Here is a 57,671-nt window from a genome sequence, read left to right on the forward strand (position 1 = left end):
CTTATGGAATAAGCAATCATTAATTTTGACAAAGCGACTTTTAGCGATCTAATGTGTCGATTTGTTGTGTTTTGCAGTGGTAAATGTCGAAGGTACAATGTTTATCGATCAAAGTTATCGATATTATTGTTTTAAATTAGTCAATTGAGATAAACACTCTGAATTTTGACTGTTTGAATTAAATAACTATGAACTATGACGTTATATTTGTATTATCTGCGTCGAACAAAAAGGGCTCTATCGTTATTTAAATGTTTTCTTAAGATGCTGGCATTTTTCAATGCCTCCATTTTGACTTTATGGCTCTAAGCAGTTCACGGTTTATCTTCTCGTATTTAATCGATAAGAAACCGCATGAATTTATATTTTTCAAACGACTTCGATGCGGTATTTACCTTGATTTTATTAAGGTAATTCGGCTGGCAAAATTTTAATTGTGTATAAAGGAATCACGTAATGAAACTGAATAAAACTATCTTGGCTGCTGGTCTGGTATTAGGTTTTGCTTCTATGGCTAACGCGGCTGATCAAGGCCAAGGTACTGTGACTTTCAATGGTTCAATCATTGATGCACCTTGCTCAATCGCAGCAGGTTCAGATGCACAGACTGTTGAAATGGGCCAAATCTCTAACGTGGCACTGCAAAATGGCGGCAAATCATCTGCACATGATTTCAAAATCAAATTGGAAAACTGTGACACCACGACTCTGAAAACTGTAACCACCACTTTCGGCGGTGCAGAATCAGCAGCAGTCCCTGGCCTGCTGGGTATCACTGGCGTCGCTGAAGGTGCTGGTATTGCAATCGTTGATGGTACTGGTTCTGTTGTTACTTTGGGTACTGCGACTGAGCAGCAGACTCTGGTTACTGGCAACAACACCCTGGCATTCTCTGCTTACCTGCAGGGCAGCACTGCATCCGACGCTATCAAACCAGGTAGCTTCTCAAGCGTTGCTGACTTCACCCTGGCTTACCAATAAGTCACCCTTTTCTAATTGGACATGCGGAAAATCCGCATGTCTTTTTCTCTTGAAAAAGAGACGGATTGGATGAGCTAGGTGATTTATGTCCAGGTCATTTTTTTTGATAGTGCCTCCTTCCTTACTTATGGCGTCATTGCTGAGTATCCCGGTAATGGCCGATCCCATGAAGACCGATTGGGGTCGCGTGACTATGGAAGGAAGTATTACTGATACTGCTTGTGCGATAGATCCCGGTAGTTTGGAACAAACGATTGATATGGCGATTTTTCCTATCGGCCAGTTAGTTCAGAACGGTGTCGGGGATGAACACCCGTTTGCGATCCGCTTGCTCGATTGCACGCTAGTTCACCTCGATCCAGATAAGTCGAACCAGCAACATTTTGTTGTGACATTTGACGGTGCTGCGGACGGTAATAATTTTGCGGTTAATGGTGAAGCCGAGGGAGTGGCAATGCAAATCATTGATGATAAAGGCTATGTTTCGAATCCCGGGGTGGCATCACCGGAGATCAATATTATCCCTGCTGAGATGAAACTCAATTATGCCCTGCGGTTAGTGGGCAATGGCAAGACGCTGCGTGCTGGAAATTATCATTCTAGCGTTCGTTTCAAATTGGATTATTACTGATTTCAATGAGTAAGGTGACATATCTCATGGTATCCGCTCGTTCCATCACCTCCGGTTTTGCCCGTCGTGATTTATTGCGAATTTTGATTGTGATTGCATTAAGTGGCAATACTTACGGTGTGCTGGCCAACGATGACATTCAGTTTAATACCGATGTGCTGGATACCAAGGATCGCGCTAATTTTGACCTGAGCCAGTTCTCCCAACGCGGCTACATCATGCCTGGGAATTATAACTTGTTGGTTAGCATGAACAAACAGGAGCTTAGCGAACAGCCGATTGTGTTCTACGCCTCAGAAAAAGATGCAAAAAAAAGTGAGGCGTGTTTAACACCTCAGCTAATTGAGCTGTTGGCATTGAAAGAAGATAGCGTCAAAAAACTAATCTGGTCGCGTAATGGGGAGTGTCTGGATATTAGCAGCTTACCCGGCCTGACCGTGGAAGGTGATTTGGCAAAGTCATCTCTGTACCTGAGTGTGCCGCAAGCCTGGCTGGAATACAGCGAACCGGATTGGGATCCGCCTTCTCGCTGGGAGGAGGGTATTCCCGGTGTGCTGTTTGATTACAACTTGTTAGGGCAATTGAACCGCCAGGAAACGAACAATACCAATAACAATACGTTAAGCGGTAACGGAACCACCGGCGCTAACCTGGGTGCCTGGCGATTCCGCGCTGACTGGCAGATGAGTGTCGACCAATCATCGGGTTCATCGACGGAGCGCCAATGGGATTGGAGCCGCTATTACGCTTATCGTGCTATCCCGAGTTTGGGAGCCAAGTTGACGCTGGGTGAAGATTTTCTCAACTCGTCCATCTTTGACAGCTTCCGTTTTAACGGCGCGAGTTTGGCGACGGATGACAATATGTTACCGCCAAATTTACGTGGCTATGCACCAGAAATTACCGGCGTTGCCCGTACTAACGCGCGGGTCATAGTGAGTCAGCAAGGGCGTGTGTTGAGTGAAACGTTGGTTGCTGCCGGCCCTTTCCGTATTCAGAACTTGAACAGTTTTGTCTCTGGTACGTTGGATGTGCGGGTAGAGGAACTTGACGGACAAGTTCAACAATTTCAAGTGAATACCGCCAGTATTCCTTACCTGACTCGCCCCGGAATGGTGCGTTACCGTATCGCTGCCGGCAAGCCTTCGGATATCGGGCATCGGGCGGAAGGGCCAGTGTTTGGCACCGGGGAATTCTCCTGGGGGATCAACAGCGGCTGGTCACTGTTTGGTGGCGCGATGAGTGGTGAAAACGAATATCAAGCGGCATCTTTGGGGATTGGCCGTGACTTGATGGAATTGGGTGCGGTGTCGGTTGATATGACCCAATCATGGGCCACTTTACCCGAACAAGGCACTTTGAGTGGTGGCTCTTATCGAGTCAACTATTCGAAAAACTTTCAGGAAACAGGTAGTCAGGTGACGTTTGCGGGCTATCGCTTCTCTGAACGTAATTTTATGAGCATGAGTGAATATCTCGACGCGCGTTATCGCAACAATGACGTGGGTGGCAATAAAGAGATGTACACCATCAGCTTTAACCAGCAATTTCAGGATCTGGGGCTGAGCGCGTATCTGAACTATAGCCATCAGACTTATTGGGATCGCTCGGCGAATGACCGCTATAACCTGTCACTCTCGCGTTATTTTGATATTGGTAAAGTGAAAAATGTCAGTTTGACCTTCTCGGCTTACCGTAACCGCTATAACGAAAGCAATGACGATGGCGTGTATTTGTCCATGTCGATGCCATTTGGTAACAGCGCAACCATCAGTTATAGCGCGACGGTGAGTGGCAGTGAACATAGTCAGCGAGTGGGTTATACCGATCGTCTGGATGCTCACAACAACTACCAGATCAATACCGGGGTAGCACGTAGCGGCGTGTTAGTCAGTGGTAACTATAACCACATAGGGAATAGTGCGGATATCAACGCCAATGCCAGTTATCAGGAAGGGCAATACTCTTCTGTTGGTTTAGGTATTCAGGGCGGCGCAACTATCACGGCTGAAGGCGGTGCTCTACATCGGGTAAATACCCTTGGTGGCACCCGATTGTTACTGGATACCCAAGGTGTATCTGGCGTTCCGGTTCAGGGGTATGGCTCATCGATACGCACCAACCAGTTTGGTAAAGCGGTGGTCGGTGATGTGAATAGCTACTACCGCAATCGGGCCAGTATAGATATCGATAACCTGGCTGATGATGTTGAAGCCAGAGGAACCGTTGCACAGGTCACACTGACCGAAGGTGCAATTGGTTATCGCCGTTTTAATGTGATTTCCGGCGAAAAAGCGATGGCGATGATACGTATGGCAGATGGCACATCACCGCCATTTGGGGCCACCGTGTTAAATGAAAATCAGCAAGAGACCGGCATTGTTAACGACGATGGCTCCACTTATCTCAGTGGGATCAAAGCCGGTGAAACCATGTCAGTAAACTGGAATGGTCAGGCGCAATGCAGCATCACCTTACCGAAGGCGCTTTCTCCAGCAATATTGGCGAATCTACTGTTACCTTGCCAGCCAACAGCGGCGAGGGATAACGCTGCGGTATCACAGTAGAAAGGTTGAGTAATGAACCTGCGGGTCAGTGCCCGTTCAGATCAGCGAAAACGTTGGGTGCCACCAGGTTCTGACAATATTAATTCGAGAGAAAAAGTAATGAATTCGAAGGAAAAAGTAATGAAATTGAATAACAAATTGCGTATCACCACCATTTTGGTGACGGCACTGATGACTCAGCAAGCAACAGCAGCGATTGCCCTGGACAGAACCCGGGCCATTCTTAATGGTGGCGATAAGTCGATCAGCTTAAACATCAGCAACCAGAATAAGGAATTACCTTATCTGGCGCAGGGGTGGATTGAAGATGAGCAGGGTAACAAAATCAATTCACCGTTGACGGTTGTTCCACCGGTTCAGCGGGTAGAACCGGGCGCGATGAGCCAGTTAAAAATACAAAGTTTGCCTGCGGTAAATCAGTTGGCACAAGACCGGGAAACCTTGTTCTATTTTAACCTGCGCGAAATCCCACCACGGTCGGACAAGCCCAATACTTTGCAGATTGCCTTGCAAACGCGTATCAAACTTTTCTACCGCCCTGCGGGCATAGTGCCACAAAAGGCCGATATGTCGACTCCCTGGCAGGAGAAGTTACAGCTGACTCGTCAGGGCGATCGCTATCAGGTGAATAACCCGACGCCGTATTACATCACGCTGGTCGATGCCAGTGAGAGTAAAACCGGCAAAACGGCCGCAGGTTTCAAGCCGCTGATGATTGCACCCAAAGCGCAGGGCATGTTGGAAGTGAGTGCTGCGGCATTAGGCAGCAAGCCAGTGCTGACCTATGTTAACGATTTCGGCGGTCGCCCAAAATTGATCTTTGGCTGTACGGGTAGCGCGTGTTCTGTGGTGGAAAGTATCAAGTAACAGTGCATTCCGCTACGACGTATAAGAATAAGACTGAGCGGATGTCCGGCTAAATGATAAAGAAGGAAGGTGGGATGGCTGTTAATTGTAGGGGAATAGTGACCCGGCTGGCCATGATTGGGATGACAACCATCGTAGGGACGGCAACATTATTAAGTAGCCCGGCATGGGCATTAAATAAGACCGCGACGGTCAATGTCTCGGTCACTATTTTTGCCGCACCGCCTTGTGTGATTAACGGTAATAACACTATCAATGTCAATTTTGGCGATACCGTCCTGACATCAGATATCAATGGCACCAACTACATGCAGCCGGTTAATTATACGTTGGACTGTACTTCGGCCGCCTCTAATGCATTGAAATTAAGCATTATAGGTAATGGGGCCGATTTTGATACCAGTGTCCTGAAAACGAGCAATTCGGCTCTGGGGATCAAGTTGATACGTAATGGGCTGGAATTTCCACTGAATACTGCATCCAACTTTACCTATCCGAATGTTCCTGTATTACAGGCGGTACCGGTCAAGCAAACAAATGCAACGTTGAGCACTGGCTATTTTGCCGGCACAGCGACCCTGCTTGTGGAGTATCAGTAAATGAACATTAATTCACTGATTTCGCGCTGCTCTGTTGCGGTGGTGCTGGCTCTCGGTAGTACGTTTGCCGATGCAGACAACATGCTGTTCTCAGGGACATTAATTAATCCGCCGCCTTGCGTGATTAATGGCGGCAGCATAATAGATGTGCCTTTCGGGGAAAATTTGGGTGTTAACAAGATTGATGGCGTCAATTATACCCAGACTGTGCCTTACAGCATGACGTGCGAAACAGTCAGTAGCAGCCTGGAGTTAGGTATAACGATTGTCAGTGCTTCCGTGGCGACATTTGATCCCGCAGCGATACAAACCGATGTTCAGGATCTGGGCGTTCGTATACTGAAAAATGGTATTCCTTTTGCACTTAATACCCGAGTGGCTTATGACAAAAATAACCCACCGGTACTTAAAGCCGTGCCTGTTAAGGCCGCGGGCGCAACATTAAGTGAGGGACGCTTTGAGGCTACCGCTACATTATTAGTGGATTATCAATAGGATCAAATGATGACTAATTTAAATCTGCTGATGTGCTGTAGGAAAACTATTGTAAGTATACTTATTCTGAATATTTTTTGGACTATACCTGCATTGGCTGCTGACAATATGCGTTTTCATGGTGCATTAGTTGCTGAGCCTTGTACGATTCGTCCTGGTGATGATGCTATTAGTTTAAATTTTGGTACTGTCGTTGATAAATACTTGTATTCGAATCAGCGAACATTAGGAAAACAGTTTCAAATACATTTAGTCGATTGTGATATCAGCTTAGGCACAACGGCCAATATTATTTTTACGGGTAATGACAGTGTTAATTTACCCGGATTGTTGGCAGTTGACAGTAGTGATATGGGAATCGCCATTGGTCTTGAAACCTTGGCAGGAAAACCGTTGTATCTAAATCAATCGAGTGACGATATCGCACTGGATACGGGTAATAATATTATTACCTTAAAAGCTTATGTCCGGGGCGAACCGGATGCGATAACTCAACGCACCATTAAACGCGGTGAGTTCAGTGCAGTCGCAACATTTAACCTGCAATATTATTAATGAGAGTAACTCACTAATTTATTTAAATATGCATACGTCAACACTGAAATTTATTATCAGTCGCTTAAATGTGAATATGCAGATAGAGACAATGGAACCTAAACGAATGACACAGCCTAATACGCAATTAAGTTATAAATATTGCTGGCTAATCGCTTGCATGCTGTTCTTATTTCCGTTTTATAGTCAGGCCAGTGCCTGGGTTTCGACTCAAACGCGGGTTAATGGACAATATACCGGTACTTTTTCTTGGCCAAGTGAGGAAAGTGGCGGTGTTCAACTTTGTAATTCTGCCTCCTGCTCTGTAGCAATATGCCATTATTCAAGTGATCAGGATGAACTTTGTGCTAACCCCTCCTATACCTCTACCCGAGTTACTGTTTCTCGTGGCGCGACGGCACAGGATATGAGAACTGCATTTATTGCAAAAAATGGTATTTCAGGCGGCTGGGCGACCACGACAAATATATTGCGAGCGGCAAGTACTTGTTTTGGTGTGATGTATTGGCAAGGAACTAATGACATCAACTTTTCGGGTAATTCTATTCCTGGTTCCTACTGTGGCGCGGTTCCGCCGACCCCAGAAACCTGTGATATCACCGGCGATGTCTATATAAATTATGGTTCAATGAATCAGCAACTTGTTGATGGTGCAGTAAAAACAGAGCCTCTAATGATTAATTGTACAGCTAATACATCATTGAAATTGACACTCGTAGGTAACAAAAGCATCAGTCTTGGACAGAATGGTAATCTAACATCGACACTGAAAGTTGCGGGTCAGGATTTGTATAATGGAGTTGTAGTAACTGCTGGTGTGGGAAATACATCTTTCCCCATTGAATCAACACTTCATGCACCATCATTACCTGATGCGGGCACGTTTAGCGGTAGTGGAGTGGTTATTATGTCTTATATGTAATGTAGATTAATATACATTCATTGTCGGAGTGTATGGATTATTATGAATATAAAACTAGTTTTAAATTAGCTTTTTTATATTCTTAATTTGGAGAGGTGACTGCTATTTTTATATGGCAGTAGGCTCCCGTGGTATTTATTTGTATTGGTTATTAAAAATAAATAAATACTATTTTTAGGTTGTAATGTGTTGTGTTGGTATAGTATAAATCTGTTGCGTTAGATTACTTGGATATTAGGCCTTAACCTAAAAGTGAAACGCATACTTCAATGGGCTATTAAATAAATAGACTGTTATTTTTATTTCTTTTAAGGATTTTATCATGAAAAAAATGAATATGGCTGATGCCAATTCTATCGTTGGTGGTACTGGTCAAACTTGTAAAGATACTTATGAATGGTTGACTGGCAGCACAACTTTGACTTGTCAGGTTATTACTACTTGTACTGATAAACACGGTAAAGTATTAAGCCAAACTTCTGCGCCTAGCAGCATTGCTAACTGTCGTTAATTAAGTATTCGTTAAATTTTATCGATATTTAATCGTATCCCAGGTAAGTGCGGGAGGGATTTCTGTACTTGCCTGATTTGTTTTTTTTAACGAGTCACTGATGCTTAAATTCAAGAATTTTCGCATTAATTAAATATTAGAAAAATTATTCCGCGGATATAAATATTATTTATGTCTTACCTAAACCCCTGATTGTGAATAAAACTCATTATGTCTACGCAAAACAACATTTTTAGGAGTAAGGGATTATTTATAGGCTACACACTGTTGGTTATTCTTATTTCTTCATTGATAACAACGGCCTATTTCCACTATTTCGTCCTCAATCAGGATGCGCAGGAAAGCCTGTTCTCTGTCGGCAGCAGTGAGATTGAAAACAGCCCAATCAAAGACGATAACAGCATTATTGAGATCTTCTCTTATGGCTGCCATTACTGCGCCATCAATGAAGAGAATGTCGCTAAATTAGAAGACCGCATGCCAGAAGGAACTCGTTTTATCCGCCTGCATATCAGCAGTGATAAAGCCACTGGCTTGGGGCGTTTTTCACCTATTTTTGCCACCTTATCGGTGATGGGCATTGAGCCGCAACATCGTCAAAGCGCTTACAAAGCGGTACTTGAAGGCAACATTGATCTTACTGATAGCCAGCAACTCGAAACCTGGCTAAAAGCGAACGATATTGACGTGGCTCAATACCAGCAAGTGAGCCAGTCCGCTGAAGTTAAAGCGTTAATTTCCTATATGACGGCAGTGACTGCGCATTACAAGATAGACGCGACTCCGACCTTTATTGTTGGCAAAAAATGGATAGCGTTGCAGGACAGGGAATTCCCAGCATTCTCGGATCATCTCTTGTCCTTACTCGAGCACGATAAGGCGCTGGAGAAATAATGAGACTGCTAGCAGTATGGGGTTATTTTGCCTGGCGAAACCAGCTCGACAAGCTGGCTTTTAGTGGGCGCTTACTCGCACGCGGGCAGGGCATGGTAGCAATCTGGCTGTTACGGCACGGTGATTATCGCTGCTTGCTGATGCTCGGTGCTTTGCGCCGGGCTTTCGGTTTGGCTTCGCGGCGTCAGAAAAATCTGGCGCGTGTGGCGGCGGCAAATAGCCAGTGTTTACTCAATGGTCGCACTAGCCTATCAGCACGGCAATTTATGGGTATTGCACAGCGCCGTCAGGTGTTGGAACTGGCAGCGACTTATGGTCAAAACCGGCAAGTTTTAGCCCAGTTAGCGGCGTGCACTCAGCAGTTAGACCGTCAGGTTAGTGCGCTGCATAAGGCCGGTTCTCCGGTTATTTTGGCGCCATTGCATATGGTTTCCGATGTGCTAGCCGGTATGGTGGGGGCGAATGCTTATCCGGGTCAGGCAACCGTGGTGGTTTCAGCCAGTGCTGAGGCTTATGAAGAGCAGGCGCGGCAAATGGGTGGGGTGAATATTTCCTATTGTTCCATCCACGCAGACAGCCGTGCCATCGCCGGTAACCTGATGGATGCCATTATGGAAGCGGCCGAGCATAAGCGAAATATTATGATTTTTCCTGATATTACGCCGGATTACACCGTCAATAACCAGCCAGCAGAAACAGCCAAAATGGCCTGCCAACTGTTTAACCGCCCGGCCAATTTACACAGCGGCATTATTCGTCTTGCCAGAGCACTTTCAGCGCAGGTGGTTTTTTATTATCTGTATTACGACGAAGAAATAAAAATACATATTTATCCATCAGTTAGCTCGCGGGAAGTGAAAGGTAAATTACCTGAATTGATTGAAAAGTCCATGACGCAGCACCCGCAAGATTGGCTGTTATGGCACTCACATTCGTTATTTTTTATTAACGAATAATGTCACTGACGAAGAATAGTAGAAAATGGAAAAGATAATCCCAACGCTAGTTTTTCAAAGCGAAACCAATGAATGTGGTTTGGCCTGTATTGCGATGCTGGCACAGACGCAAGGCATCGATGCACCGCTGGAAAGCTTGCGTGAGCGTTATCCTGCCTCTGGGCATGGCACATCACTGGCCACGCTTTGTACTATTTTATCTGAGTTGGCAATACCGGCTTATCCGGTGGTGTTTGAGCATCAAGAGCTGTCGGCCTTACCGCTGCCCGCCATCTTGCATTATGGTGCCAGCCATTATGTGCTGCTGGCGTATCGTAAAGGTAACTATGTCTGCGTCATGAACCCGGCTATCGGGCAGCAGTTACTGCCGCTGGATGCACTGAAAGCAGAAATCAGTGGTTATGCGCTGGTACTGGATCCGGAAACGCCCGCCTCACCGGAAGCGGTGAAGCAGATTAAACGCAGCAAGCGACTCAGTGCGCTCGATTGCATGAGCTTGAAAGAAACTGCCAGTATTCGCGGTATCTATTGGTTGATGACGTTGGCGTTTTTGATCTCGCTGACACTGTTTATTATGCCGACCATGGTCAGCAGCGCCATCAATGATGTGTTCTCTTCTGCGGGCGATAAAGATTTCCCCTATTTCTATTTTCTGCTGGCTTTTGTGGTCTCCACGTCACTCGCTTTTTGCGTGCGATATATCACTGAGCGTTATATCAAACACTTTGTGGTGCTTAACAGTGTCGCGGGTTTCTCTCGCTTGCTTAGTCACTCGCTGAACTTCTTTGATAAGCGAGCGCCGGGTGACATCTTTAGCCGGTTCTCGAACTGGCAGATGGCGGCAACGCAAAAAATCGAGCTGGATAATGGCCTGCGTACCGATTGGATAATTGGTGCCATCGCGCTGGCAGTGATGTGCTACATGAGTCCACTGCTGGCGATGGTATCTGCTATTGGTGTCATGTTGATGGGGCTTATCAGTATTTGGGCCATCTACCGTGACCGCTACTACACCCAGCAGTTACAGGTGAAAGGTGCCGAGCAAAGTGATTATATTCTGGAAACCATTCAGGGTTTTTCCACCATTAAATCGGCCGGTTTATCCAGCCAGCGCCAGGGGGTATTTGCGGGTTTGGCGCTGTCGTTATTCACGACCTTGCAGAAGAAGAAAATCTACGATCAGGTTAAAAATAGCCTGTATCAGCTGATTGGCAGTCTGGAAATGGTGTTCTTTATGCTGCTGGCTTTGCCGCTGCTGAAGCAGGGAGCACTGAGTCTGGGGGAGTTCTTCGCCTATAGCTTTGTGCGCGAGATTTTTACCTCCTATATCACCAAGATTTTCTATGCGATTTTGCAGAAAAACCAGTTGCACGTTATTGATATCCGCGCGCGCGACCTGTTTCCGGCCGGGCAGTCTACATCAGCGGAAAAGCATTCATCCATTCCGACCGCACCACCGACATTTACGCAGAAATTGGTCTATCAGAACATTCGCTTCGCCTACGATGCCAGCCAGCCGGTATTGCGTGATTTATCGCTGTCCCTGACGCGCGGGCAAAGTGTGGCGATTATCGGCGAGTCCGGTGCCGGGAAAAGTACTTTGCTAAAAGTGATGGCAGGATTGATGCCACCACAGCAAGGGCAGGTATTGGTCGATGGTGAAACCGTTGATTTCCAACAAGCACACGCTCTGTTCTTTCTGCAAAGTCAGGAAGACATTCTGTTTAATGCTTCGGTATTACAAAACATCACTTTGTTTGATGGACATCTGGATACCGATAAGCGCCAACGTATCGAACGCTCACTGCAAGGGCTGCAATTAACCCAAGTTATCGAAAAATTACCCGGTGGCCTCAACGCGCTGGTGCGCGAAAGTCACGCCGCACTTTCCTTGGGGCAACGTCAGCGCTTATTACTGGCTCGCGCTATGTACAGCGATTGTCCGGTATTGGTCCTGGATGAACCCACGGCCAACCTGGACGAAGAAACCGCTCAGCAGGTGATGCAGACTCTGCTCGCTCACTGCCGTGACTATCAGAAAACATTGATAACCGTGACCCACAGCGAAAGTGTGTTACCGCTGTTTGACCGTGTTTTCCGCTTAAACGACGGCCAATTGGTGCGCCATGCTCAACCGATGACCTCAAACCATCTGACGCCTGCGGCGGTTAACTGATGCGTATCAACCTGAAAAATAAGAAACATCAGCTCATGCTGGGGTTATTGATCGCATTGTTGTTGATTGTCAGTGGTGTCATCGCGCTGTCGCTATCGGGTGGCCAGCAGGATGTGCCACCGTTAACTGAAACCATTGGGCGCGGTGATATCGAACGGAATGTCATGGCAACCGGCAGTTTAAAACCTTCATTGCAGGTCAATGTGGGCGCGCAGGTGAACGGGCAGCTAACCAAACTGTATGTCAAACAGGGAGATCGCGTTACCCGTGGTCAATTGTTGGCTGAGATAGATCCGACTTTGCAGCAAAACGAATTACGTAAATCGGAAGCTGAATTACAGAGCGCGCAGGCGCAGAAGCAGGCCAGTCAGGCTTTGTTACGCCAGTACCTGCTCGAGTTCCGCCGCCAACAGACCTTGGCAAAAGAAGGTTCTGGCGTGAAAAGTGCGCTGGAAAAAGCACAAGCGCAATATGACAGCCAGCTAGCGCAATTGCATGTAAATGAAGCACAAATTGTGCAAAGCCAAATGGCGATGGAAACAGCAAAAGCCAATCTGGGCTTTACCCGCATCATGGCGCCGATTGACGGTGAAGTGCTGGGCATTGTTACTAAAGAGGGGCAAACCATTGTGTCCTCTCAAACTGCACCGACCATTTTGGTGCTGGCGAATGTCGATACCATGACGGTACACACGCGCATTTCAGAAACCGATATTCTCAAAGTCAGTGTAGGGCAACCCTTGTGGTTCTATGTGGTCGCTGACCCCGAGCGTCGCTATGACAGCCGGATGGATGCTATTCAGGAAGCGTCGGCTGAAAGTTTGCGCGAAGACAGTTCTGGCTCAGCGAACAGCCAGCAACCTTCTGCGGTTTATTACAACGGCATATTCAACATTGCCAACCAAGAGCGGCTATTACGCACATCAATGACTGCGCAGGTATTCATTATCACCGCGCAGGCAAACAATGTGTTGCGAGTGCCACTGTCTGCGTTGGGTGAGCAACAACCCGATAAGCGCTATCGGGTGCAGATTATCAACGGCAAACAGACGTCAGTGCGCTGGGTCGCTGTTGGTCTGCGTAATGCGCAGTATGCCGAGGTGAAAGCAGGGCTGGCGCAGGGCGACCAAGTGGTGTTGCTGGGAACGTCAGCAGGAGCCAGCAATGAACATTAATGCTGTCTATTCCGCTGATACCAACGATAACCCATTGATTCAACTCAAGGGGATCTATCGTCATTTTACTTCCGGCGCAGAATCCATAGCGGTGCTCAAGAATATCTCATTGTCGATCCACTGCGGCGAAATGGTGGCAATTATTGGTGCTTCTGGCTCCGGTAAATCGACACTAATGAATATCATCGGCTGTTTGGATAAGCCGACACAGGGCGAGATGTCGATTCATCATATCCCGACACGGCAGGCCAGCAGTGAACAATTGGCGCAATTACGCAGCCAGTACATCGGTTTTATTTTTCAGCGCTATCACCTGATGCCGTATTTAACTGCCACGGAGAATGTGGTTATCCCGGCGCTTTATACCGCCATGACCGCCGCCGAACGCCATGAGCGCGCGGTGTATTTGTTGCGTCGTCTGGGGTTGGGGCAGCATTTACTGCACAAACCGGCACAATTATCCGGTGGGCAGCAGCAGCGGGTGAGTATTGCCCGCGCCTTGATGAATGGCGCCGGTATTATTCTGGCTGACGAACCTACCGGCGCGCTCGACCGCAGCAGTGGTCAGGAACTGATGGGCATTTTGCATGGTCTGCATCAGTCCGGCCACACCATTATTATCGTGACCCACGACCGCAATATCGCCAATCAGGCGCAGCGCATTATCGAAATTAGCGACGGAGAAATTATTGCCGATCGAACTAATGAGGCAATAGAGACCAGCGCGATTCAGGCTGCATTGCCTGCTCCGGTTGCCACCGGTCGGCCGCACTGGTGGTTGAGTGTTAGAGAAGCGATCAAAATGGCCTGGCGCGCCCTGTTAGGGCATCGAATCCGCGCCTTTTTATCAATGCTGGGCATCATTATCGGCATTTCGTCGGTGGTGTCCTCTATGGCGGTGGGAGAAGGTGCTCGTCAGGAAATTCTCAATGAAATTAGCCAATTGGGAACCAGCAATCTGGACATTCGCCCAGGGCTTGGCTGGGATAAACCACGCCCGGATTTTGAGCGCGCACTCTCGCAGGCCGATATTGAGCTACTGAGTCAGCAACCTTATGTCGATAGCCTGTCCCCAGTGGTGAGCAAAATGGTCGCTGCGGTGCGGGGCGACAAACAAGTGATGGTGTCGCTCTCTGGCGTCAGCCACGGGTTTTTTCAGGTGAAAGGGCTGAATTTTTCTGTGGGTGATGGTTTTACCCAGAGCCACGTCAATGCGCGCGAGCCGGTGGTCATCCTGCAACCGGAACTTAGCGATACGCTGTTTGCTGCCGGGCAAAATCCACTAGGCGAAATTGTTCAACTCGATGGTATTCCCTTGCGCGTGATCGGTGTCGCCAGGCGCGGAGGCTCATCCTTTGGCGGCTTACTGGCCGCGTGGATGCCTTATACCTCACTCACCGAGCGTATTTCAGGTGACATTCCACTGGAGTCAATAACTGTGCGGGTGCGCGAAGGTTACAACCTGAATAATGTACAGCGCGATGTTGAAAAACTGTTGGAAAGTGCCCACGGTCAGCGCGATTTTTTCATTCTGAGCAATGACCAGATGAGTAAGGCCATTCAAAAAACCTCTGACTCGATGACACTACTGATCACCTCGATTGCCGCCATTTCGCTGCTGGTGGGCGGAGTTGGCGTGATGAATATCATGTTGGTGTCGGTGACTGAACGTACCCATGAAATCGGTATTCGTCTATCGGTCGGTGCTCGTCCAGGTGACATCATGACCCAGTTCCTGATTGAAGCGGTGGTGATTTGTACTCTCGGCGGCCTGATAGGGATCGTTGGCTCGGCGCTGGCAGGGGTGATTTTCTCGTGGGTTACCCAAGAGTTCACCATGATTTTCACCTGGCCCCCATTGGTGTTGGCTTGCAGTTTCTCCGCACTTATCGGCTTGGGGTTTGGCTTTTTCCCGGCGCGCAATGCCGCTCGTTTGCATCCGACTGAGGCATTGGCACGAGAATGAGCAGATTGATGATTAAACTTGCAATATTACTGATAAGCCTGCTGCTTATGGGCTGTGGCTCATTACTGAAAAGCGAATATCAGCGGCCGATGTTGTCAGTTCCCGATGAGTGGCGAGTGAAAGATACCGGGGGCGGTTACCTGCACCATAGTGTGCACTGGTGGGAGAATTTTGACGATCCTCAACTGTCGGACAGCATCAGTCACATGTTGGTCAGTAATAACGATTTGGCCGCCGCAGGTCTTAAGTTGCAACAGGCACGCCTGACGGCAGGGCTGACCAATACCAACATGACACCGAATGTTACCTTAACTGGCGCGGGCAGCAACACTCGCTCGCTTAATGAAAATACTCAGCCGCGCGAGAGCTACAGCACCTCGCTTGGGCTGAGTTACGAGCTGGACTTGTGGGGCAAACTGGCCCGCGCCCGTGAACAATCGGCCTGGCTGGTGAATGCCACCGAGCAGGACCGGCAGGAAACGGCGCTGTCACTGATTGGTACCACCGCGGATCTCTATTGGCAGATTGCTAAGTTCAATCAGCAGTTGGGCTACCAACAGGCGGCGTTAGCCATCTCGCAAGATACGCTCAACATTGTGCGTTCACGGCTGGCGGCGGGTGATGCCAGTGAAATTGAGTTATTGCAGGCGCAACAAACCCTGTTGGATAGGAAAAATCAATATCAAAGCCTTGAGCAGCAACGGGAAGCTGCGCGTAATGCCATGGCATTACTGTTTAACCGCGCCCCGGATTATCGCCAGTCCGAACGCCAGTCATTGGATTTAAAACAACAAGTCGCGATAGCAAACAGTGTGCCACTACAGGTTATTGCTCAGCGGCCAGATGTGCAGGCGGCCGAGTGGCGCTTGCGTGCGGCATTGGCCGGTTCCGATGTGGCGAAACTGAATTTCTACCCGACACTTTCGCTGGGAGCGACATTGGATGCCGGTAGTGCGGTGTTTTCACAATGGTTTAGCAACCCGAGCCGGACACTCAGTGCCAACAGTGCGTTGCCTTTCTTACAGTGGAACACCGTGCAACTCACCATTGACCAGTCAAAATTGGATGTGAAATTGGCCGCCGTAGATTTTCGCAGCAAGGTTTACAGCGCCCTTAAAGATGTCGATGACGCCATGACGGCACGGCTGAGCTATCAGCAGCAAAAACAGAATCAGTGGCAGAACCTGCAACTGAGTCAGCGGCGGTTAACGCTGACTAATAGCCAATACCAGGCAGGTGCCGTTTCATTTCAGACCTTACTGGATGCGCAGGATGCCCTGCTGACCAGTGAAACCAGTTTGCTCGAACTTCAATATAACTATCTGAATGCCACCATGAAATTGTGGTTGGCGTTAGGTGGCGGCGTTGATAACAGCAGGGACAGTAAAGGAATTAAATCATGACGAATACAGTTAAACAGCGCCGGGTGGTTGTCACCGGGTACGGCAGTGTGACGCCGATGGGCATGACTGCGCAGCAAAGCTGGGAAGCTATTATGGATTATAAATTGGGTTATCGTTATTACGATAAATCCGCGCAGGGGATCAAGTCGCGCTTTTTTGGTCTGCTGGAGGCCGAACCTAATTTGAAATCAGTTCCTGCCGCAATACGTCGCCGCCTGCCGCGCTATGCCCGACTGGCATTGGCCGCCGCACGAGAGGCCATGGCGATGGCATTCGCGGAGAAATCTGTCGCGGATTATTACGATTTGCTCGATTGCGGCACTATCATCGGTAGCGGCTGGGCTGGGCAGGATGAAACCCATGATAACTATGAAGGTTATCTGGAAACCGGCTTGGGTACGCCGTTTGGCTGCTTCTTATCGATGCCGAATGCGGGTACCGCGGCATGTAGCTTGTATTGGGGATTACGCGGCTATCAAAACTCACCGATTGCCGCCTGCGCCACCGGCACCATAGCCATTGGTGATGCATTTGAAATTATCCGCAGCGGGCGAGCCTCCATGATGCTGGCAGGGGCGGGTGAGTCTCTGCGCAGTAATGCGGCAGTATGGAATATCGATATATTGGGTGCCCTGGCGCGCGAACAGGAAGATGCCAGTAAAGCCAGTTGTCCTTTCAGTTTGGACCGAAACGGCTTTGTATTATCCGAAGGCGCGGCGGTGCTGTGTCTGGAAGAACGTGAAGGCGCGATTGCCCGTGGTGCGAATATCCTCGGCGAAATTAAAGGCTATGGTAACTATTCCGATGCGTTTGATTTCACTGCCCCGGCAGAAGATAAAGTGGCGCGGGTGAAAACCATTCAACACGCCTTGCAACAAGCGGGTTTGAGCGCCGATGAGATTGATTATGTCAACTTACACGGCACCTCGACTCAGCTTAACGATCTGAATGAAACCCAAGCCATTAAACAGGCATTTGGCGAGGCGGCCTATACCACGCCACTGTCGAGCACCAAATCCTATTCTGGGCATTTGATTGCCGCGGCGGGCAGCTTTGAATCCATTATCTGCCTGCAAGCGCTGGAACATCAGATGATGCCCGCGACCTGCAATCTGAAAAATGCTGACCCGCAATGTGACCTTGATTACATCAGTGAAGGGCATCGGCCAAAAACTTTGCGTAATACGCTGAACTTGAGCTTCGGTTTTGGTGGTGCGAATGCCGCATTGGTTATCGGGTTGGATTAAGTATGAACTCGACTTTTAACTACCACTACAGCCTCAACGACGCCGAGCGTTGGGCTGAATTTTCCGGTGATTACAACCCGATCCATTTTGACCTGCAACATGCGCAGCATCTGGGGCAGGAGCAACTGACTGTTCACGGTATGCGCGCCATGCTGGATATCAAATATCAGCTCAGCACGGCGTTATTACCGCTATTGCCGGACGCCGAATTCCTGCGTTTTAACGCCCGCTTACGTCAGCCGGTACAGTGTCATACCTCGTATCAGCTACAACTCAGCGCAGTGGCAGGGCAGGTGAGCGGCAATCTGATGGATATTGGCAGCGGTGCAAGTTGTTTTACCGGCAAACTGCGCAGTGCGCCGGCACTGGTGCAAACGGGCACTGAATGGGTTTCTTTATCTGCAGATGACGTTTTCCAGTTCAGCCAGCAATTCCTGGGCGATGCATCACAACCGGCTGAATGTTGGGGATTTTTCGATGCCCTATTATTCAAACTGTTGGTGGCCGCGCCGCAAACACTGGCAACGGCTAAACAAGTATTACCGGGGATTGAGGCTGAAACCTTGATTGATGTTTTCAAGTCGGTGCCGGTTATCCAGACTCACCATGATGTGCATTTCAGTACAGATTTACTGCACATCAATCATCCAAATGTATTTGTTCGCAGTGCACTGCACTACGCCATCGAACCGACCCTGATTGTCGGTAATCCTACTGATGGCTGGGTATTGCGTGCGGCTATTGCGGCCCGTTCAGACTTAGGGCCATTAATTACCACAGCAGTAACATTGAAAACGTGGCCGTTAGCTGCGCATTAAAAAGGATAAGACCATGGAAAAGTATCAACAAGTTTATGACACCGTATGTGAAATGTTGTGTGACGCCAAAGATCTGGAAATGTCGGCACTGTCACCAGAGATGCCACTGCACCAACTCAAACTCGACAGCCTGGATTATGTCGAATTGATGGTACTGGCAAAGCGTGAATTCAGCGCTACGCTGAACGCTGAGATGTTTATGGAAAATCCGGACATGACTTTAGGAGAGCTTTGCCAGAAGTTGGCCGAGCAGAAGCAATAATATTATGAGCAGGCAATGGGTATTAATTACCGGTGGCAGCCGCGGTATTGGCCGCGCATTGGTCGAAGAGCTGGCCAAAGAGTGGGATGTTGTTTTTACCTGGCGCAACGGTGAACAGCAGAGCTGCGATGTCATTACAAGTTGTGAAGGGTTAGCTGGCAAGGTGCGCAGCTATCGCTGTGATGGCAGCAATGAAGCGGATGTCGATGCACTGGCACCGCAATTGCTGGAAAAGTATGGCCCACCGGGCGCGATAATTCATAATGCTGGCATTACTGGCGACAGCTTACATATTCAGCAAAATGGTGATAACTGGCGCAGTGTGCTGGATACCAATCTGAATGCGGTTTTCTATTGGAATAAGCATGTCTTGCCGCAAATGATGATGCAGGGCGAGGGCGCAGTGTTACTGATGTCTTCGGTGACCGCGATTAAAGGTAATATCGGCCAGAGTGCCTATGGTGCCAGTAAAGCAGCGCTGATTGGTCTGGGCCGTTCGCTGGCGCTGGAAATGGGGCGTTTTAATATTCGCGTTAACTGCCTGTTGCCAGGCGTTATCGACAGCGATATGACCCGCGACATGCCTGCTGATACCCTAAAAGGATTACGTAAGCAGATACCATTACGCCGTTTAGGTAATGCGCAAGAAGTCGCGCGCGTCAGCGCCTTTATGATTGGCAATGACAGCCGTTATATGACCGGGCAGACCTTGGTGCTAGATGGTGGGTTGACGGCTTAATATCGCCATAAAAATTGCCATGGAGGGTAATGCCATTAAAGTTATACGCAAGTGCCAGCCCAGCTAAGCTGGCAATTAAAAGTCGCTACTCGGATAATCTGGAAGGCAATCACACCTTCCCTTTGGTAGCCGATGGAATTGGATAATATCCGCTATACCCAACCTTTGCTGCGGAACATTTTCAAGATAGTAACAAATGCTATCATCTCTTCTGGTGTTCCTAGTGTAAGGCGATTCCAGCCAACGGCAGGAGGGAATTCACGCCCGACAAACACATGATATTGTTTCATGCGGTTTTGATAAGTTTTTACATCTCCTGTCACTTGATGAAATATAAAGTTTGCCTCAGAGGGGAGGTAGGCCAATTTCAGTTGATCAAGTGCCTGAGTCACGATGCGCCGAGCCTGATCGGTCGACTGGCGACTATATTGTACAAAAGGCTTATCCTGCAACGAGGCTAATGCTGCGACAGCTCCGGCGATATTGGTGTTATCCAGAGAGACAAAGTTTTCCACCATCGAAATCAGTTCTGGATGTGCGATGCCATAGCCGATCCTCAGGCCAGCCAGCGCAAATATTTTTGAGAATGTTCGAGTCACTAACACATTTTTGTGACCGGCCTGAACCAGTGAAATAGCGCTACTGAATGCAGGATTGCTAACAAACTCAGCATAGGCTTCATCAATGATGAACAGTGTCTCTGGCGTGGCCTTTTTCACCCATGCAGTAATAAGATCTGCTGGAGTAATGGTCGCTGTCGGGTTATTTGGATTACACAGATAGACAATCGAACAGCCATTGAAATCTGCCACTTTTTTTTGCATGGCGGGCAGGTCAAATGCCATTTCTTTGGTTAGAACAACTTTCTCAATAGGGATGCCAAAAGGCTTGGCATACAACTCTGCATAGTTAAAGGTTGGATCCGGTACCACGAGTTGAATGGGCTTGTTATCACGTTCGGCTTGATGAATTGCCGCTTGTATTATTGCCTGGATAGTTTCTGAGGAACCATTTCCCAGAGAGATATTTTCAGTTTTAAGCTGATACTCAGCGGCAATATTAGTTATTAATTGCTCGCGAGCCGCATCGGGATAACGAAATGCCATTGGCAGAGCGTCAATAATAGCTTGATGCGCTTTCGGTGACATACCTAGCGAGTTTTCATTAAAGTTAAGTAGTAGTGGCTGCTGTTCACTTGGTATTAATATTTGTGAGGTTGTTTTAGAATTCTTTGCTTGAACACCAGGAATAACAGTACCTAACGTTAATCCACCCAACAGTAAACCCGATGATTTTAAAAGTGTACGACGGTCCATACTAACTTCCCCTACAGAATATCATGTTACATTTTGTTATATGTGTAAACGAGCATAACGTGTGGCTATATTTTTAAGCAATCCTTTTAGCATAAATTCATTTTTACCAGCAAGTTACAAGAAAATTCTTAGTTAAAATTTATTAATTAAATCTGACTGGATTTGATTATTTTGAATGTTTGTGATGAATAAATAGACAAAATACCAGGAGGGAAAATATCCGCAGCTAATTTGTACTGCGGATATTGATATATGAATTCTCGTTATTGGTGAGGAATATATTCTCCGGTCAGGCTTTCAAGGAAAGCGACGATATCGTTAATATCTTGTGATGGCAGGCTAGTGCCCACCTGATATTTCAACATCATTTCAACCGCTTGATTTAGATTCTCAGCTTGAGCGTCGTGGAAATAAGGGGCTGTCAGAGCAATGTTACGCAGGCCCGGTGTTTTAAAACGGTGCATATCGCGCGGGTCTTTGGTGACATTAAAACGCCCCTGGTCATCCGCCGTCAGTTCTTTTGGCCGGTCAGCAAAGTAATTGCCTTTTAGTCCCATCAGGTCATACGACTGCCCGCCAATATTTTTACCCACATGGCAGGTATCGCATTTATTTTTCTGGAATAATGCCAGGCCGTTTTTCTGGCTGGCGGTGAGGGCATTGGCATCACCTTTCAAATAACGGTCAAAAGGGCTATTTGGTGTGGTCAGCGTTTTCTCAAATTCAGCAATGGCGTCAGTAATATTGTGTTCAGAATAGCCCTGCGGATAAACCTGAATAAACTCCTGTGTTAACTGGGCATCCTGTTGCAGTTTACCAATGATGTCATCCCACGAGGCTGATGCCATTTCTACCGGATTCAGTGGCGGGCCACCGGCTTGTTGTTGTAAATCAACGGCGCGGCCATCCCAGAATTGATTCACATTGAATACAGCGTTGAAAACTGTTGGCGCATTAATTCCGCCTTTCTGACCATCAACACCGGTTGAGGTTGCCAGATTATCGACCCCACCTTTGGTGAGCAGATGGCAGCTGGCGCAAGATACGGTGTTATCACTGGACAACCGTGGATCGTGGAATAAGCGAGAACCCAATGCCACTTTTTTACTGTCGACAGGCAATGCATCCGGCAGCGGTTGCAAGGTGAGATGTTGCAGGTCACTGCTGCTGGTTGAAGGGAAATGTTCCGCCCGTTGTGATTTAACCCAATCGAGAATTTGGTTTCTTTCTTCAGCATTGATACTCGAAGCCCAGTGCAAAGCGGCAAAACGCTGTGGTGGCATTTGTTCGCGCGCAATGGCCGATTCTATTTTTGCTAAATCTGCTTCTGGTACGGCACGATTATCTTTAATAGCCAATAAGGTTGGTTCCAGTGAGAAATATTGGCTACCTTGTTGAATATCATAATCCATTAACTGTTTTACACCTGGAATAGCGGAATAAAACGGCAGGGAGGCACTGCTGGTGTGGCAATAATCGCAGCCTTTTTGATAAAACAGATGACTGATCTGTTGGTTGGTTATTTTTGTATTGCTTACAGAAGGGGACGACTCATTGGTTAATTGTTTTTCCTCGCTGATTAATGCGTTACTGCGGGCGTTATCTGTCATGTAGATATAACCTGCTACGCCCAGATAACCTGCAATTATTAATATACCTCCGCCAATTAGCCATTTTCTTATCACAGCAGCACTCCTTTGTTGTGTGGAAAGCGGTCAGTCGCTTTCACATTTATGGTTTTTATCCTGTCAATAACCTTATTTATTAAATGGGATTATCTCTGGGCGGTGCTGAGTGATGGTTGACCTTTATCAAGCTAGTGGGGCAGCTTTGCCTATCATTGAGATAGCCTTAGTCTATTGATTGTGATGCATTGCGTGGTACCGATACATCCGGCAGTTATATATGTTTAGGGGCTGATATTGGTACAGTGATTGTTTACGGCTTGGTCGTTGGGCTGGCCGCGACCTTTATCGCGGCGGTGATTGCATTGGGTACCACTTTTCTGCTTTCTTACATCATATGATCGAAAAGAGACATTCAATGAACAGCACTGAAATTGATAAATTAATTACCGACTATCCATTGGTCAAAAATCTTATCAATCTGGAAGAAGTGACGTGGTTTAATCCGCAGGCGACCACCCTTGAGAAGGGGCTGCCTTATGTCGGGTTATCGCAGCAGGATGTTGCCGATGCCGAGGCCCGGTTGCGACGTTTTGCCCCTTATTTGTGCCTGGCATTTCCTGAAACACAAAAAACAAAGGGCATTATCGAGTCGGACATTGTGGCTATCCCTGCCATGCAGAATGCCATGCAACAGCGCTATGGGGTGGAGATAACGGGTCGCTTACTGTTAAAGAAAGACAGTCACTTGCCTATTTCCGGCTCCATTAAAGCCCGTGGTGGCATTTATGAAGTATTAACCCATGCGGAAAAACTGGCGCTACAGGCTGGTTTATTGCAAGAAAGCGATGATTACAGCAAGTTGTTTTCCGATGATTTTCGCCAGTTCTTCAGCCAATACCGCATTGCGGTAGGGTCGACCGGCAATTTGGGGATGTCGATTGGCATCATGAGTGCCAAGTTGGGGTTCAGTGTCAGTGTGCATATGTCGGCTGATGCCCGTGAATGGAAAAAACGTAAACTGCGCGAACATGGCGTCAATGTGGTTGAGTATGCACAGGACTATGGGGTGGCAGTGGCGCAGGGGCGCAAGCAGGCGGAGTCTGATCCAAATTGCTTCTTTATTGATGATGAGAATTCACCCACCTTATTCTTGGGGTATTCGGTGGCGGGCGGCCGGTTGAAACAGCAGTTCGCCGCGCAGCAGATAGTGGTAGATGAAAATCATCCGTTATTTGTTTATCTCCCCTGTGGTGTGGGCGGAGGCCCTGGCGGGGTGGCGTTCGGATTGAAACTGGCCTTCGGTGACCATGTGCATTGTATTTTTGCCGAGCCAACTCATTCGCCGTGCATGTTATTGGGTGTTTATACCGGTTTGCATGATGGCATTGCTGTGCAAGACATTGGTATTGATAACATTACTGCCGCAGATGGTTTGGCCGTCGGACGGGCATCCGGCTTTGTTGGTCGGGCTATGGAGCATTTACTGGATGGTTTCTATACCTTAAGTGATGCCGAAATGTATGACCTGCTCGGTTTACTCAATCAGTATGAAGGTATTCGACTGGAGCCGTCAGCATTAGCGGGTATGCCAGGCCCGGCGCGGGTTAGCAGCAGTTCAGATTATTTAGAACAGAATCATTTTAGCGCCGAGAAAATGCGTAATGCGACCCATCTGGTTTGGGCGACAGGTGGCGGTATGGTACCGGTTGAAGAGATGGAGAAGTACCTCGCGACCGGCAAAATCTGATTTTCTTCCTCTGCACAGAAAAAGCGCAAATTTGCACTTTTTCTGTGCGTTTAACCTGCACTGACTCAATCACTTTCCTACTCTTTCTTTGTCCTACCCATGCTTATTATTCAGCGCTAAATAAAAATAGAGCTTTAACTACAGTCAGTTACTGACAACTCCTTTCACTTATTCTCTCCCTTGGCCCTCACTGGCACAGTTCATGCTTATGTCATTACATTCAAGTTACTTGAATACACTTCACACTACTTTAAATGGGGCGGCAATCATGACACGACGTAAACAGGCGATACCTCTGTGCTGGGCAATGCTGTGTGCTGCCAGCGTATTCTCTGGCGCGGTTCACAGCGCAGATTTGCTGGACAAAATTAAAGCCGATAAGACGATAACCATTGCAACTGAAGCGCGTTATGCACCTTTTGAGTCGGTAGAGAATGGCAAGATTGTGGGGTATGACGTTGATTTAATGAATCATATTTTGCAGAAAAGCCTACCGGGTGTTGAAGTTAAGCAACTTGATTTACCTTTCCAGGGCATCTTGCCCGGCCTTGATGCCAAGAAATTCGATTTTGTCGTCACCGCCGTGACGGTGAACAAACAGCGCATGGATCACTTCGCGTTTACTGTGCCGATTGCCGAATCGACTGTAGCGCTACTCAAGCGTGACAACGATAGCTCTATCAATTCGTTAGATGACTTGAGTGGCAAAGTGGTCGGCTCTCAAGCCGGTTCGGGGCAGCTCCAGGTGTTGCAAGAGTTTGATAAAAAACTGAAAGCCAGCGGTAAGCCGGGCATCAAAGAAATTAAACAGTATGTCTCTTTCGACGAAGCCTATGCAGATCTGGCGAACCAGCGTCTGGATGGTGTCGCCCAATCACTCGCCAACCTTGGCCCACTGATCAAAGCCCGTCCGGGCGTCTTTACCACCCTGAAACCCATGTTAGGGCCAACCACCTATTTTGGCTGGGTTGGGCGTAAAGGTGATGACAGTGCAACCTTGGTGAAATTGTTCAGCGATGGCATCAGTGAAGCTAACCGCGACGGCACCATGAAAGCATTACAGCAGAAATGGTTCGGCTTTGTGATGGATGTTCCGGCTGATCAGATGCCAGCACCGAGTTTGTAAGAGGAGTGATGATGGGGGAATTTTTCCAATTACTGAGGTCGTGGCTGCCGATGTTGATAGACGGCGCGGTGACCACCGCCTCACTGTGCATCGTGGCTATTGTGGCCGGTTTCTTTATCGGTGTGGTGATTTACCTGATGGAAAGCGGCCGCTCACGATTGGGAAGAGGGTTCGCCCGTATCTATATCAGTTTGTTTCGCGGCACGCCGGTTCTGGCTCAGGTTCTATTGTGTTTTTACCTGCCGGGGGAGTTGGGATTGTCACTTCCCGGTTATCTGGCTGCGGTGTTGGCACTCACACTCAATACCGCAGCCTATCAATCACAAATCTTACGCAGTGGTTTTAATGCTATCCCGCCAGGGCAGTTAGAAGCGGCGGCAATGTGCGGATTAAGCCCGCGCCAGACCTTGTGGCATATCCAAATTCCACAAGTGTTGCGCCTGACCTTGCCATCACTGATTTCAGAGCTAATTGATGTGATTAAGGCCTCGGCAGTGGTATCGGTCATCGCCATCACCGATTTGATGCGGGTGGGGCAGCAGTTGGCATCGGCGACCTACCGCCCATTAGAGGTGTATATCGCGATTGCATTGTCTTATCTGGTGCTGACCAGCTTGTTGGCACTGTTAGGCAACTATGTTGAACGGCGCTGGCATAAGGAGAGCCGATGAACGATTTCTTCCTTTATCTGCCGGACTTTGCTCGCGCATTGGGTGTCACGCTGGGTATCAGTATGAGTGCGGCGATCATCGGGGCTTTTGCCGGGTTTATCTTGCAGGCGGTGTGCCGCCATAGCCGTTGGTTGTTCTGGCCATGGCGCACCTATGTGTGGCTGATTCGCGGCACACCTTATCTGGCGCAGCTAGCGGTGTTTTATTTCGGTTTACCCGCTATTGGTGTGACGCTGAGTGCAGTTGAGGCCACAGTGATATCGCTGGCCATTTACAGCTCTGCTTATTTTGGCGAAATCTTCCGCACCGCGTGGAAAAGCATCGGGCACGGGCAACTGGAAGCGGCACAAGTACATGATATTTCAGCGTGGAAAAGCTTTTGGCACATCCAGACGCCGCAAGCTTTGCGCTTTAGCTTACCGCTGTTGGGTAACCAGTTCATTTTGACCATTAAAGAGAGCGCCGTGGCATCGATTATCACGGTGCCGGAGTTGACCATGACCACTGGGCAGATAGTCGCCAACACCTACACCTATATTGTGCCTTATACCCTGTTGATCCTCAGTTATTGGCTGCTGGCGCAAGGTGTCAGTGTTGGTGTGCGCTTACTCAGCCATCAGGCCATAGAGGGATAATATGACGAGTCACGAACCCATTATTGAATTACGCCAGTTAGGCAAATCCTTTGCGGCTAATCGGGTGTTGGCAGGAATTAATTTGACGGTCAATGCTGGTGAAATTGTCACCTTAATCGGCCCCTCTGGTTCAGGGAAAACCACCGCGCTGCGGTGCATGAATTTCCTCGAAGCCTATGACGAGGGTGAAGTTCTGATCAAGGGGCAATTACTGGGTTATAGCAGTGCAGGGCGTGAAGCAAAACACCGGGATAGCGCGGCGTTAATTGCCGAGGTGCGCCGCCCACTGGCAATGGTATTCCAGCAATTCAATCTGTGGCCGCACATGACGGTGCTGGAAAATGTCTGTGCGCCCTTGATTCTGGGGAAAAAACTGTCACGCGATGAAGCACGCAAAAAAGCGGCCGCAGCATTGGCTCAGGTCGGGATGTCGGATAAGGCGCAAGCTCGCCCGTCACGATTATCCGGCGGGCAGCAGCAGCGGGTGGGCATTGCCAGAGCATTGGCTCTGGAGCCGGAGTTATTGTTACTTGATGAGCCGACCTCCGCCCTTGACCCTGAGCGGGTGGAAGAGGTGCTGGATGTGATTAAGGCACTGGCAAACAACGGTATGACCATGGTGATGGTGACACATGAAATGTCGTTCGCTGCAAAAATTTCGTCCCGCGTGGTGTTTATGGCTGACGGCTCAATTGTTGAAAGTGGTGCGCCCGCGACTTTATTCCGCCAACCGCAGACTGACCGGTTGAAATCATTTCTTGCGCCGTGGTTTAAACGGCCACTGCAACTGGATGAAGCGGAGGCCGGACATGCTTAATCGCACAGGTGTTCAGGTTGCCGGTCATATTAGCCAACAGCGCTTAATGAGCAAATTGGCGCAACTAGCCCGCTTTGGTGCGTTGGAGAATGGCGGTGTTAATCGACAAGCTTTATCCGCCGAAGAGCTAGATGCCCGCGCTTGGCTCATTGATTGGGCCTATACATTAGGCTGCGAAGTGATGACTGATGACTGCGCTAATCTGTTTATTCGCCGCGCCGGTCGTGAGGACTTACCGCCGGTCGTTACGGGCAGCCATATTGATACTCAACCCTGCGGCGGCAATCTGGATGGTTGCTATGGCGTCATTGCCGGTATGGAGTGTTTGAGCGCTCTGGCTCAGGCCGGCGTCACTACTTTGCGCCCGATTGAAGTGGCGGTTTGGATGAACGAAGAGGGCAGCCGATTTTCTCCCGGAGCTATGGGATCGAGTGTCTTTGTGCAACCGCAGCGTTTGGCAAATTATCTGAATAATCAGGATGCACTGGGCGAGATTTTATTGCAGGCGCTGGCACGCTGCCATCAGCGTTTCCCGCATTTACCTCGCCGTACCACCTTGCCCTTGGCGGCTTTTGTCGAGTTGCATATCGAGCAGGGGCCGGTACTGGAGCAAGCCAATCAGCCATTAGCACTGGTGCAAGGTATCCAGGGCGTGCGTTGGTATCAGGTCACCTGTCTGGGACAATCGGCCCATGCTGGCACCACGCCGATGGCGGATCGCCGGGATGCGATGTCACTGGCTCGCCAGACAGTTCAGCAACTGGAACAACGAGCTACCGCACTGCCAGCAGATGAATTACGTCTGACTTTTGGCCGCTGGGAGATTGAGCCAAATGCCATTAACACCATTGCCGGTCGTGCCACCTTCACCCTCGATTTCCGCCATGCCAATCCTACGGTATTAGCGCAGTTTGATGATTGGATGCAGCAGATAGCTGCGGATAACGTGGTAGTTGAGTGCGTATTCAGTCATGCACCGGTGGCCTTCAATACACAGCTATTGGCACAACAATATGCTTGCACCCAGGCATTAGAGATCGAAACCGCGACGCTGACTTCCGGTGCATTTCACGATGCGATGCATCTGGCCAGTCATTGCCCGACCAGTATGTTTTTCGTTCCCAGCCATAACGGCATCAGTCATAACCCGGCTGAATATACAGACCCTCAGTATCTGTACCTCGGCGCGAAGGCTTTAGCCTGTTGCCTGACAGAACTGGCAAATCAACCCATAGGAGTTACTCATGAGCACCCACACTTATCCTGCTTGCTGTGAAAAAGACAACGGTAGCGCGCTGGGCACTAATGCCACGTTATCCTCGCCCATTTCTGCTGATGGGACGCCAGTGATTGGCGAAGTGTATACCGTTCCTGCCCGCTGTGGTCGGGCGGTGCGCTTAAAAAAAGGGCAGGTTATCCGCATTATCAACACTCCCGGCAGTCAGGTGTGTGACACCTGGTTATTTAATAGCGCCGATCTGAGTGAGTTCTCATCAATGGAACACACTCGTGCATTTATTGATAAAATCATTCCTCAGCCGGGAGATGCACTGGTCACCAATCAGCGCCGCGTCATCGGCACATTGCTAACTGATACCTCACCGGGTGTGCATGACACGCTGATTGCGGCTTGTGACCTTTATCGCTATAGCAACATGGGGATCACTGAATACCACGACAGTTGTGCCGATAATATGCGCTTAGCGTTGAATGCGATCGGGCTGCGCGCGCGTGAAGTGCCACAACCCTTGAACCTGTGGATGAATACGCCCGTCAATCCGGATTACACCATTTCCTGGTTACCGACGGTGAGCAAAGCGGGTGATTATGTCGAGATCCGCGCTGAGCTGGAGTGCATTGTTGTGATGTCTGCTTGCCCGCAAGACATTGTGCCAATCAATGGCTGTAACCCGCAGGATGTGCATTTTAGCGTCTCTGAGTAATGGTGCGATAACGTTGCCCGGCAAGGATACGCCGGGTGTTTGAGTTTCTTTGAGCAGCAGATATCAACTTATGAAAAAAAACGGCGATAACGGCGGTTTTGTTTTATCTGATTTAGGGATGCGTTTACGTCATGCCCGTGTGGCGCAGGACATCACGCTAAAGCAGTTGGCGCTCAAAGTGGGATGCTCAGAGAGTTTATTGTCGAAACTGGAAAATGAGGTAGCGTCGCCCTCGCTGGCTATGTTGCATCGGCTCGCCAGCGCTTTGGAAACCAATATTTCGGATTTGATGGCCGAAAGTTGGGTGGCAGACTCACCGGTGTTGAAACCGGAACAACGCATTCGTAAACGGTTTGTACACCGTAATAAGAAAGGTGGCATTGCGCTGGAAAACCTGACGCATCACCACAAAGGTGGGTTGTTGCAGGGAAACATTCATATCATTGAGCCAGGTGTCGCCAGTGATGGGCAGATAGAACACCACGGTGAGGAGATGGGATACGTGCTGGAAGGGGCAATCGCCCTGTATTTAGGTGAAGAAACCTATACCCTCAGCGCGGGCGATTCTTTTTATTTTCCCAGTAATGTGCCGCATGGTTATCGCAATATTGGTGAATCAGTAGCTAAGGTGTTGTGGGTGAATACGCCGGTGACCTTTTAATTCTCCGTCATCTTTCCCGCTGCAGGTGTGTTGGCTACATTCGAACACCCGAATCACTTACTTGAGTAAGCTCATCGGGATGCTCTTATTTGCCGCCTGCCTGCACCACGAAAGCTATAGGAGAATGGTATATGGATGTCATCTTTCATGTTGCAGGTGTGTTGGCTGTTTTCTGGTCATTAAAAAACCGCCACTGGGAAAACTCCAATGGCGGCTTGGTCTGAACTTCATAGCGACGGTTAGCTTCTATTACCCCGCGCCGCAATAATGGCATCGGCAACATTACGTGGTGCTTCAGCGTAATGCTTGAATTCCATGGTATAAGTTGCACGACCTTGTGACATGGAACGCAGCACAGTGGAGTAGCCGAACATTTCGGATAACGGCACTTCGGCACGGATAATTTTCCCGCCACCGATCATCTCTTCCATCCCTTGCACCAGGCCACGACGAGAGGAAAGGTCGCCCATCACATTACCGGCATATTCTTCCGGTGTTTCCACCTCGACACTCATCACTGGCTCCAGAATCACCGGCGAGGCGCGTTTGGCGGCTTCTTTGAAACCAAAGATGGCGGCCATTTTAAACGCCAATTCCGATGAATCGACTTCGTGGTAGGAGCCGAATGTCAGAGTGACCTTCACATCCACCACCGGATAACCGGCCAAAACCCCGGTATTGGTAGCTTCGAGCACACCTTTTTCGACCGCTCCGATAAACTCACGCGGCACCACGCCGCCTTTCGTGGCATCGACAAAAGCAACACCGCTACCCGGCTCCTGGGGTTCGAGGGTAAAGACCACATGGCCATATTGCCCTTTACCACCAGACTGACGGACGAATTTACCTTCTACATCGGTCACTGTCTTACGCACTGTTTCACGATAAGTCACCTGCGGTTTACCGATATTGGCTTCCACACCGAACTCACGTTTCATGCGGTCAACAATGATTTCCAGATGCAGCTCACCCATACCGGAGATAATGGTCTGGCCCGATTCTTCATCAGTACGAATGCGGAATGATGGGTCTTCCGATGCCAGCCGTTGCAATGCGATCCCCATTTTCTCCTGGTCCGCCTTGGTCTTCGGCTCAATGGCTTGCGAAATCACCGGCTCAGGGAATTCCATGCGCACCAGCGTAATCACTGCATCCGGGTCGCACAGGGTTTCCCCGGTGGTGACATCCTTCAACCCCACACAAGCCGCGATATCACCGGCACGGATTTCATCCACTTCAATCCGGTTATTGGCATGCATCTGAACAATACGGCCAATGCGCTCTTTCTTACCACGAATTGGGTTGTAAACACTGTCGCCTTTGCTCAGTACGCCGGAATAGACGCGCACGAAAGTCAATTGACCGACATACGGGTCGGTCATTAATTTGAACGCCAGCGCCGAGAATTTTTCATTATCATCGGCTTTACGGCTGACTTCGTTGCCGTCTTCATCGGTGCCACTGACTGGCGGAATATCCACCGGTGATGGCATCAATTCAACCACCGCATCCAACATGCGCTGCACACCTTTGTTCTTAAAGGCACTGCCGCACAGCATGGGCTGGATTTCACCAGCAATGGTCCGAATACGCAGACCTTGGGTGATTTCATTCACCGTCAGGTCACCGGTTTCCAGATATTCTGTCATCAGCGCTTCCGAAGCTTCAGCCGCCTCGGAGACCATTTTCTCGCGCCACTCATTGGCCGTCGCCAGCAAGTTTTCCGGAATTGGCTCATAGCTAAATGTCATGCCTTGAGACGCTTCATCCCAGATAATGGCGCGCATAAGTCGTAAATCCACCACACCAGTAAAGTGATCTTCACTGCCGATCGGAATCACAATGGGCACTGGATTAGCTTTCAGACGATCAATCATCATCTGGCGTACGCGGAAAAAATCAGCGCCGGGGCGGTCCATTTTATTAACGAATGCCAGACGTGGAACCCGGTATTTATTGGCCTGCCGCCAGACGGTTTCGGATTGTGGCTGCACACCACCGACCGCGTCATACACCATGACCGCACCATCAAGCACCCGCATGGAGCGTTCCACCTCAATGGTGAAATCCACGTGTCCGGGGGTGTCGATAATATTGATACGGTGCTCAGGTAAGGTTCTGTCCATACCTTTCCAAAAGCAGGTCACGGCAGCCGATGTAATGGTAATGCCACGTTCCTGCTCCTGCGCCATCCAGTCAGTTGTCGCGCCACCATCATGCACTTCACCCAGCTTATGACTGACGCCGGTGTAGAACAAAATGCGCTCGGTAGTGGTGGTTTTACCAGCGTCGATGTGGGCGGAGATACCGATGTTGCGATAGCGCTCGATAGGAGTTTTACGTGCCATATTAAGTCCTTAAATGATAATGGCAATTTCGGGGTGGGCGGTTTGATGCCCTACCGGGAAGTTGTTGGTTTAAGTTCAGCATTGCTGCTAATGATCATGTGATCGCCACTAGTATAGTCCCATTGTTCGAATATACACGTACAATTTAATTATTTGTTCTGAAACTATGCAATAATAGTGAAGAGCGATGACTGAAGGTGCTTCCATCATTGCGCTAGAATTATTAGTAGGGTCAAAAGGGAGTATAGGCTATATTGCCGCCCGCTAAGGGCCGTTTGATATGGCCGAACCCGGTAGTTTGGTGGGGGATTTCCCTGCTGACTGTCACTTATTAATAGGAACACTATGATTGCAAATCACCCTGAGCGTGAGCAGATCCGTTTGGAAAATGTGCTGACGGCTTTAGGTAATCCGCTGCGGTTGGCGGTGGTACGCAGACTGGCAGCGGGGGGCGAACATGCATGTGGCACTTTGGTGCACGGGCTATCTAAATCGACCTTAACCCATCATTGGCGGGTACTACGTGAAAGTGGTGTTATCTGGCAACGACCATGCGGGCGTGAGAGTTTATTATCACTGCGACGTGATGATATTGATGCCCGCTTCCCCGGCTTGTTGGATGTGCTACTAAGTGCTGTCGAGAATGATGCGACCACTGATGAGTCAACGGCAAAACATCTGCCGGGGGAGTGAGTTGAGGGCGGCGATATATTTTCCGCCCTCACTCAACAGGTTAAATCTCTTGGGCGTGAGCTAAAACAAAATCTTCAGCTGCTTTTGACCACAACCCGTCAGTTTTACGCAAAATAGCCTGTAGTTCTTGTAATAACGGCGAATCTTGCTGGTGGCTCATCAGTTCACTTAATGACGTCAGCGGCATATTTTTGCCAGTGTAAACCAACTTCTTGCCACCGATAATGTGCGGTAAATTCAACGTAGTTTCTGCGGCGTCATTTAGACCAAGAATATGAGATACCACTTTTCCGGCATTCACTTTCTTCGCTTCAATTAACTTCACCGCTTCTCTCATGTCGTCAGTATTGCCACCTGAGGTACCAACATAATGGGTAAAGGAGTAATGGATATCGTAGAAATTAACCGACGCCATAAAATTCTTATCCTGTGGGCCGGCAAAGAAATTAAAGCAGCCATCGGGTGCTAATAGGCTTGAAGCCAATGTGACCAATTCAGTTGAAGGGACGAACACAAAGATATCGTCATAACCTTTACCCTCGGTCAGGGCCATTAAACGTTCAAACTGATCATCAGTTTGTTTGGTATTGAGATAATGCACTTGAGTCTGAGGTTCACTCGGATATAAGCGGGCGGCATAATCCAGCTTTTGCTGGTGGCGGTCGGTAATTACCAATAATTGCGGATTAACTGGCCCGTGCAGCGCGTAATCAATGGCTAATAACCCCATCGGGCCGGTACCGCCAAGAATCAACACATTACCGCCAGGCTTGATTCCCATTTTATGCTGATAAGTGCCGGGAACCAGATGATAATTGGCATTAAATGCACCGATAACACAAGAAAGCGGCTCGACCAATGAACCTTCAAAATAACTTTCACCTTCATATGGCAGCAAACAATCTTGTTCCATCACTTCGTTGGGAATAACCACATGGGTGGCCTCACCGCCAACATAGGGGAAAGAATATCCGGGGCAATCTGGGCGGTCGGGTAATTGCAAATTAGCCTGAATCACATAACGGCTACCGGGTTTGAATTTATGCTGCCATTTCTTACCGACTTGCAGAATATCACCGCAAAATTCATGACCAATAATAATGGGATTTTCTGCCACATTATCCGGTACTTTTTTATGGTCAGCGCCTAAATTGGCTTCTTTCCACGAAGAGAGGCAAATACTGTCGGTCACCACCGTTGCCAGTATTTCATCGTCGCCTATTTCTGGTAAATCAAAACTTTCCAGACGTAGGTCATTTTTACCATATAAACGTAGTGCTTTAGTTTTCATGTGGAACCACCTCAATTATCTTTTAAATATAAAAACAACAGATCGAATAAAAAAACTCCCCGGCATTAATTAGGAAAGAATGCCAAGCCATGAGCCTACAATTCCGAGGCCAAACAGGGAGAAGATGAGCCAGATAGGGTTAATTTTGCGTTTAAGCAAACGCATCATTAATAGAGTAAGACCCAGAGCCAATAAACCAGGGCACAGCTGATCGAGAATGTTTTGTACGGTCATGGTTACTGTCGTGCCGTCGTGGCCCGGTGTTTTTGATATCACCAGCGGCACATTGATACTGGTCCATTTGGTGACCAATACCCCCATGATAAACAAGCCCAAAATCGAGGCACCCTCGGTCAGTTTTTGCAGTACATTTCCGCCAAGGTCTTTGACGATATTGATGCCCTTGGTGAAACCGTATTGCAGGCCGAACCATTTCAGAGCCAGGCGCACTGAGTTGAAGGACAAGAAGAAGAGAATCGGCCCTAGCACATTGCCGTTCAGTGCCAGCGAAGCCCCCAAGGCGGCAGTGATGGGGCGCAAGGTGCCCCAAATCAGTGGGTCACCGACCCCGGCCAGCGGCCCCATCAGCCCAACTTTCAAGCTATTGATCGCACCCTCATCAATGTCAGCGCCATTGGCCCGTGCTTCTTCCATGGCGGCGGTGACGCCGATCACCGGCCCGCAGACTGCCGGTGTAGTGTTAAAAAACACTAAATGGCGTTTCAATGCGGCAATTTGGTCTTCTTTCAGCGGATACAAACGCTTGATTGCGGGCACCATGTCATAGCAGAAACCCAGGCCGTGAATACGTTCATAGTTAAAAGAGGCCTGTTGCAAGTTGCTGCGTAAAAACATTTTAAACAGATCAGACCGGGTTAATCGCTTGTTTAATATGGTCATGTCGGCGTCTCCTAATCTTCTAATTCATCAAGTTTGGCTTGGTTGGCTTGCGCTACAGGCGCTGCCGGTTTCTGATAAAGCGGGTTTAACTGGATATACAGCAAGGCAATGATCAGACCGATACCACCGAACGCGAGCAGGCTGAATCCGAGGTAACCGCCGACAATAAAACCGAGGAAGAAGAAGGGCATAAGGTATTTCACGCCCATCATGTTGAGCACCATGGCGTAACCGACGACGACGATAAACCCGCCGGCAATTTGCAACCCATGAGTCACCACCGTTGGAATCGCGTTAAGCATATGGCTAACGGTATCGGCGCTGACGAAGATGGAGACGATTAAGACCGGAATGGCGACCCGCATGGCCTGAACCAGCAATGCCGACACATGCATAAAATCAATCATGGCGAAATTGGCTTTTTCTGCGGCCCGGTCGGCGGCGTGTTGGAACGCCACGGTGATGGTGCGGGCAAAGACAGTCAGTACCTGACCTGCTGCGGCTACCGGCAGGGCAATAGCAATACCGGTGGCAATATTCTGATGACCGACAATGACCAGAATGGTTGAGATAATACTGGCGAGCGCGGAGTCTGGGGATTGCGCAGCACCGACGTTCATCCAACCAAGGGCAATTAACTCCAGCGTACCGCCGAGGATAACGCCGGTGGTCATATCACCCAGAATCAACCCGGTAATGGTGCAGGCAATTAATGGTCGGTGAGTTTGGAATTCATCCAATACGCTGCCGATACCGGCAATGCATGAGAAAATAAATATTAAGATTATTTGTAGTAAGCTTATTTCCATGGTGGACCCCTTTGGACAATACATTCCCATGGCTACATAGCCGTGGGTTATAACTAAATAATTGTATTGACCAGGTTAAGTAATCGGATTTAAATATTTAATAAAGCCTGGGTTATTACTTATATTTCAAGTGAAGTGTCATTATTTAGACTCCAACTCGCGTAATTTTTTAATCACATCCACATCAGGATCGGAAGTGACTACCCGTAAATCTAAATGAACACCGCGCTCTGCTAATGCATAAAAAGCATTAATGTCATTTTGATCAACTGATACCGCTTTGGTTAATTGTGTTTTTCCATGTTTAAAGGCCATGCCGCCAATATTAATAACATCAATTTTCACACCCTGATCTACTAATCGTAAAACATCTGTTGGATTGGTAAATAAATAAAATACAGTGTCATTGATATAATTTGGGTTGTGATAAACCGCTACCGCCTTTTCAATATTCACCACATTCACTTTGATTCCCGGTGGTGCTGCCTGTTTTAATAATGTTTTCCGAATTTCATCGTTATAAACGTCGTCACTACAAATAATAATACGCCCGGCTTTAGCTTCTTTGGCCCAAACCGTGGTGACCTGACCATGAATCAGCCGGTCGTCAATTCTTGCCAGATTGATTTTCATATAAAGTCAGCCTCTTCTTCCTCGTTATTTTGTTGGTGACGGAATGACTGCACGCACTGTGTACCAATGTCGAGTAAATAGTCTGTCAGCTCTTCTGCCGCCATCACTTGCTGGTTATCGGCAATTTCCAGTGCTAATGGTAGCGATAATCCACTGATAACCTGAATACGACTATCACTGAATGCCAGACGCGCGGCGGCGTTATAAGGGCTGCCACCTTGCAAATCGACGGCAATGAGCCAGGAGTCATGTTGATTCTTTGCCATGACATCCTGCATTTTATTCACTAAATTTTCGGCATTCTCACCTCGGTTAAACAGCAGCGGGGTAATATTCTGTGTTTCGCCATATACCATATTGACGGAATTGAGCATTGAAACCGCTAAGTCACCGTGAGCACAAAAAATGACGTTAACCATTATGTCTCCTGTTAGCCTGAATTTGGACAATACTCAGCCACACACGCAATCGCGTCATTTATAATGTTGTGGTGAGCTATTTGGGGAAATATTCCCCCTTATTTATAATTTATACGGTGAGTGCCAGTATCTCCTCGGCAGTTTCTTTAGTGGTCACCAAACTATTAATATATTTTCCTTTAATAGCGCCGATGATCCCGCTGATTTTTTCATGGGAGTGCGCAATCCCAATGGAATAACGTGCTTTTTTAATTTTGTCTAATTGAATGGTAATGGTTTTATCCGAGATATAAGTTTCAACCGGATTACCTTGTAAATCATAAAAACGTGAACAGATATCACCGGCAACCTGTCGGTCATTAAAGTGATCAATTACATCGCTGCCATAAAAGGCACGCCAGGTAGAATTGCCAGAAATATTAGGTGAACCAATACCAAATATGGCGATATCCAGCCGCTGCCAATAATCTGCAATAGCCTGATAATGCTGAGATTGCACAATTCCATCGCGAATAACACTCTCTTCCAAAATTGCCGGGAAATCGATCAGCAATGACTCACCTTTTAATTTCATCGCGGCGCTGTAGACCAGTGTATTCACATGAAAGCGGCTTTCCAATTTACCTGAAGGGCCGCCGACCATTGGGATACAGGTTAATTGGCGCGATACCGGCGAGGTATCCATTTGCTCAACCAGCGTGGCAATAGCACTGCCCCAGGAGAAGCCCAGAATATCGCCATTTTCAATAATCCGGTTTAGCAGTGCGCTACACTGTTTTGCCATCAGAATCAGTTGTTGTTCCGGTGATTGGTCTTGCTCGCAAGAAACGACGATTGCTTCGCGTAATTTAAAGCGCGACTTCAACTGCTGTTCCAATAACAGATTTTCGTTATAGTTGTAGTTGATTGAAATAGTGACAATGCCTTGTTCGCGTACTTTCTTCAGCATGCGGCTGATACTGGTGCGATAAATTCCCAGCGCCCGCGCTATCTCAGCTTGCGTGAAATTTTGCTCGTAATACATTTGTGCAATTTTCACCATCAGGCGTAGATCATCGCTCTTTTCCATTTCAGCCTCTTGCACATTTGTGCAAATGTCATTAAGTTATTTATGACCTGATATAATCACTTTCTATTTTTTAAGTCAAAAGCACAAAATAACGACCCTCTCTGAAATTGCACAATAATTCCCTGATAGTATCGATGAAATTAATTTCTGATATCGCACAAGTGTGCAAATATCTTTAATGTTTTGATTTATATTAATTAAATAGAAAAGTGATTTTTGTGTTCGTTCACTTTATTCCGGACAAATTTTGGATTCTGATCACATTTTTATTTTGCGTGATGTGGTGGCTTTTGCACATATGTGCAAAGTGGCGGTGTAAGCGAACAACTCCCGACTGATTGAGTCGAGAGTTGTCAGCGAAGGGCGTTAATTCAGCAAAGGTTTGTAGTGATGGGGTTGGCGCATGGCGACCAAATCTTTACGGCGCACCACATTGGTTGGATAAGGGCTGCCTGCGAGAGAGTGGGTATCAATGGTTTGTGTGACGGTTTGCGTTTCTTGCCAAAGTAGCTGTTCATGGCGCGGGAAAGTAAAGGTTTCCGGCCCGAATATGCCGCTATATCCCCCCTGTTCGTTGCTGTTATCTATCGCATTGGCAAAGGCCAGATAAAGGTTATTTTCCCCGGCACGGGTTCTGAATAAGTGCCAATGCAACGGATCGGCTCCGGTTGGGATAGGGTAGTTTTGCACCACAGCGCTGCCCTGATGCGCGGCAGTAAAACCGGCGGGAAGGGCGGCGGAACAGGCGATAATATCGCAACCCATCAGGGCCAAAATGCGCGCTGATTCGGGTAACAATGTATCATGACCCAGCAACAATCCGATTCTGCCGAGCGCCGTATCAAATACACGCCAGTGCTCTCCCGCGCTAGCCCACTGTTGCTGTGCTTGAGAAAGATGTATTTGCCGATAAGTGCCGATGACCCCCTCCGGGCCAAACAGAATCTGCGTGTTGTAATATTTATCCTGCTGTTTTTCCGCCATTCCCACCACCAGATAGACCCGTAATGTCATAGCGAGGCGGGCCAGAGCCTGCACGGCGGGGCCATCTTGGGTTTGAGCATTCACCGTACCGGCGAGATAACCGGTCAGGGCTAACTCCGGGAACACAATAAGTTCACTGCCTTGTTGTAAAACAGCTTCCTCTGTCATGGCGATTATCGTCGCCAGATTGTCCTCTACCTGTGCAGTTGAGCAGAATTGCGCCACCGTGATACGGCTCTGTTTGCCTGGCGGCAAAGGCTGTCGCCCATAAAGACCAAAGAAATCCTGTGGGTTCCATAAAAAACTGTCACTTAATAGCGAGTGATAATAGTCAGGGCGGCGTTGATCAAACACTAATTCGCCTAACACCCGGCGCTGGCGGCTGCGGTTGATATCAATTTCGGCATAAGCAATCCCGTCGCCGTTATCTACCACCGCAGCGATGTTGCCATCAGGCTCAATGATGCAACTGCCACCGCTAAATTGGACGCCGCGCTCTAATCCCCAGCGGTTGCTCTCCAGTAAATAGCAGCCATTTTCCATTGCCCGGCTGATCCAGTATGGGGCCGGAGTGCGCTCCGCCAGCCAGTTACTGATATGACAAATCACGTCAACGCCATCCAGCGCCAGCAAACGGGCGGTCTCGGGGAAATGAATATCCATACACACCAGCATGCCAATACGCCCCAGCGGGGTATCAAACACTTGATGCCCGACATCCCCTGCCGCCGCCCACTTGGGTTCTGAAATATAAGGGTGACTTTTGCGATGACAGCCAATAACCCCCTGCGGCCCGATTAATACCGCACTGTTGTAATACAGCGCTGTTTGTGGGTCCACTTCGGGCATACCTAATACGATATAACATTGATAACGCTGAGCTAATTCGGTGAAGCGAGCGGTGCTCTCGCCAGGAACCGTTTCGACCATCGGTGCAATTTCTTGTCTGTCAAACCAACAGTAGCCAGTGGTCGCCATTTCTGGCGTGGTAATCAGACGCGCACCTTTCTGTGCCGCTTGTTCTACCAATACCAGTAACTGACGTAGATTCGCTTCTTTGGCAAACATTAAAGGCTCAAACTGAATAGCGGCGGCAAGATAAGGGGCTAGTGACATGATTATCCTCATAAATAATGAATGCTATGCTCGGGGATCCCCGGGCAATGTAGACTCAGTTCTTGCGGCTATTGACGGCTCCTGGGGTGGTCCAGGAGAAAATATCATTGGCCTGAATCAGCGCGCATGAGATCTCTTCAACCGTGATGCGCTTGTCCATAGCCTGATGGCGCAGGATCTCGTAAGCCTGTTCTTCACCAATACTGTGCATCCGCATCAGAATGGCCTTGGCTTCACTCACCTGGCGGATGCCCAGTACTTTTTTTTCCAGCCGCTCGATGCGATCACTCATCTGCCGCTGCTGCTGGGCATGGTGCAGCGCAAACACCATGGCCGAGAGCAAACCAGAGGCGCGAATCGGGGTGGTTATCGTGCTGCCAGCGCCCATGTTGAGGGCCTGGTCAATAAACGTCGGGTTTTCATAGGCGATAACCGCAATCAGGGCGTGTTTGCTATGATCGAGCCATGACACATCTGGCTCTGGCTTATCTGACTGTAATGCATAGAAAATAAGATCGGTATCAGCAGGTAGTTGCTCGGGGATCGGCCAGAAGGCTTGCACCTTAAACCCCATTCGGCGCAGATGATTGGTGAGTGTTTCGCCATCTTCGTCATCGGGATGTAGCACCACACAGCGGACCCCGCGGCTGAGTAATAGGGCTGTCGCACTGATTCTGCTGTCGCTAGGTCGCATGTGGATACCCCACTGTCGTGAGTTTCGTCACCCAATCGCCCTGAATCTGATTAGTCATATAGGGGTCGGGTTCGACGATACGGCGAGATTCCTGCACGATAGTAAATTGCCCACTTTCATTCGCCATACCAATGCGCGGATACAGCCCGGTATGTTGATTCAGTGGGTCAATACGAATGCGGCCTTGTGGTGCATCGAATTGGCTACCGCGCAGTGCCGCAGAAAGTGGATAGATATGGTCACTGCCACATTCGGCCATTGCTTTGGCAAACAGATGCACCTGGCTGTAAGTGGCCTCCCAATTCATGTCGGTAGTGAGCTCCGGCCCGAATTGTTGATGAAATTGTTTGAGCGCCGCTTGATTGGCTGTGGTGCCGATGCTTTGGAAGTAGGGGGCTGAGCTGAAATGACCTTGTGCTATTTCTGCCCCCATAATGGCAATCTCAGTTTCTGATGTATTCAGGCTGCCAATGGGCATACGGCTCGGATCCAGCCCGGCGGCCTGATAAGCTTGATACAAGAAAGGGACCGTCTGCCCGACCACGGTACTGAAGATGAAATCCGGCTGTTTTTTGGCTATCTCTTCAATAATGGGCAGGAAAGCCTCATAAGGTGCATTCAGATCAAGATAGCGCTCACCAATCACCGCACCATCATGGCGTTGCAGAATTAACTCCTGCATATTGCGGTTACATTCATAGGGATAGATATAGCGCGAACCAATCAGATAGACGCGCGCGCCAAACTGGCCGGTCAGATAGTCTGCCAATTGCACGCAGTTTTGATTAGGTGCGGCACCGCCATAGAAAATATTGTCAGAAAACTCAAAACCTTCATACAGTTGCGAATAGAACAGCAAGCGCCGATATTTTTCTACTACTGGCGACATGGCTTTACGGCTACTGGAGGTGTAGCCGCCAAAAATCACATTAACCTCATGCTCGACGATCAATTGCTCGGCCAGCGCTCGGAACTGTGTATCGTCAGATTGCGGGTCAAAATGAATCGCATTGAGTGGCCGGCCGTTGATGCCGCCATTTTGGTTAATTTCAGCAATTGCTTGAGTTGCCCCGCGCCATTGCGACAGTTCTTGAGCCGCTGTTACACCCGTGAAGGAGTACAGTAAGCCAATATTGACCGGGGTATCTGAACCCATATGCACCTGCTTACACTATGAAAAGGATGATTGTGCGAATGCGCATAACACCCCGGCCTATACCGGGGGTAGGGATTATTGCGCTAACAACTCTTTATTCAGCATCGCGCCGACGGTGTATTTCGGGTCAACCATATTACCCAGCCGCACTTTGCCGCATTGACTCAGCAGCATGTAGGCATCCCATTGTTCAAAGCCAAAATCGGCCACCAACCAGTAGATCAGGTCACGATAAGCAATACGGGTGGCATCCTCTAATGGGCGGGCACTGCCGATACTCATGATGGTTTCTGAGTTTTCCATGCGCGGCCAGGAGAGCTGCCAGTTTTTAATCAGATCCACTTTGATAGTGGTGATTGAGGCAAACTCCACGGCGGTCCCGCAAATCTCGCCATCCCCCTGACAGGCATGGGCATCACCAATAAACAGCCGGCCGCCGGGGGCACGCACTGGCAGATAGGTAATGCTGCCCGGCCCGATATCCGGTACATCCATATTCCCGCCGTGATTATCCGGCGTCAGAGAATTGATTGAGTCAATTTCAGGCGACACACTTAGGGTGCCGATATGTGGCTTATAGGGCAGGGTATGGCGCTCGCTCCAGTAGACTTTTTCGCTGTCGAGCTTAATCATGCGCACTTTTTCTGGCAGTGGATCATTGAGCATGGCGGTCAAGTCTGTGCCGGTCAGCCCACCAAAATGCGGGATCATGGCGCAAATACCGTGCGGATTCACACCACGCGGCAACATGGATTCGATATAGACCGCAATCACATCACCTTTCTCGGCACCATTGACCATGATCGGGCCATTCTGTGGATTGAGAAAAGGCATTTTGAGCAGTTGGCTCGGAATATCTTGCTCCGAGCTAATCGCGCCTTCGAAAGCATCTCGTGTATCGACAATTACCCGATCACCCGGTTCAATGGTCAATACTGGCGTCGAGTAGGGGCCAATGGTGTAGTGAAACTCTTTTTGCATCTCTTCCGTCAAATGATGGGTCACCGGTTTACGTCCTGCACCGACACCGCGTTTGACCATGATTGATTCTTCCAGCCATTTCATTAGCAATTCTCCACGTAATAAGGGCATCCGGTTACAAAGCCAGATGGCGGCGCATTAAAAGATCATCAGAAAGTTGTTGTTGTGAAAGGATTTCCACTACCTGGCCTTTATCCATCACCGCACAACGTTGTGCGGCCCGCTGGATCATGGCGATATCCTGTTCAACCAGAATCACCGCGACATGAAGCTCGCGGGCAATGCGCACCAGGGTATCGGCAATAATATTGACGATAGAGGGCTGAACACCTTCAGAAGGTTCATCCAGTAGTAATACTTTTGGCGAGCCAACCAAGGCTCTGGCGATAGCCAACTGTTGCTGTTCGCCGCCACTCATGGTGCCGGCTTTTTGTTTGAGTCTTTGGCGCAAGATCGGGAAATAATCCAGTACTCGTTCAAGTAAGTCTTTGGCAAACTCGCGGTGTTCACGAACAAATTGCATCCCAACTTGCAGGTTCTCCGCCACCGTTAGGCCCGCGAATACCTCTCGTCCTTGCGGGACGTAACCCATCCCCAGTCGGGCGCGGCGCTGCGGCGAGGCTTGGGTGATATCAATTTCGCCCAACAAAATGTGGCCTTGTTGCGCCGGAACTGCGCCAATCAAGGTGCGCATTAAGGTGGTTTTCCCTACCCCATTGCGGCCTATCAACCCCAATACTTCCGCCGCGTGCAGTTGCAGAGTGACGCCATTAAGCACCTGTCCACCGCCATATCCCCCGGTTAGCCCTGCTATTTGTAAGACCACGTTATTCATACCGCTTTCCCCAAATAGATATCTGCCACATCCTCACGCGCCAGCACCTCGGCGGCATTACCGTCGGCAAAAACTTGCCCGCCGTGGAGGACAGTGACCTGCGAGGCAATTTGCCGCACGAATGTCATGTCGTGTTCCACCACCATCAATGTCAGACCATCAGCTTGCATCTGCTTGATAAGCTCGCCGGTGAGATAAGTTTCATCGATAGATAAGCCTGCTACCGGTTCATCGAGCATTAACAGCGTGGGTTGCAGCGACACCGCCATAGCAATTTCCAGCCACTGTTTCTTGCCGTGGGATAAGTTCCCCGCCAGTTGGTGGTATTCGCCGCTGAGCTTAAAGCGCTCTAATAGCTCATCGACGCTGACCGCTTGCGAGCTAACCTCTGGGCGTAAATGACTGAGTGATAACTGCAAATGTTGCTCGACAGTCAGTTCAGGGAAGATGCCGGGAATCTGAAACTTAATACTCATGCCCATGCGGATGCGCTGGAAGGGAGCTAAAGTATTCAGCCGCCGATTGAAGAAACGGATATCCCCGTCGCTTGGCGTATGTTCGCCGGTCAGCAATTTGAAAAAGGTACTTTTACCCGCACCGTTCGGGCCAATGACGCAACGCACTTCACCGCGACGGATTTGCAAATCAACTTGATTGATAACCTGAATACCGCCAAAGCGCTTGCTCAGCCCACGGGTTTCGAGGATCAAATCTTGAGCTGCCTGATTCATAGCGCTTCCCCTTTTTTCGACCAGCGGGTGATTTTTTCTGCCAGCCAGGGCAATAAGCCATTCGGGGCGGCCAGCACCACGAACAACAGAATAGCGCCGAGCAGGATCATGGCGTATTCGCTGCCATAGATAGCCAACCATTGGGATAACCACACCAGCAGGGCGGTGATAACCACGGTACCAAAGATGTTTTTACGCCCGGCGGTCGCCACCCAGATAACCGGCATAGCGGCGGCGGTCAGCCCCATGGAAGATGGCGTGATATATGAACCCCACAAGGTATACAGCGCGCCGGATAAACCGGAGAGCACGCCGCCGAGTACGAACACCAGCAATTGGTAGCGGCGAATATCAATACCGAGCATCTCTGCCCGACGCGGATTCTCACGAATAGAGGCCAGCGTCAGGCCAAAATTAGAGCGCAATAGCCGCCGCACAGCCCAGTAAACTCCCGCGAGTAACAGGATGATCAGGTAATAAAAGGCATTGCCTTCCAGAGTCAGTAATTCGCCGCCGAACCACGGTAAAGAGAGCGGTGGCATACCTGACATGCCATTAAACCCATTCAGTCGCGCGCTGCCGATTGCCCACTGGGGGCCAGCGGTCTGCGACATAAAGGTTTCCAATACCAGAGTGAAAGACAAGGTAACAATGCCGATAAAAATGCCGGTCACGCCGCCGTAAAACATCAGATAACCCAGCGCCGCCGCGACAGCCGCCGCCACCAGCAGTGCCATGATCAAGCCCGACCAGGTGGAGAGTACCCCGTCGCCGAAGTTCAGCGTCATCACGCCGTAGGTATAACCGGCAAGACCAAAGAACGCGGTCTGCCCGAAAGATAAAATGCCACCATGCCCCCACATTGCTGCTAATCCGATGGCACAGAAGGTCCACAGCAGGAAGTAGGAAAGGTCGCCGATCATCGCGCTATCGACCACCAATGGCAGCGCGAGTGCGCCCACCAGAATGAGCAATGCGGCCAGCCGGGTTGTCGATGGCGTACGTTGTTTTGCCGCCGATAAATTAAGAGAAGTTGTTGTCACATGCAGCTCCTAGCGGTTACGGGTAAACAGGCTGCCAACACCGTTTGGCAATAGGCGGATAACCAATACGGCGGTGACCAGTAAGCCAATTTGTCCGGCCAACTGCCCATACCAGGAATTCAGCCCGGTTTGTATTGCGCCTAATGCAATCGCTGCAGGAATGGTGCCAACAAGGACATTTGCGCCACCAACGACCACCGAAACAAAAGCCTGAACAATAAAACTGCTGCCCATGGTGGGAACGGCGGTTAGGGTCGGGGCATAAATGGCCCCGGCTAATCCCGCTAGTCCTGCACCCAGCGCGAATGTCAGGGTATAAATACGATCAGTTTCCAGGCCCAAACAGGAAGCCATGCGGGCATTTTGAATGGTAGCTCTGGCGCAGACGCCGTAATTGGTGTGGAAAAACAGCCAATAGAGCACCATCAAGATGGCAATGGCGAAGAAGGGCAGTAATGCACGGTAGGTGGCAAAAGAGTATTCGCCGAGGGTGAAAGAGCCGAAAGGCGTGGACAGCCCCTCCAGTGACGGGCCGGCGATCAGCAACATACTTTGTTGCACAATCAAGCTGATAGCCCAGGTCGCCACCACCGAATCATATAAGCGACCATAGAGATGACGGACGACCAGGCGCTCGACGACACCGCCGAAGAACGCCGCCGCCAGGCTACCGGCCAGCATGGCGAAGGGGAGTGGCAGGCCAGCTTTATTCATTAAAATGGTGACATAAGCGCCACACATAATGAATTCGCCGTGTGCCAGATTGATAACCCCCATCATGCCAAAAATAACCGCCAGCCCTAGTGCTGCCAGCACCAGATAGGCGAAGTTATCGCCAAACTGATAAATCACCGAATAGAGAAAGGATAGCGTTAACATCGTTTGGCAATCCCTGGTGTCCTGATTGACACCATTGAAAATGGATAACACAGGGAAGCCCGCTCAAGCGGTGCCTTCCCTATAAAATAGGCCGTTCAAACTGCTGACAAAGTCAAATGAAGGGGAACCGTGCCGCTGGGGTCGTAGTGGCGTAAGCCACCGGAGCGCCCCGAGGTGCGGTCAACCCTTCACTCATCAAGCTATCTAGCTTTGTCATTAGCCAGGTTTAGGCCTTTTTTGGCGGAGACGATGGCGTGTATTGGCTGTTATCCGGTTTCACCGGCAAGTTACAACCGGCTTCACCCAACCAATAGGGTTTGATATCAGTCCACACTTTCGGGATCTCGATCGAGTGGTCGTCCTTCACATGAGCCAGATAGATGGTATGACTCAAATGATGGCTTTTCGGATCGATACAGACTTTCCCTGAAGGGCCGTCAGTGCAGATATCGCCGCTTTCCAGTGATTTACGCACAGCATCCATATCGGTGCTGCCCGCTTTTTCTACCGCGGCTTTGTACAGATAAACCGCGTCATAGGCATTGGCCGCTTCCTGATTGATGTAAGGCTCATTCGGGAATTTGGCGTGGAAACGCTGTTTGAAATCATTACTGGCAGGGCTATCTACTTCTTCAATGTAGTTAGCGGTGATATACATATCTTTCAGCGCCGGAGCTTTAAAGCGCTTGTGCTCATAAGCCTGGCCGACGTTAACAGAGCTACCCATTGGCAAATTCAGTTTTGCCGCGGCTTGCTGCTCGTAATAGGAGGATTGGTTGGCTCCGACCAACAAAGTCATGACGAAATCAGGTTTGGCTTTCTGGATATTTTGAATGGTTTGGCCAAATTGCGAGACACTTAGCGGGATAAACTCCTCACCGACCATAGTGCCGCCATTTTCTTCCACAATTTTGCGCACCCACTCGGCTGAGATTTGACCGAAATTATAATCAGCGGCAATGGTATAAACTTTTTTGCCGTACTTCTCCATCATCCACGGGATCAAGGTTGAGAACTGCTGTTCAGGCACTGCACCGGTGACGAAAACATTGGAGTCACACACGCCGCCTTCATACTGATTGTTATACCAATAGAGCTGCTTTTCGCGATCCATTATTGGGCGGATAGCTTCGCGTGAGGCACTGGAAAACGCCCCGAAGATCACATCCACTTTGTCATTTTTAATTAAGCGACGTGCCATTTGTTGGAAGCGGGTGTTATCGGATTGCGTATCGTATTTGACCAACTCGATTGGGCGTCCGAGTATGCCGCCTTTGGCATTAATCTCTTCTACAGCAAGTTCTGTGGCATGAATTTTGGGGATCACCGGTAAGGCAAAGTTACCGGATGCATCTTCCAACAAACCAATTTTTACCGGTTTCTCTGCCGCCATCGTCATTCCTGAGTAGGTCACGGCAAATGCCGCAGCCAGCGCGATGGAGAGAGTGGTGTGATGACACTTAATTTTGGACCATTTTATTCCTGACATAAGTACCCCTGGCATTGGTTAAAAAAGTGAGTCTGAAAAAAAGCCAAAAAAAAAGCCCGGCAAAGTCAGATGACATTGCGAGGGCTCTATTGCCATAACCACAAGCCGACAACGTTGGCGTTCTTGCGGAGAAGTCAGGGTCACTATAAAAAGCATTCAGAGTTATTGTCAACGAAGAATTTTCAATAAAAATCAAATAGTAAAATTGAAACTCATTGCACTAAATCAGGGCTTTCGGTTGCACGAAAATGGCCCATTCATCTGCAAGCGCTAACTGCGGGTGAAGAAGCGTCACGCGGTGAAATTATCGAGGGTGGATGTATGGAATTGGGAGGCGGAGGTTAATAAATTGCACCAGTGGAGTGCTTAAAAAATATGCAAATATTTATCTGCTTTTTATCTGTTACCTGTAATCGATCCGACCTCGGCAAAATTACCGAGGTCGGATTGCGATATTAACCGCAACGGTTACATTTTGATGCCTGGATCTGTTGGAAGAAATCGTTGCCTTTATCATCTACCAGAATAAAGGCTGGGAAATCTTCGACTTCAATTTTCCAGATGGCTTCCATACCCAGCTCAGGGTACTCCACACATTCCAAGCTCTTGATACTGTTTTGCGCCAGGACGGCTGCGGGGCCGCCAATGCTGCCCAGATAGAAACCGCCGTGCTTGTGGCAGGCATCGGTGACTTGCTGGCTGCGGTTGCCTTTTGCCAACATGATCATGCTGCCGCCGTGGGATTGCAGCAGATCAACATAAGAATCCATGCGCCCTGCGGTGGTGGGGCCAAGTGAACCAGAAGCATAACCTTCCGGGGTTTTCGCTGGCCCTGCGTAGTAGATCGGATGATCTTTAATGTATTGCGGTAAACCTTCGCCGTTATCCAGCCGTTCTTTTAATTTGGCATGAGCAATATCACGGCCAACAATAATAGTGCCGGTCAGCGACAGGCGGGTTGATACCGGATACTGTGACAGCTCTTTTAAGATATCGGCCATCGGGCGGTTAAGGTCGATTTTAACCACTTTGCCTTCAGTGCTATGGCGCAGGTGCTCAGGGATATATTTTCCCGGATTTTGCTCCAATTTCTCCAGCCAGATACCTTTGCGGTTAATTTTACCTTTGATATTCCGGTCAGCAGAGCAGGAAACCCCCATGCCGACTGGGCAGGAGGCTCCGTGACGCGGCAAACGCACCACCCGCACATCATGAGCAAAATATTTACCGCCAAATTGCGCGCCCAGACCTAAATCCTGTGCGGCTTCCAGCAGTTCTTGCTCCAGTTGGATATCACGGAAAGCTTGCCCGTGCTCATTGCCTTCGGTTGGCAGACCATCGTAATACTTGGTGGAGGCCAGCTTCACGGTTTTGAGCGTGCTTTCAGCCGAGGTGCCGCCAATGACAAAGGCGATATGATACGGCGGGCAGGCAGCCGTACCCAAGGTGCGCATTTTCTCAACCAGATAGTCTTTCAGCTTACCCGGAGAGAGCAGAGCCTTGGTTTCCTGATACAGATAGGTTTTGTTGGCTGAGCCGCCACCTTTGGTGACGAATAAGAATTTATAATCTTCCCCCTCAGTGCTGTACAGGTCGATTTGCGCTGGCAGGTTGGTGCCGGTATTCACTTCTTGGTACATATCCAGCGCCGCGTTTTGTGAGTAGCGCAGATTGTCTTCAATGAACGTGTTATATACACCGCGTGACAGGGCTTCGGCATCATTCCCGCCGGTCCAGACGCGCTGGCCTTTTTTACCCACGATAATAGCAGTGCCGGTATCCTGACAGGTCGGTAAAATCCCTTTGGCTGAGATTTCAGAATTGCGCAGGAATTGCAGGGCAACATACTTATCGTTTTCGCTGGCTTCCGGGTCATCCAAAATGGCAGCAACTTGTTTTTGGTGAGCGGGGCGGAGCAGGAATGAGGCATCGTGGAAAGCATGTTGGGCGAGGAGGGTCAGGGCTTCAGGTTCGACTTTTAGGATGTCGTGACCTTCAAACTGTGCGACCGAAACATGGTTATTACTGACAAGGTAATACTCAGTATCGTCTTCCTTTAACGGGAAGGGATCCTGATAGTGGAACGGTTTGTTTGACATATTTTTCTCACATTCAACATCAGTTAGCGAAAGTGTTCGATAACAGAAACAATCGATAGAAGAACCAAGCCGATATTTTTTAGTATGACTTTAACAAGAATTTTACTATAGATTGTCGCTGCGAGGCGATGGCTCCACCCTCTTTATAAAGGGTGGATCTCATTTTCCGCACTTATCGATGGTGCTGGCAGGATGATGGTGGGACACTGGCCGACCGCCAATGGTTGAGTTATATCGCTAGAGAATATGTCCATGTTAATAAGATGGATTTTGTTATTGATATATCAACTTTGCCTTTCTTTAGTCCAGTCTTCTATTGAGAGGGCTGGAGCCATTGAAAAAGCTTTATCGTTTGTCACTAAAATGGCCCCAAGGCTTAGTGCATGAGCTGCAATCAATTGATCCAGCGCCCCCATAACATGTCCTTTCTTTTCCATTTTTGCACGTAGTTTGCCATAGCATTCTGCTGCTTCACTATCCCAGGCTTGCAAGGTCACCGAGTCCAGAAAGGCTGCTACTGTTGCTTTTAGTGTTTTACTTTGACGTTTTGCTATTCCGTAGAGCAATTCAGCTTCTGTAATACTGGAGATACAGACATCAGAAGGTTTCACCTGTTGTATGTTTATCAAAACATTAGGGTGGCGTCGAAATAGATGGCTCACTGTATTTGTATCAAGCATGTACATTGGCATTACTCTATTCCGTCGAATGGATCACGGCTTGCTGTACCTTGCTGACGTTCATCAATGCTAAGGAAATCAGTAGGTACGCGTGTTTTATTAATGAGTTGAAGCAGATGGTCCCAGTTGTCAGGTTTAGCCGGTTGCTTGGATAAGATTACATTCCCATTCTCATCACGGCGAATGTAGACTTTATCGGTATCGAACTCGAATTCGACAGGCAACCTAACTGCTTGATTTCTACCATTTTTAAATAACTTCGCGACTCTATCCATTATTTATCCTCTTAGCTTTTGGCCTATGCCTTAGCATATGTCAATTTTTGGCCCATGCCAAGGTACGATTTTTCCACCTCTATTCTTATGCTTCCGCTCTCCCAATCGACTAATTTGTGACCGGCTTCTACTTTCCTTGCTCTCATGTTGGACAAGCCGTGGGGCGTTTGTATTATTAGATTGAATATAAATTTAATAGTGAATATATATTCAATGCGGAGAAAAATAATGAAAAATACCCTACTGAAATCCTGTCTTACCGCAGCATTGATCTCAATGGCGGGTGTTGCTGGTGCAGCCAGTAACGGCCTGATCGCCATTATCACCCCATCCCACGATAACCCGTTTTTCAAGGCGGAAGCTGAAGGTGCCAAAGCCAAAGCGACGGAGCTGGGATACACCGTATTGGTGGCGTCTCATGATGATGATGTGAACAAACAGAACCAACTACTGGAAACCGCTATCGCCCGTAAAGCCAAGGCGATCATTCTGGATAATGCCGGATCGGATGCCACTATCGGGCCATTGAAAAAAGCCAAAGCCGCAGGTATTCCCACCTTCCTGATTGACCGCGAAATCAATGAAACCGGCATTGCCGTTTCACAAATCGTGTCCAACAACTATCAGGGCGCACAGCTCGGTGCTGAGAAGTTTGTCGTCCTGATGGGGGGCAAAGGCAAATATGTTGAATTACTCGGCCGCGAATCGGATACCAACGCACACGTGCGTTCACAGGGTTATCACGACGTGATCGACGAACATAGCGACATGAAGATGGTCGCTCAACAGACTGCAAACTGGAGCCAGACTGAAGCCTTCAATCGTATGGAGTCCATTTTGCAGGCTAATCCGGATATTACCGGAGTGATTTCGGGTAACGACACTATGGCGTTAGGCGCTGAAGCCGCATTAAAAGCAGCAGGGCGCAATGATGTGATTGTAGTTGGGTTTGACGGTAGCGACTATGTTCGCGACTCCATCATCAATAAAGGCAATATCAAAGCCACTGTACTTCAGCCAGGTTGGGCACAAGCCCAGATGGCGGTGGTTCAAGCTGATAAATATCTGAAAACCGGCTCTACCGGGCAGGAAGAAAAACAGTTGATGGACTGCGTATTGATTGATGAAAACAATGCCAAAAACCTGAATGTCTTTGCGCTGAAAGAGTAATGCCTTAAGCAAGGTTTGCTAACACGCGCATTTAAAAGGCAATGAGGGGCGCACCAGCCCCTCCTGACAGGAGGCAGTATGTGGTTCAGTGCCCTATCGAAAGCGGGCGGTTTGTTAGTTATCAGCACTGTGTTGGTAGCTTGCACCGTGGTGGATTTGGATGAAAACGGCAAGCCGATTCTGCCGGCCGATCCGAATGCGGTGGTCAGCGACTATAACCAACCACCGGATAAAGTCGCCTCCACCATTTGGGTGAGCAAAGTGATGCCATTTGCCAACAGCAATGCGCTCAGTTGGCAGCAAGTGAAACAACAGAATCAGCCAGCAACAGGGAAAAATAGTCAAAGTCATTTTGTTCGCTTCAACGGCAAAGTGGTGGCGGTAGCAACAGAAGGGCGGGAAGGGGCAATAAGAGTGGCAGTCGAGGGCGATGAGCAAGTGCTGCAATTGGGGCCTATCGTCAAAGGCAATGCTATTCGTGATGCATCGACCTTTATCCGCTTCGAAGATTTTAAAAATCAGGTGCAATATGCCCAGCTCTCTAAGGCATTAAGCAAACGCGCTTTACAGGATGTGACCAAACCCGATGCCAGTTGGGTCGGCCAGCAAGTTGAAGTATTAGCTGCAGTGACGGTAGCCCCTACCGGCTTGAGCAATGCGGTGCCGCTCAGTTTGAATAAGGAGAGCCGCTAATGGACCACCGACCTGACATTATCATGCGTGCTGAGGATGTTTCGATGCGTTTTCCCGGCACATTGGCGTTAGATGCCGTCAATTACCGTGTATATCGCGGCAAAGTGAATGTGATTATTGGTGAAAATGGTGCGGGGAAATCCACTCTGATGAAGATTCTGGCGGGGGTGCAGCAGCAAACTTCCGGCCAGATTTACCTCAACGAGCAGCCGGTGACCATTGCCAATACCCGTGAAGCGGCAGCACTGGGTATCGGCATGGTGCATCAGGAACTGAATTTGTCAGAAAATCTCAATGTTGCGGAAAATATCTTTCTGGGACGTGAGATTCAGCAAGGTTTGAAACCCATTAATCAGGCGGCGCAGGAATTGATTGCCGAACAACTGATGGCACGTCTTGATCAGGCTATTTCACCCAAAGAAATGGTGTCGAACCTGAAAGTCGGTCAGCAGCAATTGATTGAAATTGCTAAGGCTCTGGCTGAGCAGGCAGATATTTTGATTTTGGATGAGCCAACTTCGGCGCTGAGCAAAACTGAAGTCGATATTTTGTTCCGGGTGATTCGTGAACTGACGCGTCAGGGCGTCTCTATCGTCTACATTTCGCATCGGTTGGAAGAGCTGATGGCGATTGGTGACTATATCACTATCCTGCGCGATGGCCGTTTTCAGGCGGAAGCCGCCGTCAAAGATATTGATGTACCGTGGATTGTGCGTGAAATGCTGGGCAGTGATCCGGTTTCCAGTTTCCTTCATCCCGACCGGACTTTCGGTGCACCAATGATGGAAGTCGATAACGTCACTTTAATCAATGAATCCGGTAATACCGTGGTGAATCAAGTCTCGCTGCAAGTGCGTGCTGGTGAAATCGTCGGTATTTATGGGTTGATGGGAGCTGGGCGCACTGAACTGTTCGAATGCCTGCTGGGCACGCAACAGAGCTATCTCGGCACCATTCGGCTCAATGGCACCGCCATTAGTGCCAAAACCTCAACCGCAGAGCGCATCCGCCTTGGCATGAGTTTAGTGCCGGAAGATCGCAAAAAAACCGGTATTTTTCCGGTGTCATCGGTGGCTAATAACCTGACCATTTCCAGCTTATGGCGTCGGTTAAAACACCGCTTCGCCATCTGGCAGGAGAGTGAATCACAGGTGGTTGCCTCGGTGATTGGCGACCTGTCTATCAAAGTCTCTTCACCTGAAGTGGAAATTCAGGCGCTCAGTGGCGGTAATCAGCAAAAAGTCGTCATTGGGCGCTCATTACTGACCAGTCCGAACATTTTGCTGCTGGATGAACCGACACGGGGCATTGATGTTGGTGCGAAAGCGGATGTGTTTGAAATGATGGTGAAACTCTCTGAGCAGGGGATCGGCATTCTGTTTTCCACCTCAGATCTGAAAGAAATTATGGCGGTATCAGACCGCATTCTGGTGATGTCGAACGGCAAGCTGACCGCGAATGTTTCCCGTCAGTCCGCCAATGAATCGGCATTGGTTACGGCAAGCGCACAAGGGTTTGAATGATGAAAGCAACAACTGGCACTGCGTTGGCGAGTCACCAGAGTGGTGGGGCGTCGTGGTCACGGGAAAATATGCTGCTGCTTCTGCTCAAGATGCGCACCTTTATTGCCCTGTTCCTGATCCTGGGTTTCTTCTCTGTCATGGTTCCGGGGTTTTTAGCGACCGGTAGCTTGATCATTATGGTTAAGCATATTGCGATCAATGCCTTCCTCGCGTTGGGTATTACTTTTGTCATTATCACCGCAGGGATTGACCTTTCTATCGGGGCAACCTTGGGGCTGTGCGGCATGATTGCGGGTTGGATGATCACTCAAGGTATTGTTTTACCGATGTTTGGTATTGCGATCTTCCCGAGCGTCTGGGTAGTGGTTCCGGTGGTATTGGTTATCGGAGCACTGATTGGCGCGATTAATGGTTGGATCATTACCCGCTATAACGTTGCCCCGTTTATCTGCACCCTCGGCACCATGTATGTGGTGCGCGGTGCGGCGATGCTGATTTCCGGTGGTGAAACCTTCCCCGGCTTACAAGGGAATCCACAACTGGGTAATACCGGCTTTGACCTGTTGGGGTCTGGCACCTTGCTGGGCTTGCCGATTGCCATCTGGATCATGTTTATTCTGGCACTGGTTATTGCTTATGTTGCCCGCCGTCTGCCCTTTGGCCGCCATGTGTATGCCATTGGTGATAACGAACGAGCCGCAGAGCTTTCTGGCGTTAAAGTGCGGCAGGTCAAAGTGTGGGTCTACACCATATCGGGCTTCTGCGCAGCCATTGCCGGGATCATTGTTTCTGCTCAGTTGGTGGCCAGCCACCCAGCCAACGGCAGTGGTTTTGAGATGAATGCCATTGCCGCCGTGGTGCTGGGTGGGACTTCTCTGGCCGGAGGCCGGGGCACTATTCTCGGTACGCTGATTGGTGCCTTTGTTATCGGCATTCTGGCTGACGGTTTGGTGATGATGGGGGTGAGCGAATTCTGGCAAATGGTGATTAAAGGTATCGTGATTATAGTGGCGGTCATTATTGACCAGATGCAGAACCGGATGCAGCACAAAGCAGCGATTGTCTCGCAAAAGTCCACTGTGGTGGCGCAAGCTGGGAAGAGCGAACAAGCATAAAGAATAGGCGAAACAGGCTGTTGCTGCCTATTGGTTACAGAACACGAAGATGTCACGCCGGAGGGCGATTTCCGGACAGGCTTGATGAAAGCTATTTTTTAGCATCATCAAGAATAAATATTCGGTAATGAGTAAAAATTCAATTACCGATAAAATTTAAGAGAGGTAATGTCATGAATCCGTATTCACTGTCAGTCGATGAGCTGGTGAAAAAGGCACGGGCCATCCGTCGCCGCATCGTCCTGCTTAATGCGAACAGCCCCGCAGGGGGGCATACCGGCGCTGATCTTTCGCAAGTAGAGATTCTGACTGCACTCTATTTTCGCATCCTCAATTGTGCGCCAGAGCGGCTTACCGATCCTGAGCGCGATATCTATGTCCAGTCTAAGGGTCATGCAGTCGGCGGCTATTACTGCTGTCTGGCTGAAGCAGGATATTTCCCCGAAGCGTGGTTGGCGACTTATCAGCACGCCAATTCACATCTCCCTGGGCACCCCGTCAAACATAAAACTCCAGGTATTGAATTAAATACCGGTGCTTTGGGCCACGGCTTACCGGTGGCTGTGGGGATTGCACTGGCAGCAAAACGAGCTAACAGCAAACGTCGGGTATTTGTACTGACCGGTGATGGTGAACTGGCCGAAGGCAGTAACTGGGAAGCTGCGTTAGTGGCTGCTCACTATCAGTTAGACAACCTGATAATCATTAATGACAAAAACAAACTCCAACTGGCAGGTACGACCAAATCCATTATGAACACCGATCCGTTGGCGGATAAGTGGCGGGCATTTGGCCTACAAGTCACTGAATGTCAGGGCAATGATATGCAATCCGTGGTGGACACATTGGAGGGATTACCAGCGAACGGTAAACCCAACGTGGTGATTGCCAACACCGAAAAAGGTGCCGGTATCTCCTTTATTCAAGGGCGCGTGGAGTGGCACCACCGGGTGCCGAAAGGTGCTGAAATTGATCTGGCGCTGGAGGAATTGAGCGATGAGTAATGCAGAACATTTGGCCGCAGTGATGGTTGAGCAGTTTATTAAAGCCGTGGATAACGGGGTGGATCTGGTACCTGTTGTCGCTGACTCCACTTCGACGGCGAAAATTGGGCCGTTTATGGCCCGTTTCCCCGACCGGGTGGTGAATGTCGGGATTGCCGAGCAGGCGATGGTGGGCACGGCGGTAGGGTTATCCATGGGCGGAAAAGTGGCTGTAACCTGTAATGCCGCGCCCTTCCTGATTTCGCGCTCCAACGAACAGCTCAAAATCGATGTTTGCTACAACAATAGCAATGTAAAACTGTTTGGTTTGAACTCAGGAGCCAGCTATGGGCCGTTGGCGAGTACTCACCACTGTATTGACGATATCGCCATTCTACGTGGCTTTGGCAATATTGAGATTTATGCCCCCTCCGACCCGCAAGAGTGCCGCCAGATAATTGATTATGCTCTGGCGCATATTGGGCCGGTTTATATCCGTCTCGACGGTAAATCTTTACCGCCACTGCATGATGAGCACTACCAATTCGTTCCCGGCCAAATTGATGTTTTGCAGGAAGGTCAGGATATTACTCTGGTAGCAATGGGTTCTACAGTTCATGAGGCTGTTAGCGCAGCAGCGATACTGGCAGATAACAACGTTTCTGCTGCGGTGGTCAACGTTTCTTCGATTCGCCCATGTGATACTCAAAAGCTGTTAACCATCCTCAAAAACAGCCAACGGGTGATAACCATCG

General features: G+C 49.1%; 55 protein-coding genes (1 of these 55 running past the window's edge). 34 read left to right on the plus strand and 21 right to left on the minus strand.

What is annotated here, in order from left to right; translation table 11 throughout:
• The first annotated feature begins 456 nt into the window (after positions 1–456).
• The 19 genes from HU019_RS07605 to HU019_RS07695 all read left to right on the plus strand — a co-directional run bounded on the left by HU019_RS07605 (position 457) and on the right by HU019_RS07695 (position 19,764).
• Entirely contained in the window at positions 457–981 is a 525-nt protein-coding gene (locus tag HU019_RS07605; protein WP_077174194.1) for a fimbrial protein, read from the plus strand.
• Between the two features lie 127 nt (positions 982–1,108).
• Entirely contained in the window at positions 1,109–1,612 is a 504-nt protein-coding gene (locus tag HU019_RS07610; RefSeq protein WP_174849027.1) for a fimbrial protein, read from the plus strand.
• A 26-nt stretch (positions 1,613–1,638) separates the two neighbouring features.
• On the plus strand, positions 1,639–4,179 hold the full coding sequence (locus tag HU019_RS07615) for an outer membrane usher protein (RefSeq protein ID WP_174849022.1): 2,541 nt from the start codon (positions 1,639–1,641) through the stop codon (positions 4,177–4,179).
• Between the two features lie 120 nt (positions 4,180–4,299).
• Complete coding sequence (locus tag HU019_RS07620) at positions 4,300–5,046, plus strand: fimbria/pilus periplasmic chaperone (RefSeq protein ID WP_174849021.1); 747 nt, start codon at positions 4,300–4,302, stop codon at positions 5,044–5,046.
• A 74-nt stretch (positions 5,047–5,120) separates the two neighbouring features.
• The gene (locus HU019_RS07625; RefSeq protein ID WP_174849020.1) at positions 5,121–5,645 is read left to right on the plus strand and encodes a fimbrial protein; all 525 of its coding nucleotides are present in this window, start codon (positions 5,121–5,123) and stop codon (positions 5,643–5,645) included.
• The gene (locus HU019_RS07630) at positions 5,646–6,140 is read left to right on the plus strand and encodes a fimbrial protein (protein WP_174849019.1); all 495 of its coding nucleotides are present in this window, start codon (positions 5,646–5,648) and stop codon (positions 6,138–6,140) included.
• A gap of 9 nt (positions 6,141–6,149) precedes the next feature.
• A complete protein-coding gene (locus HU019_RS07635) occupies positions 6,150–6,695 on the plus strand; it encodes a fimbrial protein (RefSeq protein ID WP_174849026.1) in 546 nt (181 codons plus the stop codon).
• Positions 6,696–6,786: 91 nt separating this feature from the next.
• Positions 6,787–7,617, plus strand: a complete 831-nt coding sequence (locus HU019_RS07640) for an MrpH family fimbial adhesin (protein ID WP_174849025.1) — start codon at positions 6,787–6,789, stop codon at positions 7,615–7,617.
• A 322-nt stretch (positions 7,618–7,939) separates the two neighbouring features.
• Positions 7,940–8,128, plus strand: coding sequence for a DUF4762 family protein (locus tag HU019_RS07645; protein WP_174849018.1), 189 nt, complete (start codon positions 7,940–7,942; stop codon positions 8,126–8,128).
• Between the two features lie 267 nt (positions 8,129–8,395).
• Positions 8,396–9,022, plus strand: a complete 627-nt coding sequence (locus HU019_RS07650) for a DsbA family protein (protein WP_174849017.1) — start codon at positions 8,396–8,398, stop codon at positions 9,020–9,022.
• On the plus strand, positions 9,022–9,978 hold the full coding sequence (locus HU019_RS07655) for a lysophospholipid acyltransferase family protein (protein WP_174849016.1): 957 nt from the start codon (positions 9,022–9,024) through the stop codon (positions 9,976–9,978). Before HU019_RS07650 ends, HU019_RS07655 begins: the two co-directional genes overlap by 1 nt.
• Positions 9,979–10,003: 25 nt before the next feature.
• Positions 10,004–12,154, plus strand: a complete 2,151-nt coding sequence (locus tag HU019_RS07660; RefSeq protein WP_174849015.1) for a peptidase domain-containing ABC transporter — start codon at positions 10,004–10,006, stop codon at positions 12,152–12,154.
• Positions 12,154–13,329 carry an efflux RND transporter periplasmic adaptor subunit gene (locus HU019_RS07665; protein WP_174849014.1) on the plus strand — a complete coding sequence of 392 codons (1,176 nt, stop codon included), beginning with the start codon at positions 12,154–12,156 and terminating at the stop codon, positions 13,327–13,329. Before HU019_RS07660 ends, HU019_RS07665 begins: the two co-directional genes overlap by 1 nt.
• Positions 13,319–15,295, plus strand: a complete 1,977-nt coding sequence (locus HU019_RS07670; protein WP_174849013.1) for an ABC transporter permease — start codon at positions 13,319–13,321, stop codon at positions 15,293–15,295. The genes HU019_RS07665 and HU019_RS07670 overlap by 11 nt, the downstream gene beginning before the upstream one ends.
• Positions 15,292–16,698 carry an efflux transporter outer membrane subunit gene (locus HU019_RS07675; protein ID WP_174849012.1) on the plus strand — a complete coding sequence of 469 codons (1,407 nt, stop codon included), beginning with the start codon at positions 15,292–15,294 and terminating at the stop codon, positions 16,696–16,698. Before HU019_RS07670 ends, HU019_RS07675 begins: the two co-directional genes overlap by 4 nt.
• Complete coding sequence (locus HU019_RS07680; RefSeq protein WP_174849011.1) at positions 16,695–17,945, plus strand: beta-ketoacyl-[acyl-carrier-protein] synthase family protein; 1,251 nt, start codon at positions 16,695–16,697, stop codon at positions 17,943–17,945. The genes HU019_RS07675 and HU019_RS07680 overlap by 4 nt, the downstream gene beginning before the upstream one ends.
• A gap of 2 nt (positions 17,946–17,947) precedes the next feature.
• Positions 17,948–18,763: a hotdog family protein gene (locus HU019_RS07685; protein ID WP_174849010.1), complete on the plus strand. Its 816-nt coding sequence runs from the start codon at positions 17,948–17,950 to the stop codon at positions 18,761–18,763.
• A gap of 13 nt (positions 18,764–18,776) precedes the next feature.
• Complete coding sequence (locus HU019_RS07690) at positions 18,777–19,025, plus strand: acyl carrier protein (RefSeq protein ID WP_174849009.1); 249 nt, start codon at positions 18,777–18,779, stop codon at positions 19,023–19,025.
• Between the two features lie 4 nt (positions 19,026–19,029).
• On the plus strand, positions 19,030–19,764 hold the full coding sequence (locus HU019_RS07695) for an SDR family NAD(P)-dependent oxidoreductase (protein WP_174849008.1): 735 nt from the start codon (positions 19,030–19,032) through the stop codon (positions 19,762–19,764).
• A gap of 152 nt (positions 19,765–19,916) precedes the next feature.
• Here the strand turns inward: HU019_RS07695 and HU019_RS07700 are convergent, their stop codons facing one another.
• Together HU019_RS07700 and HU019_RS07705 are read right to left on the minus strand one after the other, a co-directional pair.
• Positions 19,917–21,080: a pyridoxal phosphate-dependent aminotransferase gene (locus HU019_RS07700; protein ID WP_174849007.1), complete on the minus strand. Its 1,164-nt coding sequence runs from the start codon at positions 21,078–21,080 to the stop codon at positions 19,917–19,919.
• A gap of 263 nt (positions 21,081–21,343) precedes the next feature.
• Positions 21,344–22,765, minus strand: coding sequence for a cytochrome c peroxidase (locus HU019_RS07705; protein WP_174849006.1), 1,422 nt, complete (start codon positions 22,763–22,765; stop codon positions 21,344–21,346).
• Positions 22,766–23,123: 358 nt separating this feature from the next.
• On the opposite strand from HU019_RS07705, the gene HU019_RS07710 reads away from it, so the two are divergent.
• The 8 genes from HU019_RS07710 (at position 23,124) to HU019_RS07745 (ending at position 30,308) form a co-directional block, all read left to right on the plus strand.
• Positions 23,124–24,455: a D-serine ammonia-lyase gene (locus HU019_RS07710; protein ID WP_174849005.1), complete on the plus strand. Its 1,332-nt coding sequence runs from the start codon at positions 23,124–23,126 to the stop codon at positions 24,453–24,455.
• A gap of 268 nt (positions 24,456–24,723) precedes the next feature.
• Positions 24,724–25,581 carry a transporter substrate-binding domain-containing protein gene (locus tag HU019_RS07715; RefSeq protein ID WP_174849004.1) on the plus strand — a complete coding sequence of 286 codons (858 nt, stop codon included), beginning with the start codon at positions 24,724–24,726 and terminating at the stop codon, positions 25,579–25,581.
• 8 nt (positions 25,582–25,589) lie between these two features.
• Positions 25,590–26,252 (plus strand): amino acid ABC transporter permease, encoded by a 663-nt coding sequence (locus HU019_RS07720; protein WP_174849003.1) that lies wholly within the window; start codon positions 25,590–25,592, stop codon positions 26,250–26,252.
• A complete protein-coding gene (locus tag HU019_RS07725; RefSeq protein WP_174849002.1) occupies positions 26,249–26,887 on the plus strand; it encodes an amino acid ABC transporter permease in 639 nt (212 codons plus the stop codon). The genes HU019_RS07720 and HU019_RS07725 overlap by 4 nt, the downstream gene beginning before the upstream one ends.
• Position 26,888: 1 nt before the next feature.
• A complete protein-coding gene (locus tag HU019_RS07730) occupies positions 26,889–27,704 on the plus strand; it encodes an amino acid ABC transporter ATP-binding protein (RefSeq protein ID WP_174849001.1) in 816 nt (271 codons plus the stop codon).
• Positions 27,697–28,980 carry a M20 family metallo-hydrolase gene (locus HU019_RS07735; protein ID WP_174849000.1) on the plus strand — a complete coding sequence of 428 codons (1,284 nt, stop codon included), beginning with the start codon at positions 27,697–27,699 and terminating at the stop codon, positions 28,978–28,980. Before HU019_RS07730 ends, HU019_RS07735 begins: the two co-directional genes overlap by 8 nt.
• Positions 28,949–29,647 (plus strand): DUF1989 domain-containing protein, encoded by a 699-nt coding sequence (locus HU019_RS07740; RefSeq protein WP_174848999.1) that lies wholly within the window; start codon positions 28,949–28,951, stop codon positions 29,645–29,647. Before HU019_RS07735 ends, HU019_RS07740 begins: the two co-directional genes overlap by 32 nt.
• A 70-nt stretch (positions 29,648–29,717) precedes the next feature.
• Positions 29,718–30,308, plus strand: a complete 591-nt coding sequence (locus HU019_RS07745; protein ID WP_174848998.1) for a cupin domain-containing protein — start codon at positions 29,718–29,720, stop codon at positions 30,306–30,308.
• 239 nt (positions 30,309–30,547) lie between these two features.
• Here HU019_RS07745 and fusA read toward each other — a convergent pair whose 3' ends face one another.
• Complete coding sequence (gene fusA / locus HU019_RS07750; protein WP_174848997.1) at positions 30,548–32,656, minus strand: elongation factor G; 2,109 nt, start codon at positions 32,654–32,656, stop codon at positions 30,548–30,550.
• A 345-nt stretch (positions 32,657–33,001) separates the two neighbouring features.
• Between fusA and HU019_RS07755 the strand changes: the two genes are divergently transcribed.
• On the plus strand, positions 33,002–33,349 hold the full coding sequence (locus tag HU019_RS07755) for an ArsR/SmtB family transcription factor (RefSeq protein ID WP_005167372.1): 348 nt from the start codon (positions 33,002–33,004) through the stop codon (positions 33,347–33,349).
• Positions 33,350–33,389: 40 nt separating this feature from the next.
• Here HU019_RS07755 and HU019_RS07760 read toward each other — a convergent pair whose 3' ends face one another.
• The 18 genes from HU019_RS07760 to HU019_RS07845 all read right to left on the minus strand — a co-directional run bounded on the left by HU019_RS07760 (position 33,390) and on the right by HU019_RS07845 (position 51,432).
• A complete protein-coding gene (locus HU019_RS07760) occupies positions 33,390–34,640 on the minus strand; it encodes a zinc-binding dehydrogenase (protein WP_174848996.1) in 1,251 nt (416 codons plus the stop codon).
• 69 nt (positions 34,641–34,709) lie between these two features.
• A complete protein-coding gene (locus tag HU019_RS07765) occupies positions 34,710–35,540 on the minus strand; it encodes a PTS system mannose/fructose/sorbose family transporter subunit IID (protein ID WP_392432167.1) in 831 nt (276 codons plus the stop codon).
• An 11-nt stretch (positions 35,541–35,551) separates the two neighbouring features.
• Positions 35,552–36,349: a PTS mannose/fructose/sorbose transporter subunit IIC gene (locus HU019_RS07770; RefSeq protein WP_050076043.1), complete on the minus strand. Its 798-nt coding sequence runs from the start codon at positions 36,347–36,349 to the stop codon at positions 35,552–35,554.
• Between the two features lie 141 nt (positions 36,350–36,490).
• Positions 36,491–36,982 (minus strand): mannose/fructose/sorbose PTS transporter subunit IIB, encoded by a 492-nt coding sequence (locus HU019_RS07775; RefSeq protein ID WP_019080401.1) that lies wholly within the window; start codon positions 36,980–36,982, stop codon positions 36,491–36,493.
• Positions 36,979–37,401 carry a PTS sugar transporter subunit IIA gene (locus HU019_RS07780; RefSeq protein ID WP_019083899.1) on the minus strand — a complete coding sequence of 141 codons (423 nt, stop codon included), beginning with the start codon at positions 37,399–37,401 and terminating at the stop codon, positions 36,979–36,981. Before HU019_RS07780 ends, HU019_RS07775 begins: the two co-directional genes overlap by 4 nt.
• Positions 37,402–37,510: 109 nt before the next feature.
• Positions 37,511–38,470, minus strand: a complete 960-nt coding sequence (locus HU019_RS07785) for a sugar-binding transcriptional regulator (protein ID WP_050076048.1) — start codon at positions 38,468–38,470, stop codon at positions 37,511–37,513.
• A gap of 366 nt (positions 38,471–38,836) precedes the next feature.
• Positions 38,837–40,570, minus strand: coding sequence for a nitrilase-related carbon-nitrogen hydrolase (locus tag HU019_RS07790; protein WP_174848995.1), 1,734 nt, complete (start codon positions 40,568–40,570; stop codon positions 38,837–38,839).
• Between the two features lie 55 nt (positions 40,571–40,625).
• Entirely contained in the window at positions 40,626–41,264 is a 639-nt protein-coding gene (locus HU019_RS07795; protein ID WP_174848994.1) for an ANTAR domain-containing response regulator, read from the minus strand.
• A complete protein-coding gene (locus tag HU019_RS07800) occupies positions 41,254–42,420 on the minus strand; it encodes a transporter substrate-binding domain-containing protein (protein ID WP_174848993.1) in 1,167 nt (388 codons plus the stop codon). Before HU019_RS07800 ends, HU019_RS07795 begins: the two co-directional genes overlap by 11 nt.
• Before the next feature lie 75 nt (positions 42,421–42,495).
• Positions 42,496–43,485 (minus strand): acetamidase/formamidase family protein, encoded by a 990-nt coding sequence (locus HU019_RS07805; RefSeq protein ID WP_174848992.1) that lies wholly within the window; start codon positions 43,483–43,485, stop codon positions 42,496–42,498.
• Between the two features lie 31 nt (positions 43,486–43,516).
• Positions 43,517–44,236 (minus strand): ABC transporter ATP-binding protein, encoded by a 720-nt coding sequence (locus HU019_RS07810; RefSeq protein ID WP_174848991.1) that lies wholly within the window; start codon positions 44,234–44,236, stop codon positions 43,517–43,519.
• On the minus strand, positions 44,233–44,967 hold the full coding sequence (locus tag HU019_RS07815) for an ABC transporter ATP-binding protein (protein ID WP_174848990.1): 735 nt from the start codon (positions 44,965–44,967) through the stop codon (positions 44,233–44,235). The genes HU019_RS07810 and HU019_RS07815 overlap by 4 nt, the downstream gene beginning before the upstream one ends.
• Complete coding sequence (locus tag HU019_RS07820) at positions 44,964–46,010, minus strand: ABC transporter permease subunit (RefSeq protein ID WP_174848989.1); 1,047 nt, start codon at positions 46,008–46,010, stop codon at positions 44,964–44,966. The genes HU019_RS07815 and HU019_RS07820 overlap by 4 nt, the downstream gene beginning before the upstream one ends.
• Before the next feature lie 9 nt (positions 46,011–46,019).
• Complete coding sequence (locus HU019_RS07825; RefSeq protein WP_019080393.1) at positions 46,020–46,889, minus strand: ABC transporter permease subunit; 870 nt, start codon at positions 46,887–46,889, stop codon at positions 46,020–46,022.
• Between the two features lie 226 nt (positions 46,890–47,115).
• On the minus strand, positions 47,116–48,282 hold the full coding sequence (locus tag HU019_RS07830) for an urea ABC transporter substrate-binding protein (protein ID WP_080991544.1): 1,167 nt from the start codon (positions 48,280–48,282) through the stop codon (positions 47,116–47,118).
• Between the two features lie 551 nt (positions 48,283–48,833).
• Entirely contained in the window at positions 48,834–50,477 is a 1,644-nt protein-coding gene (gene fumA / locus HU019_RS07835; protein ID WP_046051525.1) for a class I fumarate hydratase FumA, read from the minus strand.
• A gap of 284 nt (positions 50,478–50,761) precedes the next feature.
• Entirely contained in the window at positions 50,762–51,163 is a 402-nt protein-coding gene (locus HU019_RS07840) for a type II toxin-antitoxin system VapC family toxin (RefSeq protein ID WP_174849023.1), read from the minus strand.
• Between the two features lie 5 nt (positions 51,164–51,168).
• A complete protein-coding gene (locus HU019_RS07845; RefSeq protein WP_174848988.1) occupies positions 51,169–51,432 on the minus strand; it encodes an antitoxin in 264 nt (87 codons plus the stop codon).
• Positions 51,433–51,660: 228 nt separating this feature from the next.
• On the opposite strand from HU019_RS07845, the gene HU019_RS07850 reads away from it, so the two are divergent.
• From HU019_RS07850 to HU019_RS07875, 6 genes are all read left to right on the plus strand, one after another.
• Entirely contained in the window at positions 51,661–52,602 is a 942-nt protein-coding gene (locus HU019_RS07850) for a D-ribose ABC transporter substrate-binding protein (RefSeq protein WP_019080371.1), read from the plus strand.
• 78 nt (positions 52,603–52,680) lie between these two features.
• Positions 52,681–53,295, plus strand: a complete 615-nt coding sequence (locus HU019_RS07855) for a DUF2291 family protein (RefSeq protein ID WP_174848987.1) — start codon at positions 52,681–52,683, stop codon at positions 53,293–53,295.
• A complete protein-coding gene (locus tag HU019_RS07860; protein ID WP_174848986.1) occupies positions 53,295–54,818 on the plus strand; it encodes a sugar ABC transporter ATP-binding protein in 1,524 nt (507 codons plus the stop codon). The genes HU019_RS07855 and HU019_RS07860 overlap by 1 nt, the downstream gene beginning before the upstream one ends.
• A complete protein-coding gene (locus tag HU019_RS07865) occupies positions 54,818–55,933 on the plus strand; it encodes an ABC transporter permease (RefSeq protein WP_407083956.1) in 1,116 nt (371 codons plus the stop codon). The genes HU019_RS07860 and HU019_RS07865 overlap by 1 nt, the downstream gene beginning before the upstream one ends.
• A gap of 173 nt (positions 55,934–56,106) precedes the next feature.
• Positions 56,107–56,937: a transketolase gene (locus tag HU019_RS07870; protein ID WP_174848984.1), complete on the plus strand. Its 831-nt coding sequence runs from the start codon at positions 56,107–56,109 to the stop codon at positions 56,935–56,937.
• Positions 56,930–57,671, plus strand: partial view of a transketolase family protein gene (locus tag HU019_RS07875; RefSeq protein WP_174848983.1) — the 5' portion only. It continues 203 nt past the right edge of the window; only the first 742 of its 945 coding nucleotides appear in the window; its start codon is at positions 56,930–56,932; its stop codon lies off the right edge, out of view. The genes HU019_RS07870 and HU019_RS07875 overlap by 8 nt, the downstream gene beginning before the upstream one ends.

Origin of the sequence: Yersinia artesiana, assembly GCF_902726545.1 — a bacterium.
Taxonomy (GTDB): Bacteria; Pseudomonadota; Gammaproteobacteria; order Enterobacterales; family Enterobacteriaceae; genus Yersinia; species Yersinia artesiana.

Excerpts from the sequence above, each read along its gene's own strand:
- HU019_RS07605 (WP_077174194.1), top strand. The coding sequence starts at position 457 with ATGAAACTGAATAAAACTATCTTGGCTGCTGGTCTGGTATTAGGTTTT.
- HU019_RS07610 (WP_174849027.1), top strand. The coding sequence starts at position 1,109 with ATGGCGTCATTGCTGAGTATCCCGGTAATGGCCGATCCCATGAAGACC.
- HU019_RS07615 (WP_174849022.1), top strand. The coding sequence starts at position 1,639 with ATGGTATCCGCTCGTTCCATCACCTCCGGTTTTGCCCGTCGTGATTTA.
- HU019_RS07620 (WP_174849021.1), top strand. The coding sequence starts at position 4,300 with ATGAAATTGAATAACAAATTGCGTATCACCACCATTTTGGTGACGGCA.
- HU019_RS07625 (WP_174849020.1), top strand. The coding sequence starts at position 5,121 with ATGGCTGTTAATTGTAGGGGAATAGTGACCCGGCTGGCCATGATTGGG.
- HU019_RS07630 (WP_174849019.1), top strand. The coding sequence starts at position 5,646 with ATGAACATTAATTCACTGATTTCGCGCTGCTCTGTTGCGGTGGTGCTG.
- HU019_RS07635 (WP_174849026.1), top strand. The coding sequence starts at position 6,150 with ATGACTAATTTAAATCTGCTGATGTGCTGTAGGAAAACTATTGTAAGT.
- HU019_RS07640 (WP_174849025.1), top strand. The coding sequence starts at position 6,787 with ATGGAACCTAAACGAATGACACAGCCTAATACGCAATTAAGTTATAAA.
- HU019_RS07645 (WP_174849018.1), top strand. The coding sequence starts at position 7,940 with ATGAAAAAAATGAATATGGCTGATGCCAATTCTATCGTTGGTGGTACT.
- HU019_RS07655 (WP_174849016.1), top strand. The coding sequence starts at position 9,022 with ATGAGACTGCTAGCAGTATGGGGTTATTTTGCCTGGCGAAACCAGCTC.
- HU019_RS07660 (WP_174849015.1), top strand. The coding sequence starts at position 10,004 with ATGGAAAAGATAATCCCAACGCTAGTTTTTCAAAGCGAAACCAATGAA.
- HU019_RS07665 (WP_174849014.1), top strand. The coding sequence starts at position 12,154 with ATGCGTATCAACCTGAAAAATAAGAAACATCAGCTCATGCTGGGGTTA.
- HU019_RS07670 (WP_174849013.1), top strand. The coding sequence starts at position 13,319 with ATGAACATTAATGCTGTCTATTCCGCTGATACCAACGATAACCCATTG.
- HU019_RS07675 (WP_174849012.1), top strand. The coding sequence starts at position 15,292 with ATGAGCAGATTGATGATTAAACTTGCAATATTACTGATAAGCCTGCTG.
- HU019_RS07680 (WP_174849011.1), top strand. The coding sequence starts at position 16,695 with ATGACGAATACAGTTAAACAGCGCCGGGTGGTTGTCACCGGGTACGGC.
- HU019_RS07685 (WP_174849010.1), top strand. The coding sequence starts at position 17,948 with ATGAACTCGACTTTTAACTACCACTACAGCCTCAACGACGCCGAGCGT.
- HU019_RS07690 (WP_174849009.1), top strand. The coding sequence starts at position 18,777 with ATGGAAAAGTATCAACAAGTTTATGACACCGTATGTGAAATGTTGTGT.
- HU019_RS07695 (WP_174849008.1), top strand. The coding sequence starts at position 19,030 with ATGAGCAGGCAATGGGTATTAATTACCGGTGGCAGCCGCGGTATTGGC.
- HU019_RS07700 (WP_174849007.1), bottom strand. The coding sequence starts at position 21,080 with ATGGACCGTCGTACACTTTTAAAATCATCGGGTTTACTGTTGGGTGGA.
- HU019_RS07710 (WP_174849005.1), top strand. The coding sequence starts at position 23,124 with ATGAACAGCACTGAAATTGATAAATTAATTACCGACTATCCATTGGTC.
- HU019_RS07715 (WP_174849004.1), top strand. The coding sequence starts at position 24,724 with ATGACACGACGTAAACAGGCGATACCTCTGTGCTGGGCAATGCTGTGT.
- HU019_RS07720 (WP_174849003.1), top strand. The coding sequence starts at position 25,590 with ATGATGGGGGAATTTTTCCAATTACTGAGGTCGTGGCTGCCGATGTTG.
- HU019_RS07725 (WP_174849002.1), top strand. The coding sequence starts at position 26,249 with ATGAACGATTTCTTCCTTTATCTGCCGGACTTTGCTCGCGCATTGGGT.
- HU019_RS07730 (WP_174849001.1), top strand. The coding sequence starts at position 26,889 with ATGACGAGTCACGAACCCATTATTGAATTACGCCAGTTAGGCAAATCC.
- HU019_RS07735 (WP_174849000.1), top strand. The coding sequence starts at position 27,697 with ATGCTTAATCGCACAGGTGTTCAGGTTGCCGGTCATATTAGCCAACAG.
- HU019_RS07740 (WP_174848999.1), top strand. The coding sequence starts at position 28,949 with ATGAGCACCCACACTTATCCTGCTTGCTGTGAAAAAGACAACGGTAGC.
- HU019_RS07745 (WP_174848998.1), top strand. The coding sequence starts at position 29,718 with ATGAAAAAAAACGGCGATAACGGCGGTTTTGTTTTATCTGATTTAGGG.
- fusA (WP_174848997.1), bottom strand. The coding sequence starts at position 32,656 with ATGGCACGTAAAACTCCTATCGAGCGCTATCGCAACATCGGTATCTCC.
- HU019_RS07755 (WP_005167372.1), top strand. The coding sequence starts at position 33,002 with ATGATTGCAAATCACCCTGAGCGTGAGCAGATCCGTTTGGAAAATGTG.
- HU019_RS07760 (WP_174848996.1), bottom strand. The coding sequence starts at position 34,640 with ATGAAAACTAAAGCACTACGTTTATATGGTAAAAATGACCTACGTCTG.
- HU019_RS07765 (WP_392432167.1), bottom strand. The coding sequence starts at position 35,540 with ATGACCATATTAAACAAGCGATTAACCCGGTCTGATCTGTTTAAAATG.
- HU019_RS07770 (WP_050076043.1), bottom strand. The coding sequence starts at position 36,349 with ATGGAAATAAGCTTACTACAAATAATCTTAATATTTATTTTCTCATGC.
- HU019_RS07775 (WP_019080401.1), bottom strand. The coding sequence starts at position 36,982 with ATGAAAATCAATCTGGCAAGAATTGACGACCGGCTGATTCATGGTCAG.
- HU019_RS07780 (WP_019083899.1), bottom strand. The coding sequence starts at position 37,401 with ATGGTTAACGTCATTTTTTGTGCTCACGGTGACTTAGCGGTTTCAATG.
- HU019_RS07785 (WP_050076048.1), bottom strand. The coding sequence starts at position 38,470 with ATGGAAAAGAGCGATGATCTACGCCTGATGGTGAAAATTGCACAAATG.
- HU019_RS07790 (WP_174848995.1), bottom strand. The coding sequence starts at position 40,570 with ATGTCACTAGCCCCTTATCTTGCCGCCGCTATTCAGTTTGAGCCTTTA.
- HU019_RS07795 (WP_174848994.1), bottom strand. The coding sequence starts at position 41,264 with ATGCGACCTAGCGACAGCAGAATCAGTGCGACAGCCCTATTACTCAGC.
- HU019_RS07800 (WP_174848993.1), bottom strand. The coding sequence starts at position 42,420 with ATGGGTTCAGATACCCCGGTCAATATTGGCTTACTGTACTCCTTCACG.
- HU019_RS07805 (WP_174848992.1), bottom strand. The coding sequence starts at position 43,485 with ATGAAATGGCTGGAAGAATCAATCATGGTCAAACGCGGTGTCGGTGCA.
- HU019_RS07810 (WP_174848991.1), bottom strand. The coding sequence starts at position 44,236 with ATGAATAACGTGGTCTTACAAATAGCAGGGCTAACCGGGGGATATGGC.
- HU019_RS07815 (WP_174848990.1), bottom strand. The coding sequence starts at position 44,967 with ATGAATCAGGCAGCTCAAGATTTGATCCTCGAAACCCGTGGGCTGAGC.
- HU019_RS07825 (WP_019080393.1), bottom strand. The coding sequence starts at position 46,889 with ATGTTAACGCTATCCTTTCTCTATTCGGTGATTTATCAGTTTGGCGAT.
- HU019_RS07830 (WP_080991544.1), bottom strand. The coding sequence starts at position 48,282 with ATGGCGGCAGAGAAACCGGTAAAAATTGGTTTGTTGGAAGATGCATCC.
- fumA (WP_046051525.1), bottom strand. The coding sequence starts at position 50,477 with ATGTCAAACAAACCGTTCCACTATCAGGATCCCTTCCCGTTAAAGGAA.
- HU019_RS07840 (WP_174849023.1), bottom strand. The coding sequence starts at position 51,163 with ATGTACATGCTTGATACAAATACAGTGAGCCATCTATTTCGACGCCAC.
- HU019_RS07845 (WP_174848988.1), bottom strand. The coding sequence starts at position 51,432 with ATGGATAGAGTCGCGAAGTTATTTAAAAATGGTAGAAATCAAGCAGTT.
- HU019_RS07850 (WP_019080371.1), top strand. The coding sequence starts at position 51,661 with ATGAAAAATACCCTACTGAAATCCTGTCTTACCGCAGCATTGATCTCA.
- HU019_RS07855 (WP_174848987.1), top strand. The coding sequence starts at position 52,681 with ATGTGGTTCAGTGCCCTATCGAAAGCGGGCGGTTTGTTAGTTATCAGC.
- HU019_RS07860 (WP_174848986.1), top strand. The coding sequence starts at position 53,295 with ATGGACCACCGACCTGACATTATCATGCGTGCTGAGGATGTTTCGATG.
- HU019_RS07865 (WP_407083956.1), top strand. The coding sequence starts at position 54,818 with ATGAAAGCAACAACTGGCACTGCGTTGGCGAGTCACCAGAGTGGTGGG.
- HU019_RS07870 (WP_174848984.1), top strand. The coding sequence starts at position 56,107 with ATGAATCCGTATTCACTGTCAGTCGATGAGCTGGTGAAAAAGGCACGG.